The following is a 57,671-nucleotide window of genomic DNA, read 5'->3' as shown; positions in this document are numbered from 1 at the left end:
TAAAGTATTAAACCTGGATAAGTCTGAATAATATGAGTGTAAATTCGCTGGTTAATAAATTTGAGTATGCGTTGTTCAGGCACCGGATGTTAGTGCTTGTTATTTTTCTACTGGTTACTGTCGGTTTACTGATAAAAGCCACTGACATAAAACTTGATGCCGCTTTTACAAAAAACATTCCGTTAAAGCATGAATACATGCAGACTTATCTGGAGCACGCTGAGGACTTCGGTGGCGCCAATAATATTCTTATTGCTGTTTGTGATGCCAACGGAGACATATTTAATCCAACCTTTTTTGAAACCTTTCGTCAGGTTCATGATGATGTAGTTTACACCCCGGGTGTAAACCGGGTTTTAGTAAAATCGCTGTTCAGCCCTAGTACCCGTTTTATTGAGGTTGTTGAAGATGGTTTTGCCGGTGGCCCGGTTATTCCTGCTGACTTCGTTGCTGATAAGCGGGGCCTTGATAAGGTTAAATCCAATATAGAAAAAGCTGGCATCGTCGGCCGCATGGTCGCCGACGACTACAGTTGTGCGATGATAACCGCTCAGTTACTTGAGATTGATTCTGAGACAGGTGAAGCAGTCGACACGCTCGAATTTGCTTCTTCGCTGGAGCAAAATATCCGGGCCAAGCATCAAAGCGAACAAATCAGTGTTCACATCATTGGTTTTGCCAAAATGGTCGGTGATGTTGCCGAAGGTGCCAAAGGCGTCGTGTTGTTTTTCCTGGTGGCCATCGGCGTTACCGCATTAATGGTTTATTTCTTTTCAAAATCAGTGATGCTGACAGTGCTGCCAATAGCGTGTTCATTGATCGCTGTGGTGTGGCAAATGGGCTTACTGACAATACTGGGTTTCGGTATCGACCCGATGTCTATTTTAGTTCCGTTTTTAGTCTTTGCTATTGGTGTTAGTCATGGCGTACAGATGATTAACTCTACCGGTAAGCGGGTTGCCGCTGGTATGGATGCAAAGACAGCCGCGGAATCGAGCTTCCGAAAATTACTGGTGCCAGGTGGTGTTGCCTTACTGTCAGATACGGTTGGCTTTTTAACCTTATTGATAATTGAAATAGGTGTTATCCGTGAATTGGCTATAACAGCCAGTTTAGGTGTTGCAGTTATTATATTGACGAATTTAGTTTTGTTGCCTGTGCTGATGTCTTACGTTAAGTTCAGTGCCGCATACAAAGCACGCGTTGCTACGCCATCTGTCAGAGCGGAGAAATTCTGGTATGCAATGTCAGCTTTTGCCACTAAGCGTTTTGCCTATGTGATCCTGGTCATAACTGCCATCTTGTTTGCGGCGGGTTACTGGCAAAGTCAGCAACTTAAAATTGGCGACTTACATGAAGGTGCACCGTCATTACATGAAGACTCCCGCTATAATCTTGATACCAAGTTAATTACTGACAGCTTCGCTATTTCGGTTGACTACATCAATATCATGGTTGAAACCGTGCCTAGTGCTTGCACTGAGCATGACATTATGGACCGGATTGATCAGTTCCAGTGGTTAATGGAAAACGTACCAGGAGTTCAGTCTGCAGTATCGTTATCGTCGGTATCGAAAACGATTAACGCCGCTTATAACGAAGGCAATCAGAAATGGCGGGTATTACCCCGCAATACGCAATCTTTAGTTCAGGCTTCATCCCGGGTTGAGACCAGTACCGGCTTGCTGAATGCAGATTGCTCCGTTATGCCGGTAATGGTGTTTTTAGAAGATCACAAAGCCGAAACAATTGAAAGGGTAGTTGCCGCTGCCAAAAAGTACGGTAGCGAGCTCGGCGACGAGCAAACCCGCTTTATGCTGGCATCGGGCCCTGCTGGTGTGATGGCTGCTACTAACGAGGCAGTATCCGCGGCGCAGCAACCGATGATGTGGTACGTTTATGGTGCTGTCATTATTTTGTGTCTGCTCAGTTTCCGTTCGCTTAGGGCGACCATAGCGGTTGTGGTACCGTTGTACGTGGTATCAGTGTTGGCAATGGCGTTAATGACCAAGTTACAAATTGGATTGACCGTATCAACCTTACCGGTTATCGCCCTGGGTGTTGGTATCGGTGTCGACTACGGTATTTATATCCTGTCTAGTATGAGCCAGTTGTTGCGCGATGGCATGCCACTGCGTCAGGCCTATTTTGAAGCGCTGAAAGAACGGGGTAGTGCCGTATTATTTACTGGTATAACACTGGCAATTGGTGTCAGTACCTGGGTATTCTCAGCGTTAAAATTCCAGGTCGACATGGGAATTCTGCTGACCTTTATGTTTATTGTAAATATGTTGGGCGCAATTGTGGTGCTTCCGGCATTGGCAGCAATTTTCTGGAGGAATAACCGTTAACTGCAAAAATTTATTTTTGCATGTTTAAACACGAAAATGGCCGAAAGGCCATTTTCTATTTAAGCGAACTGAATAAGTTGTCAAAAGCCTTAGAAACCACTGGTTTAACCAGCATAAAAGCCAGAAATAGTGCTTCAAAAGCGCTACAATAGTCACTACACTGCGCAGCAGACAAGACCTTGTATGTTAGGTAGATCCAGCTGTTAAAGCTGTGCTCTGAAAAAGGATACAATAATGGCACTGATAGACGGTCATCCCTCTGTACTACTACAAAACGTAAGCAAACTGATAACTCAAAAAGTAAAAGATCAGCCTAAGCTGGTTGAAAAGTTTGCTTATACCCTATATGGCAATATGTCGAACGAAGATTTAGTTGGCCGCAATGACAGCGATTTGTATGGCGCAGCCTTAAGTTTATGGCAAACATTTAATCAACATGCAGAGCCACAAGCACGTATCCGGGTTTATAATCCTGATATCTCCCGTCATGGCTGGGAGTCGAAACACACTATCGTTGAAATAGTTGTGCAGGATATGCCATTTTTAGTCGATTCTGTGCGTATGGCATTAAGCCGGCATGGGATTGCTGCTCATTTATTATTACATTATCCATTACAAACCCAACGTGATAAAACTGGTCATATTACTGACTTTTTTAAACTGGGGAGTAAAAGCAGTTCAAGCACTCAGCAAACCGTTTTTCATATTGAAATCGATCGGATATCCGATGAAACCACTATTCAGGCGTTAAAGACTGAACTGCATTCGGTAATGGAAGATGTGTCACTGGCAGTGCAGGACTGGCAGCCAACCCGCCAAAAACTGCTTGATGTTATTAAGACCTTTGCGAAACAAAGTGGTAAAGCTGCAGCTGATGAAGTTAAAGAGACAACCGACTTTTTAAATTGGCTGGTAAAAGACAACTTTACGCTGCTGGGTTACCGTGAATATAAGATAACGCCGGTGAAAGGGGATTACAAAATAGCCGGCGTTGATGCCAGTTCCTTAGGGTTAATGCGCCGGTCTGAGGCTCGCGACCTACTGTTGTCAGAATTACCCGATTCGGGCCGTAAACAGGCATTAAGTCCGACGGTACTGGTGTTGACCAAAACCAATAATAAATCGCGGGTTCATCGTCCAGCTTACATTGACTATGTGGGTGTAAAACAATTTGATAAAGACGGTAAGGTTATTGGTGAACATCGGTTCATAGGCTTATATTCTTCATCACTCTACAATAACAGTGCTGCAGATATTCCTTTGCTTAAAAGCAAACTTGCCAAGGTAATGGCAATGTCAGAGTTTGCTACCGGTACTCATGCGTATAAGGCGTTGTTAAATATCCTTGAAACTTATCCGCGGGATGAGCTGATCCAGGCCAGTGCCGATGAATTGTTATATGTAGCAATGGGCGTGCTGCAAATGCAGGAACGGGATATGACCCGTTTATTTATGCGCAAAGACGCCTTTGGTCGTTTTGTTACGGCGATGGTGTATGTGCCCCGCGAACGCTACAACACTCAGCTGCGCAAAGAAACCCAGGCTATCTTACAACGAGCGCTGGGCACCGATGAGCCGGTAGAATTTACTACCTATTTTTCAGAATCTGTGTTGGCCCGTACTCATTATCTGGTACGGATCACTGATAGCCATGTCGAGTATAAAGTGAAAGATATTGAACGCAATCTGGTTGAGGCAGCCCGTACCTGGGAAGACAAATTAGAGACAGCATTAACCGGCGTATACGGTGAAGCCAGGGGCCGGGAATTAGGCCGCAAGTATGTAAATAGTTTCCCTCGTGCCTATAAAGAAGAAATGCTGCCAAGCGATGCGTTGGTAGATATCGGTAAACTGGAGGCATTAAACAACGACAATAAGTTGGAGATGCTGTTTTACCGACCGCAGGAAGAGAGTAAAGACAGCAAAGCGGTGCGTTTGAACCTGTTTCATAAAGACCACCCAATCCATCTGTCAGATGTATTACCAATGCTGGAAAACTTTGGTTTGCGGGTTATTGGTGAAACACCCTACGCGGTAAAATCTCCGGAAGGCTCAGTCAGCTGGATCTTAAACTTCTCTATGGAATTGAACGGGGAAGTACCACTTGATTTCGCTGAAGCGCAACAAAGCTTTCAGTTGTCTTTTGCTAAAGTGTGGGCAGGTCAGCTGGAAGATGACGGTTTTAACCGGTTAATTTTAGGTGCCGGCTTAAGTGGTCGTCAGGCGTCAATCATCCGGGCCTACGCTAAATATAAACGACAGATTGGTGGCACATTCAGCCAGACTTATGTTGAAAGTACCTTTACCCGTTATCCGGAGCTGGCCGGTTTATTGGTTCAGCTGTTTGATAAAAAATTTGCACCATCATCTAAAGCCACTGCCAAGGCAATTGAGAAATTGGAAGAGCAAATTAATTCTCAGCTTGAAAATGTCGCAAACCTGGACGATGACCGGATTATCCGCCGCTTTGTTTATATGATTAACGCAACGCTGCGGACCAACTACTACCAGCCAGCGGCAGATGGCACCGACAAGACATATATATCGTTTAAAATTAAGCCTGACTTAATTCCGGATATTCCGCTGCCATTGCCGATGTATGAAATTTTCGTTTACTCTCCACGGGTAGAAGGGGTACATCTGCGCTTTGGTAAAGTCGCACGCGGTGGATTGCGCTGGTCTGATCGACGTGAAGATTTCCGCACCGAAGTATTAGGTCTGGTAAAAGCCCAGCAGGTAAAAAATACCGTTATCGTTCCATCAGGCGCTAAAGGTGGTTTTGTTTGTAAAAAGCTACCGGAAACCGGTGGTCGTGATGCTTTTATTGCTGAAGGTAAAGCCTGCTACCGTACCTTTATTCGTGGTTTGCTCGACATTACCGACAACATTATTCAGGGCAATATAGTGCCGCCTAAAAATGTTACCCGGCTGGATGAAGACGACCCTTATCTGGTTGTGGCAGCAGATAAAGGTACCGCGACCTTTTCAGATATCTCCAACGGTATTTCTGAAGAGTATAGCTTTTGGCTGGGTGATGCCTTTGCTTCAGGCGGTTCTAATGGTTACGACCACAAGAAAATGGGTATTACCGCCCGTGGCGGCTGGGAAGCGGTTAAACGGCATTTCCGGGAGACGGGTATCGACTGTCAGACCACAGATTTTACCTGTGTAGGTATTGGCGATATGGCGGGTGATGTATTCGGCAATGGTATGTTGCTATCCAAACATATCCGCTTGCAGGTGGCATTTAACCATATGCATATTTTTATTGACCCAACACCAGATGCAGCCAGCAGTTATGTAGAACGGGAGCGGCTATTTAACCTGGCGACATCTACCTGGGAAGATTATGACAAATCTTTAATCTCTGAAGGCGGCGGCATTTTTGCCCGCAGTGCTAAATCGATAAAGTTATCGGCGCAAATGAAAGAGATGCTGGGCACCACCAAAGCCAGCATGACTCCGAATGAGCTGATCCGTGAATGTCTGATGATGCCGGTTGACCTGATATGGAACGGCGGTATCGGTACCTATGTCAAAGCTACGTCAGAAAGTCATGCAGAAGTAGGAGATCGCGGTTCAGAGCCATTGCGGATTAACGGTAAAGATTTAAAAGCCAAGATATTTGGTGAAGGTGGCAACCTTGGCGCAACCCAACGGGGCCGGATTGAGTTCGCCGCTAATGGTGGCCGGATCAATACAGACTTTGTTGATAACGTAGGTGGTGTGACTTGCTCAGATAATGAAGTCAATATCAAAATTTTACTGAATGCTTTGGTTCAAAGCGGTGATTTAACCCTGAAACAACGGAATAAATTACTGAATGATATGACAGATGATGTGGCAGCGCTGGTTTTAAAAGAATGTTACCGTCAGACCCAGAGTATAACGCTGTCATCTTTGCTGGGATCTGAGCAAATTAAAGAGTACACCCGGTTTATTCATGCACTGGAAAAGGACGGCAAACTTAATCGCGAGCTTGAGTTTTTACCAACAGATGATGAGCTGGCTGAACGCATGGTAAAAGGCATTGGCTTGACCCGGCCTGAGCTCGCAATTTTAACTGCTTACGGCAAAATGGTGTTAAAAGAGCGGTTGGTACTGCCTGAGATTTATGAGAATTCGTACTTTAAACGCCAGCTATTTACTGCCTTCCCGGAGCTGTTACAAAATCAGTATGCCAAAGAGATGGAAACGCATCCTCTTAAAGCAGAAATTATTGCCACTAAGTTAGCTAATATGCTGGTTAACGAAATGGGACCAAACTTTGCGCAGCGGATGTTAGAAGAGACCGGTGCCAATATTGGTGAAGTAGCCATGTGCTATGCCATTGCCCGCGATTTATTTGATTTGTCTTCAGTCTGGAAGCAATTGGAACAACTGGATAATAAAATTTCAGCCTCATTGCAAAATCGCCTGTTGTTCCAGTTAAGGCGGACAATGCGCCGGGCGACCCGCTGGTTTATCCGTCATCGCAATAAAACAATGGATATTCAGCAAACGGTTGATTTCTTTAAACCTGCTTACCAGGCTATTTCCCGTGACCTTGCCAGCTATCTGGCTGAAGCAGAATTAGCGCAATTACGGGAAAACGAGCAGGGTTTAATTGAGAAAGATATTCCGGCAGACATCGCCCGTTATTTAACTCAGTTAAGTACCGTGTTCTCAGTAATGGATATCGCTCAGGTTAGTGATAACCAGACTACTTCGCTGGCGCTGGTTGCAGAAATATACTTTAAACTGGGCGACCGGCTTGATTTACACTGGTTCCTGGAGCAGATTACCCAACAACCGGTGGCTAATCATTGGCAGGCGCTGGCCCGTGCTTCCTACCGGGAAGAGCTGGACTGGCAACAACGCTCGCTGACTGCAGTGGTCGTAAAAACCTGCGGCAAAGCCTGTGCTGCAGATGAAGTGATAGAAGGCTGGCTGGCCCAGCATCAGATCCTGGTTGAGCGCTGGCGCTTGATGCTGGCTGAGTTTAAAACAACCAAGAGCCATGAGTTTGCCAAGTTCTCGGTGGCAATGCGTGAGCTGATGTTGTTAAGCCAGTCAGTTTAATGCTGAAATAAGCCAGGACAATGGTTACAATACCCCGGTCAATACCGGGGTATTTTTTTATTATCGAAGGCGACTATGTTTTATTCTATAGCTAAAAATCTGATGTTTACCTGTGATGCAGAGCGTGCCCATAACCTGGCACTGGGCAGTCTGAAACGACTGGCTCACACTCCCGCCTCGATACTTTGGCGCCAGCAAGTCGCGGCTAAACCGGTCACGGTTGCCGGTATACGGTTTGAAAACCCATTAGGTCTTGCCGCTGGCCTGGATAAAAATGCTGATTGTATAGATGCTTTTGGTCAGATGGGTTTTGGTTTTATCGAAGTGGGTACAGTGACCCCCCGGCCGCAAGAGGGTAATGACAAGCCGCGGATTTTTCGGTTGCCGCAAGCTGAAGCGATTATTAACCGGATGGGTTTTAATAATAAGGGCGTGGATTATCTGGTACATAACGTTAAAAATTCCAGTTATAAAGGCGTGCTTGGTATAAACATCGGAAAAAATAAAGATACCAGCAATGAGCGTGGCAAGGATGATTATGTCAGCTGTATGCGTAAGGTTTATCCTCATGCCAGCTATATCACTGTTAATATTTCCTCTCCAAATACCCCCGGCTTACGGGATCTGCAGTTTGGTGATGCGTTGCTTGATCTGTTGCAAACGGTAAAAAATGAGCAGCTCGATCTTCAGGCGCAGTACGACAAATATGTGCCGGTGTTTGTGAAGATTGCCCCCGATATGGATAACCTGGCGGTTTGTCAGGTTGCAGAAACCTTATTAAAAAGCAAAATGGATGGTGCTATTGCTACAAATACCACCTTAGACAGGTCTTTGGTACAGGGCATGACCCATGCTGATGAAGCCGGCGGGCTAAGTGGTTTGCCGGTGCAACAAAAAAGCACGGACATTATTAGCCAGCTACGCCAGGCAGTCGGACCGGAGCTACCGATTATCGGAGTAGGGGGTATTAATGATAATGCCTCTGCCCAGGCTAAACTGACTGCGGGAGCTAATTTATTGCAAGTGTATACTGGCTTTATTTATCACGGCCCAGCGTTAGTAAAGACGATCATTGATGGCTTATAAGGATCAATTGGCGATCCGGTTTTTTTATAAAAAAATAGTCTTTAACACGCTGATCAGCATGCTATAGTGATAAAAAACTATAAGATAATTCAATAACTTGTTTGCAAAGGATTTGACCATGTTAACGCCGTCTGAGCGCTGGAGCTGGACATACTGTCAACAACGCGACCGTTTGCTGCTGGATATCAGCGAGCAGGCGCAGTTTTGTTCTAATTTGACATGCCGACAGTTGGCGGTATTGCCTGAGCAGCAACGGTTTGCAATAGTTGAAGCTGAATTGTTCTGGCATTACATGGACAGTTTACAACCGCTAGCGCTAAGCCATGCGCAAACACTGGAATTATGTTTACATGCATTAAGTTGTCAGTATTTGCAATTGCAGGCACATAAGAGCTGGTATTTTCCTGAGCAGGTTACTGCCCGGGTAAAGCATGGCGATTTAGTCAGCATTGTTGGTGCTGATGGTCGGGTTGCAGCCCTGGTTGTAGCAGAAGATGCCGACTGCGTTAGCTGTTTAATGCTTGATGATGTACAAACTCTGGCGGGTAAAACCATTAAACGGGCGACTGTAGTGCGGTTGTTGCGCAACCGGGTTAGTCCGTTAAATCAGCCAACAATGTTAGCGCGTAGTGCCTGAAAGCCGGCGACAGTGTTATCATTAGCCACTGTCGCTAATGTTAATTCAGGAGCAGGGCTTGACTGCATCTCTTCCAACACCCTTTGACAACTCAGTAATAAGCAACAATTCAGAGCTGCAACGGTTTTTTGCGTTGTTACAACAGGCTATGGCAGAAAATTGTTTGCAACGCCTGCTATTAAGTAAATATCAGGGAAGCCAGCGCGATTTGCAACGCTTAGAAATACGTCCGGTTGAGATTAAATCTGAACTGCTATGGCGCTTTGTCTGGCAATACCAAACCAATCATCAAACCCGGAATTATCCGTTTACCGAAGCACTTAGCTTACTGACTGAACTACTGCCCGGCCAATTTAAAGCGGCACAGTTATCAACAACGACCAGTGACGCGCAGCTGACGATAAGTAAAAAGGGTAAGGCTCTGATTAATATTAAGAAAAATACAGTTAAGCAACAAGCTGATACCAGCCATAATCGGCAGAAACAGCGTTTTGTAGAGCAAAGCAGGCCATTTCTGAGCGCACTTGGCGTGACAGATCAGCAGGGGCAGGTTATCCCTGCTATGTCCAATAAGTGGAAACAAATCAATAAGTTCATCGAAGTGTTGCAAGGGGCGGTGAAAGAAAGTGGCTTGTTGCAGGCACAACAGTTGCACGTAGCAGATTTTGGCTCCGGTAAGGCTTATCTGACTTTTGCCATGCACGATTACTTCTGCCATAGCTTGGGCTTAGATGCGCAAATAACCGGCGTCGAACTGCGCCAGAATCTGGTTGATTTATGTAATAAAGCCGCGGCTGGTCTTAACCTGGCTGGATTGCACTTTGAGCAAGGTGACGTCAAGCATTTTAAGGCTCGCGGTATTAATGTCATGGTAGCGTTGCATGCGTGTGATGTTGCTACCGACTACGCCATAAATATGGGGATCCGCACCGGCGCTGAGATCATTATGTGCTCGCCTTGTTGTCACAAGGAAATCAGGCCACAAATTCGCCTGCCTGAGGTAATGGCGCCCATGTTAATTCATGGCATTCATCTGGGTCAGGAAGCAGAAATGGTTACTGACAGTTTACGGGCCCTGCTGCTAGAGGCGCATGGTTATCAGACCAAGGTGTTTGAATTTATTTCACTTGAGCACACCAGCAAAAATAAAATGATTCTGGCTACCAAACGTAAAAAAAAGACGGATAACAGTGCAGTTTTACGACAAATTGCAGCAATTAAAGATTTTTATGGTATCAAGCAGCAGTGTCTGGAACAGCTGCTGCTTGCATAGCACCTAAGGTCAGTTATCTGCGGTTGTTAGCTGCTTAGCCATTAGCATTACGGCTTGTAATTGTGGTGCCTGACGACTGATATACTGCTCGCCAGTATAGCCCCACCAATCCCAGCAGCCATGCGGATTGAACGCGCTGGGCGCCGCTTGGGGATAAAGGATTACCAAATCATTGCTGTCAGCGTAGTGGTTTAAGCCAGTGTGTCTAAGATAAGCATCGTCTACTGCAGCCACGTGCTGCTTGCAGCCATGAAAGCTGATATGCAACCGGCAGGGGTGCCCCGCTGCGCAACGCTGAGGTACATATGCATATCCTGTTGTTGCAAGCTGACTAGCTGCCTGAGATTGCGTTAGCTGCCATAAGTTACCGGTGGTGGTATCCACTTTAGGTTCAAGCTCCCCTAACAGATGGCTTAACAGTTCCCCGGCGGCGTCATAGTTACAGTTAGCAATAAAAGGCGGTGCTGATACATCACAGGCGGTGCCCTGGCTGTTATCTGTTGGGAAATGGTGTGCAAACTCCTGGTCAGCAACAAACCTCAGGTTTTCGGGTGCCAGCCATTGCTGGTACTGGCTGACTAATGCTTTACCAACATTCGGATGGACGGTCGTATCCTGTGTACCGTGCAGGATCCAGACTTTATCATCCTTAAGGTTTTGTTTGCCTGGTAACAACCGGGCCTGTTCCAGTTGATTCAGATACTGGTTAATAGCAGTTAAATCCGGCTTGGCATCCGGTTTACCCATACAATGGGCAAAAGCAATCGCCAGACTGTTTTGGGCACAATAAAGCGGGCCCCCTGCAATAATTGCGGCGCCATTTACTTGTTCAGAAAATGCCAGATGAAATTGCACCGCCATATACCCACCCGACGACAGGCCGGACACGGTCATGTCTCCGGTCAACTGCAATGCAGGGTTGGCGGCAACTGCCGGTGCACCTGCCAGTAAGCTGACGACAATGGCTTTTTTAACTACGTTATTATTCATAATGTGTACCCACGTTAAAGCCTGTATATTTTCACCATGACACAGACAGCATCATGCAACAATAACGCTTTAGTATTGGTTAAGCCTTATTATTGTTACTGACTAATTTGTTGCTTTTTTAGTTGTAGTAATTGTCTGGTCCATTTGAGGTCACCATCATTTGCAGCCGGGGTGATATCTAAAATTTCGCACATTAAATTATATAACTCAATGTTGGCAAAGGACGGTATGGTCTTACCTTTCGCAAAGGCGGGGCCATGACCAATGAATATTGCCTGCATTTCAGCGGCGATGTTATCGTAACCATGGCTGCCGGCCACTGATTGCTGGTCAGCTCTTGCTTGCCAGCGTTGATACTGGCTCTGCTGCATCAAACGCCAGCCTGGATTTGGGATTATTAATAATGGGGCAACCCGTTTGCTTTGCTTATAATGCCAGCGGTCCGGCAAATCCTGTTTGCGATAAACTTTAGCACTGGCAGGTAAACCAGCACTCAGCTGCTGATAAATGTTTTCTAACTCGCCCGCCTTGGGAAATATCGAAACAATTTCCGGCGTCCATAAGGTTAATACCGCTTTGTTTGCGTCAAATAAACTATCGACAACAATGACCTGTTCGGGAGGAACTTCAGCCATGCCATGGTCTGAAACCAGCATTAAATTAACCTTATTATATAAATTTTGTTGTTTCAGTCCGTTAATCAGCTGGCCTATAGCCTGATCTACTTCGGCCACAGCTGATTTTACCTGTTCTGAGTTCGGCCCATAGCGATGACCTGCATCATCAATAGTGCTGAAATAAAGAGTAAGAAATGCCGGCCGCTCAGCTTTTGGTAGCGCCAGCCATTGCAGAACAGATCGTACCCGTTCGCTATTAGTAATGTTGCCATCATAGGTCTGCCAATAGCTGGGCCGGACGCCTTTTATATCGGCCTCTGAACCAGGATAAAAATAGGTACCGGTTTTTATGCCCTGAAGTTCAGCCGTTACCCAGATCGGTTCGCCAAGCCACCAGCGACTATCCGTAACCTCTTCTGGCTTACTCATCCTGAAAATTGCATCAAAATCAGCATCATAAATATTATTTTCAATAATTCCATGGTTGCCGGGGTATAAACCGGTAACGATACTGTAGTGATTCGGAAAGGTTTTTGTCGGAAATGCTGGCTGCATAGACGCTGCGACAACACCCTCTTTCATCAACTGTTCAATGTGTGGTGCAGGGTATTCCCCCAGATACTGTTGGCTGAACCCGTCAAGAGAAATAAGAATGATAGTGGGCTCAACTGCGCCAGAATGGCGATTTTCACCGGTCGTACTACAGGCGCTTACTGCCAGTAACGGCAGCGTAACCAGCAAGCATTTTAAAATAATATAAATGAGATTCTTCATTACAGGCTCTTTAGTTTAACATCGTGTTGTATCGCAAAGGGTAACCCAATCATATGATATACATATTAAAAGTAGATTGACGCGTTTAAAATTGCGGTTAACGGAGATTGCCGGCACAGCGCGTCAATTAAGGGAGTGAGCCACATCAGAACCCCAGAGGATAAGCCAGATATTCAATATATCTTTCGCGGTTCAGGGTCGTTGGCAAAACCTGCCATAAATTTTCAGCATTAGCCGGATGTTGCTGATAAAACTCTTCACTTAACATCAGGTAGCCTACTGAAAAATAAACCGGCGGTTGCAGTATTTTTAACGGCAGAGTATCAATTTCCTGCCGGTTACCGGCTAAGCCGTTTATTTGACAGGTTATGGTAGTAGCGTCAACCCGGCCTGAAACGACCAGCTCCAGCGCCTGTTCAGGCGAATGCGCACCCACCAGCACCGCGTGTTCCGGCAAGGGTATTGGCCTGTAACCATAGGGCCTGGCAATAGTTAATTTTGCACTGCTATCAGCCATCTTGATTTGCAGGTTATTATCAAAGCGATGTGTCAGACAAAGGGCATTGGTATTGATTGCTTTGCTTGGATCTGGTTTACCAAGTTCATCACGTGGATAAACCGTGTAATGTTCGCGCTCGGGGCTATAAGCTGCAACCAGAGCATCAACCTTGTTGTCTGCCAGTTGCTGCAAACAACGTAACCAGGGCATCCTGACCAGTGATAAAGAGATACCTACCGCGGCTGTTGCCCGTTGCAAATGCTCAATAGCTGCACCCGGTGCCACAGGCACCTCGGTACTGTTTCCAGCATAATAAGGCAACAGTTGTTTGTCTTCATAACAAAAGCGAAGTGTAACCTGTTCTTTGCTGTTACCCGGGACAGGCTCTGCCTTTACTGCTATCAATGTTGTACTCAGAACAGCGCCAATCAGGCCGGCAACAATGTTTCTTTGCCTGTTTTTACGTAAAATAACAACCTCTGCATTTTTGCGACACAACGGTATTTCCGATGCAGTATAACGGTTATAAACGTAAAGTGTAGCCAGCTGATATAGCTGCGCTGAAAAGTACGATGGACGGCGATAGACATCGTTTAGACATTACCGCTACACTTCATCCGCATTATCACTCGTATAATAAAAATTTTAAGAAAATAAAGTGCTGCTTATGAAAACCAGAACACCGCTGTTTACCTTTGGGCCTGCCACTTTGGTTACCGCTGCATTTATTGGCCCTGGCACCGTTATCAGTGCCTCGCTGGCGGGTGCAAACTATGGTTATGCGTTACTTTGGGCGCTACTGTTTTCGGTGTTTGCCACCATGATATTGCAGGAAATGGCAGCCCGGCTTGGCATCGTTACCGGTCAGGGCCTTGGTGAAAACATCCGGCACTTTTTCAAAAAACCATGGCTGAAGTATCCACTGATGCTGTTGATCATTTCTGCAATAGTAATGGGCAACAGCGCATATCAGGGAGGTAACATCAGTGGTGCCAGCATGGGCGCGGATGCGCTTTGGCAACATAGCTGGCCTGTTGCTGAACTGCGCAACCAGGGGCTGACAAATCCCTGGGCACTACTGATAGGCCTGGTTGCTATTACCATATTATGGCAGCGAAATTACACCTTAATAGAGCGTTGTCTTATCGGCCTGGTTTTGCTGATGAGTCTGGCTTTTCTGCTAACGTTATTTTTAAGTAAGCCTGATTATCCGGCGATGCTCAGCGGTTTATTAAGGCCCAGTCTACCTGATGGTGCCGTGCTGTCAGTCATTGCCCTGGTTGGCACTACCGTGGTGCCTTACTCGCTTTTTCTGCATGCAGCTGCCAGTGCCGGTAAATGGCACGGCTCGGATTTGGACAAAAAGCGGCAGCTGGCGTTATCTGATGCCGACATTCGTACTGCTATTCCACTGGGTGGCTTAATTTCTATCGCGATTTTATCTACTGCCGCTGCAACGTTCTTTGGACGTGAACAAAGCCTTACCAACGCGATCGATTTAGCTCAGTCGCTGCAACCATTGGCAGGGGATGCGGCTGTCTGGTTAATGGCGGGCGGATTATTGGCTGCGGGGGTAAGTTCTGCGATAACCGCGCCTTTAGCCGCGGCCTATGCACTTAATGGTTTAATTCCTTTGTCTAAAGCGCAGTTCAGAGCCTGTTGGTTAATAATTATTTTAATTGGGGTTTGTTTATCCTCAGCCGGTATTAAACCGATGGCCGTTATCTGGTTTGCTCAGGTTGCTAATGGTATTTTATTACCGATAATCAGCTTAACATTATTGTTGGCTGTCAATTCATCAATAATGGCAGAGTACCGCAATACTTTCCGCCAGAATATCGTTGCTACAGCCGTATGGTTACTGACACTGTTATTAAGTGGTCGTAGTTTATATCTGGCGGTAATTGCCTGACAGGCTTAAATAAACAGAGTCTGCTACTTTAAAATGGTGCATTGTTAGATGTCAGTGTATCGATTAACATACTTTGGTAATCACTTAGCAGGGGCTTAGGTGTTAAAACACTTTATAACCAATAACCACCAGTTTAAACCCGCTGATCCTGAATACCGGCAGGTTTATCTGATTAACGGCATGCTACTTGGCATGGTGGTCGTCTTTACTTTTTTCTTCTTTGTTAACCTGGCTTTTTTTGCTTTATACAGTGTGGCCTTACTCGATTTCATTGGCGCCGCCCTGGCAGCGACACTACTGCGCCGTTTTCAGTTATCCAATAATGTCCGGCAGGGGGCAAATCACACTGTGATGCTGCTTGGCGGGTTTTTACTTGGCTATCTCTACTTTGCGGCTCCTCACTTTTACTCATTATACTGGCAGTGTATTTTTCCACCTCTGGCTTTTTTCCTGTTGGGACGACGGCGTGGACTGATTGCTACCGGCTTATTTCTGGGTTTCCTCATATTACTGCTTGTCTGGCGATCCGCATCCTGGCCGGTAGATAGTTTCACCATTGAATCTCTGCTCAATGTCGCACTGGCGTCGATATGTCTGGTACTGTTAGTGCATTACTACGAGGTAAGCCGTAATGATGTCTTGCGGGCGCTGGCAACGCAACACCGCCAGTTGCAGCGCTTGTCTGTCACTGACACCCTTACCGGTTTATATAATCGCAGCAAACTGGATGATATTCTCAGTCAGGAGATTGCCCGCTCGATTCGACATCAAAGCCCTTTTAGCGTCATCCTGGCCGACTTAGATTTTTTCAAATCAGTTAACGATAATTTTGGCCATATGGCAGGTGATCAGGTTCTCATGTCCTTTGCAGGTATTATGTCACAACACTGCCGTGAGCTTGACGTCCCCGGTCGCTGGGGAGGTGAGGAGTTTTTAATTATATGTCCGCATACTGATATTACCGGTGCAAAATTATTAGCTGAGCGGATCAGAGTAGCGGTTGCTGAATATGACTTTGTGCATGGTAAACAACTGACTGTAAGTCTTGGCGTGGCGAGTTTTATTCGTGATGATGATGCTAATACTATTCTTAAGCGGGCGGACGATGCCCTGTATCGGGCTAAAGGAAAAGGCCGGAACAGGGTTGAGATGTAACACTATTTCGCCGGCAACATACGATACGCGTTACCATTTATTATTCAGGGCTGCTTATTTATGAATTTTCAATTTACGCCTGTTACTGCTGCATTGTTAGCTATGGCGTTTGTTTTACTATTGTTGTTAACGGTACTGGCGAATAAGCAGCGACGACAGCGTGAGCTGCAGTTAAATTTGGCGAAAAGTGATAACCAAAGCCAGTTATGGCAGCAACACTATCAGCAGTTGCAGCAACAGCATCATCAGCTGCAACAACAGCACCAGCAGTTGGCGGTAGAACATGCCAGATTAGGCAGCACCTTACAGGAAAAGCAACGCCATTTTGAAGAGCAGTTACAGCTTTTACAGCAGAATAAAGCGGTGTTAAAGCAAGAGTTTGAATTGCTTGCAAATGACATTCTGGAGCGCAAAGGCGAGGTGTTTAAAAGCCAAAACCAGGAAAGTATGCGCCAGCTGCTAACACCGTTGCAGCAGGATATGCAGGGTTTCAGACAAAAGGTCGAGATGCTGCATACTGAGGAAACTAAGCAACGCTCTGAACTTAAAACAGAATTAAAGCAGCTGCAGGCACTTAACCAGCAAATTACCACCGAAGCGAGCCAATTGAGCAAAGCCTTGCAGGGTGAACGTAAAGTGCAGGGTAACTGGGGCGAGTTGATGCTGGAAAATGTGCTGGATAACAGTGGCCTTCGTGCTGGTAAAGATTATCAGCGGGAAGCCAGTTTTAATACCGACAACGGCTGGCAGCGGCCAGATGTTGTAATTTACCTGCCACAGGATAAGCATTTAATTATTGATGCTAAAACATCACTGTCAGCCTATACCCGTTATGTTAATGCTGAAGATGACGCTAGCCGGTTGCTTGCCTTAAAAGCACATATTGCTGCGGTAAAAGACCGGATAACCGAATTAGCAGACAAAAACTATTACCAGATAGCGGGGCTGAATTCTCCGGAAGTGGTTTTTATGTTTATTCCGATAGAGTCGGCCTATGTAGCGGCATTACAACATGACAGCCAGCTGTTCCAGCAAGCACTGGAACGCAATATTCTAGTGACCACCCCAACGACGTTACTTACCAGCCTGAATATTGTTCGTCAGTTGTGGCGCTTCGAGGATCAGAACAAGCACACGGCTGAACTGGCTAATCGGGCAGAAAAGTTTTATCAGAAATTGAAAACTTTTCTGGACAGTATGCAGGGTGTCGGTAAGCAATTAGACAAAGCGCGTGAGAGTTACGACAAAGCTCTGGGGCAATTGGTAACAGGCAAAGGTAACCTGATAAAACAGGCCGCCGAATTCAAGGATTTGGGCGTCGCTGTGAAAACGGAATTAGATCAGGAGTTGGTGGAGCGGGCCAGACTTGAACTGGATACCAGCAGTCATACCAGTGATTAGCCAGAGCTAGTTTGGTTGCTGCCAGATTGCAGCCGCCAGTTCAGATACTGGTGTCGTACATCCTTGCTTTAACCAGCTGGCGATTGCCGACGCAGGGTCGGGTAATGGGTAAGGTTCTGCAGCCGGTTTATACAGCCAGTTTAATAGTGGTTCAGGCGTAAATTGATTAAATTGGTCCGCTTTACCCATTTTAACCAACGTGTAGGTATTGTAAGCCTGCTCAATCTGGCCTTGCAGCGGTTTAACCAGTAACTTCTTGCCGGCAATCATTGCTTCACTGCACAATCCAAAACCACTATTACAAATAACACCGCTACATTGCTGCAGATCGACAGGGAATGCAGTACGACTAAGCGGTAATATCGTAACATTTTCTTCTGTACGCAGCTCATTTACGTGGGCATAAAGTTTAAACTGCCAGCTGGGACATTGTTTTAACCAGTTAATTACCCGGCGGGTTTGCTCAAAGGGCAAGTACACCAGAATAAATGGTGGCTGGTTGTTACTCTTTGCTGTTTGCTGCGCTGCTACAACAGAAGTAAGTAGTGGTGGCAGTAAGTCAGGAAACGCAGGCTGCCAGTGCACGCCTAGCAGATGTGTTGCCGGGGCAAAGCAGGAAATTGCAGTTTTCAGCCAACTTGCCGACTGCTTACCGGCCAGTGGATACCTTAGCGAATATTGTCTGGCCAGGCCTACTGATAGTTTTCCCTGACGCTTTGCTGCCCAGGCAGAAACCGGCTCAAAGTCCGTCAGGACGAGATCATAGCTGCTTAAATTTAACTGGCTAACATCACGATAAAATTGCCAAGGCTGCAATTTGCTTAGTGTCTTTAACTTTTGAACTTTACCGTTGGCGGTTGAAAACGTAAAGCCATTTGCCCAGCGATAATCGCCAAACATGTCCATATCAAACAATTGTTGCTTTGGCCGGCCACTGAATAAAAAATCAACTGCAATACCCTGTTGTTGCAATGCGGGTAACAATGCCCGGGCCCGGGTGATATGACCGTTACCGGTAGCCTGTACGCCGTAAAGTATTTTCATTAACGATTAGCTGCAATCATAGGGTGGCAAAGCCACTGTTAAGAACGATTAACGCAATCACACTGCCAAGAGCGGCACCTGCCAGGATGTCAGTCGGGTAATGCACACCCAGTAAAACTCTGGACAAGCCAATGCCAGACGCCATTAAAAGATAATAACCGGTATATTCGGGATAATACGCAGCCAGAAGCCAGGCAAACATAAAAGCGGCGGCGGTATGGCCAGAGGGGAAACTAAAACGGTCTGATGGTCTTATCCCCGGCGCCCAGCCATGATGCAAAGGGCCTTTGGGCCTTTCACGTTGAATGGCATTTTTCAGTAACAGATAAAGTGGTAGTTCGATAGCAAACGCCAGCAGAGCATGTTGCATAAACTGGCCGCCGCGATTGTGATCAAATTGCCATAACAATATGGCGATAATGAGATACAAAGGCCCGTCACCACAGCGGGATAAACCCAGACTCAGCTTTTTTACCGATGGCAGCTGGCCAATAAGATTAACCTGAAAAAACAACCTGGTATCGAGTAAAGTCAGTTTTTGCAGTGTATTCATCAGTCTTATCTCTGGCGAAACCTGCTGCCATTACAGGCTTTAAAGATGACATCACCATGAAAATAAAATGAAACATTTATGACTATCAGCGCCGTAACAGGCATTCTGGCGCCATTTTAACCTGCAAATAACAGTATTAAGTACCACAAAACGTCTGGTTTACCCGTTCAGCAGCAGTTGCAGGCTGGCTGAAAGCCAGATGCTCTGGTTTACTGACAAAAGGATGCTGCCAGGCGTGTTTAAGGTCGTTAAATAAACTAAGGTCGCCATGCTCAGTTGCCTGATTAATGGCTTGCTGTATCAGATGATTACGCGGGATCAGTGCCGGATTTACTTGTTGCATTGCCTTTACCCTTTGCGTATTCGTTAAGCTCTGTTCACTTGTGCGCACTTGCCAGGTTTGCAGCCAGCTTTGCCAGCTGGACTTATTGTTGAACAGCTCTCCTGCACTTGCCGGATCCTGCTGACTAAGTTGACTGAAAAACTGACTATAATCGACTTTATCCTGCTGCAATAATTGCAGCAAACCCGTGACAAGTTGATCGTCATCTTGCGCCGGATTAGTGAGCCCCAGCTTAGCAGCCATTCTTTGCCGGTAATTCAGATGATATAACTGGCTGAAGTTTTCCAGCGCCGCAGTAGCCAACTGGATAGCTTCAGCTTGCTCAGTATTCAGTAACGGCAGCATTGCTTCAGCCAAACGGGTCAAGTTCCACTGTGCTACAGCGGGCTGGTTGCCAAATGCATAGCGGCCACGCCGGTCAATAGCGCTGAACACGGTTTTTTCATCATAAGCTTCCATAAACGCACAGGGGCCGTAATCGATAGTTTCGCCACTGATAGTCATGTTATCGGTATTCATCACGCCGTGAATAAAGCCAAGGCTCATCCAGTGGGCAACTGTGGCGGCCTGGGCAGCAATAATGGCGTCCAGTAACGCCAGATAAGGTTGTGATTGCGTAACACAGTGCGGGTAGTGGCGGGCAATAACATAATCGGTAAATTCTGTAAGTAACTCAGGGTCGTTTAAGGAGGCGACATACTGAAAAGTACCAATCCTGATATGGCTTTTAGCAACCCGGCATAAGATAGCGCCGGGTTGGGGTTCATCCCGATATACTGTTTCGCCGGTACTCACCGCCGCAAGCGCCCGGGTGGTCGGCACGCCCAGCGCATGCATAGCTTCACTTACCAGATATTCACGGATCACCGGCCCCAATGGTGAGCGGCCATCTCCACCACGCGAAAAGGGAGTAGGACCAGCACCTTTTAATTGCAAATCATACCGCTGACCGCCGCAGCTGATTATTTCAGCAAGTAACAAGGCGCGGCCATCACCTAACCGTGGTACATAATTGGCAAACTGATGGCCGGCATAAGCCATCGCCAGCGGCTGACACCAGTCAGGCAAGTTGTTACCAGAAAATAACTGTAACCCCGCTTCAGTTGCCCTATATTGCTCAGGTAAACCCAGGTCATCAGCGAGTGGTTGATTAAAAGCCAGCCATTCTGGCGCCGAAACAACCGTAGGCTGACAAGCTGTGAATAGCGAGGCAGGTAACTGCTGATAACTGTGTTCAACGATAAAAGGAGTAATAGTGGCAGACATTGCAGACTCAATTGTAGCGGTAGTATGTGTCTACTTTACCTGTCATCGATATACTTGCAAAGGACAGCGTGCTAATGGTTAGCTTTTTGCCGCTTCCTTGTCATACCTGAATTGGCTTTGACTGGTTTTCCTTCAGCTTTGTTTTTCTTGGTTTCTTTTCTGGCCTCTTGCTTGGCTTCTTTTTTGGATTTTTTTTAGCCTTTTTGCTCAGCTTATCAGCCACCGCTATTGCAGCCTTTTTAGTGGTTTTCTTGTCGCTGTTCCGATCTTTTTTCTTTGACTTAGCTGCACCGGCATTCTTATCTTTTTTCACTTTCGGCTTGGTCACCGGCAATTGTTTGGGAAGTGGGGTATGCAAAAGTGCTGCTGCGGCGGCAGTTAACTCTGCAGCAATTCGCGGTGAAACGCCACGAATGCTGATTAATGTAGCTTCCTTAGCCGCGGCCAGAGCTTCAACGGAGTTGATACCCAAGTCTTTAAGTTGCTTAGCTCTAACTTCACCTACGCCACGAACATCCATAATTACAGCTTTAACAGACATACATTATCCTTGATAGAAAAATTACCCATCCAGAGAAATAACTTAAGAGATAAAGTTTTATTCACCTGGTAACAGTATTAATAACTCTAGTACAGCAGACGTTATTAACAATAGCTGCGGTAACTAAAGCTAAGTTTGCGGGCGTTCTGTAGTTGCCCACGCTCAATGTCCTGCTTTATGTCACCCGTTAAACAGGCCGAGTTGCAAATTCCTTTAGAACGCTATTAACCAGGCATTGATTGAGGCTATTGAAAGTAGCCAAAATGCGCGGGTGGAAACGCCGGTGAAAACGCGGGTAGAAATGCCAGCAAAAACGCCGGTGCAAATATTACAATTACTACAGCGCCAACCAGAATTATCGATGAGTGAAATTGCAGCCTTGCTGGGTAAATCTACCAGCACGATTGAGTGTGCCATTGCCAAACTTAAACAACAGCATAAATTGGTGTTTGAAGGGCCTAAAAAAGCAGGGCGCTGGCGGGTACTATAAATTTCAGGCACAAAAAACCAGCACTTGGCTGGTTAAAATGTTGGTTGCGGCAGCCGGATTTGTCGACCTTCGCCCCGCGGTTATAGAGAGGAACCCAAGGGCGATTCACTAAACCATATGTAAAACTTAATTGGTTGCGGGAGCCCTGATCTTGGTGAAAAGTGAACCGACGACCTTCGGGTTACCCGAAATTCAGATACAAAAAAACCAGCACATGGCTGGTTAAAATGTTGGTTGCGGGAGCCCTGATCTTGGTGAAAAGTGAACCGACGACCTTCGGGTTACCCGAAATTCAGATACAAAAAAACCGACTATAAAGTCGGCTAATTTGGTTGCGGGAGCCGGATTTGTCGACCTTCGCCCCGCGGTTATAAAGGGGAGCCCGAGGGTGAATAACAGACACAAAAAAACCGACTATAAAGTCGGCTAATTTGGTTGCGGGAGCCGGATTTGAACCGACGACCTTCGGGTTATGAGCCCGACGAGCTACCAGGCTGCTCCATCCCGCGTCCGTGTATTATCCCTGAGCAGTAGAGATAATAAGCTGTTTTGCAATGTCGTGTTGTGTTGGTTGCGGCAGCAGGATTTAGACCTTCGCCCCGTGGTTATAAAGAGGAGCCCGAGGGCGCTTTTCTATAATCACTTTTACACAATCAATTTTGGTTGCGGGAGCCGGATTTGAACCGACGACCTTCGGGTTATGAGCCCGACGAGCTACCAGACTGCTCCATCCCGCGTCCGTCATTGCGGGGCGCATCTTAGTGTTTTTAACAGGGCTATGCAAGATGTTAATCGCTTTATTTTTGCTTAATTAGCCTGACTGCTGGTTAAAGCAGCGCTCTGCAGCATTAAGCAGCAATAATAGCTGCTATTACAATTCTTCAACCGTGTTTAAAGTACATTCTGTTATACTGTCGGCCATTTTATTTGAAGGTTGGGTGTTATGCTGGAATTCTGGGCTTTAACGTCAAAAGGCGTCGAAGAGCTGTTGGCTGATGAAATACGACATCATCAGGGCGAAGTTATCAAAGTATCTATGGGTGTGGTGCGGTTTAAAGCGGAGCTAAGCAGTGCTTATCAGCTTTGTTTATGGTCGCGCCTGGCTACCCGGATCATGCGCCTTATTCAGTCGGAGCCGGTAACAGCAGACTCAGATTTATATCAGATAGCCCGTAAAATTGACTGGCCGCAACTGATGACTATTCGCCAGACGCTGGCGGTCGATTGTGTGGGTAAACATGCCACTATTGATAACAGTCAGTTTGGTGGCATGCGCTTAAAAGATGCCATTGTTGACCAGTTCCGGGAAGAAACCGGTCAGCGGCCAGATGTTGACCGCTTAAACCCGGATATGCGCTTTCAGGTGCGGCTGGAAAAAAACTACTTTCACTTTTTGCAGGATTTCTCTGGCCCATCATTACATCAGCGGGGTTACAGGGCAGGCCAGGGCGAAGCACCGTTAAAAGAACACTTAGCCGCGGCGTTATTAAAGCGTTCAGGCTGGACGCCGGATAAACCATTATTTGACCCGTTCTGCGGCAGCGGCACCATAGTAATTGAGGCGGCACTGATTGCCTTAAATAAAGCCCCGGGTTTAAACCGGGAACGCTTTGCTTTTGAAGGCTGGCCTGGCCATAGGGCCAGTGTCTGGCAGCAGCTAAAAGAGGCCGCTAAAGCCGAAGAACGTAGCTTAGCGCCACAAATTATCTGTTATGGCAGCGATACCGATGAACGCGCCCTGGCAAAAGCGCGCCAGAATATCGCCCGGGCCGGGGTCGCAGACTATGTAAAAGTTGATTACGCCGATGCAACTGAATTAACAGGCAGCGTTGCGTTAACACCAGGCGTGATTGTTACCAACCCACCTTATGGCGAGCGGCTCGGTGATTTACCCAGTTTAATTCCGTTGTACAGCAAATTCTCGCTGGCGTTAAAGCAGCATTACCAGGGGTGGCGCCTGGCAATAATTACCTCTAATGCTGATTTATTGCGCTCGCTACGCCTATCAAAAAGCAAAACCTATAAATTCACCAATGGCCCGTTGGACTGTGAATTTACCCTGTTTGAGCTCACCGAAAAACAGGTTGCCGTTAGTTCAGATGCGCCATCATTATTCTTTAATGAAAGCAGCTCCTTTGGTAATCGCCTGGCAAAAAATCTGAAGCAATTGCAAAAGTGGGCCAAGCGGGAGGGAATAAGCTGCTACCGCATATATGATGCTGATATTCCGGAATATAACGTGGCGGTTGATTGGTACGATGGTGAAGTGGTAGTGCATGAATATGCTGCGCCAGCCACGGTTGACGAGCAGATTGCCCAGAAGCGCTTATTTGATGTGGTTAATCAGGTGCCATCGGTACTTGGCATCAGCTCAGATAAGATGATCTTAAAAGTGCGGGAAAAACAAAAAGGCACTAAGCAGTATCAGGCGATGGCCAAAGCAGGGCAATATAAAGAAGTTGTGGAATACGGTGCTAAGTTTCTGGTGAATTTGCGCGATTATCTGGATACCGGCTTGTTCTTAGACCACCGCTTAACCCGGCGGATGATTCAGCAGCAGGCCAAAGATAAAACCGTGCTTAACTTATTTGCATACACCGGCACTGCCTCGGTGCACGCAGCTATTGGTGGTGCTAAAGCAGTTACCACAGTTGATATGTCTAATACTTATTTAGATTGGGCCAAACGCAACTTTACCTTAAATGGTTTGCTGGTTAGCGGCCCGCAGGCTAAGCAGTATCAGTTTGAACAAGCTGACTGTTTGCAGTGGCTGGCTCGGTGTCGTGAGCAATTCGATTTGATTTTTGTTGACCCGCCAACTTTTTCTAATTCAAAACGGATGGAAGATAACTGGGATGTGCAACGGGATCATGTCAAATTGCTTAACATGTTGATTGGCCGCTTAAACCCGGGTGGCAAAGTGGTTTTTTCCAATAACAAACGTCGTTTTAAAATTGATAAAACAGCACTGGAAGAGGCGGGCTGGCAGGTGAATGATATTTCTGCTGCTACCTTACCAGAAGACTTTAAACGTAACCCGAATATTCATGTTTGTTTTGAGTTAAGCCGCTAATGACGCAGTACACTTTATATAGTACCTGGGGCTGCCATTTATGTGAGCAAGCTGAAGCGTTACTGACAGAAGCAGGCTTAGCGGTTCAGGTGGTTGATATTATAGATGACGAGCAGTTATTGCAGCAGTTCCGGCTGCATATACCGGTGCTGGCTGCCGGAGACAAACTGCTGTATTGGCCGTTTGACAAAACCACTGTGGCAAGTTGGCTACAGGACAATGTTGGTTAAAAGTATTAAGTGTTAAGGGATACAAATTAGTGGAATTATTACGTTTTCAGCAGGCTTGTTTAGCCTTTGGTACCAATCCGATTTTGGATCATGTTGATTTTAGCCTGTTTAGTGGCGAGCGGGTTTGTCTGGTTGGCCGTAATGGTGCCGGTAAATCGTCATTTTTAAAATTGCTGACCGGTCAGCAAAATCTGGATGATGGCCAGGTAGTTGTAAACTCAGGGGTGGTGCTAAGCCGCCTGGAACAAGACCCTCCGGCTAAAATGCAAACCAAAATTGCTGATTTTATCCGGGAAGGCGCAGGTGATCTGGCTGACAAACTACAACAGTTCTATACCTTATCAGAAAATCTGGATGGGGCAGGTGATGCTGAATATCGCCTGTTCGAACAGTTACAAAATGAAATGGATACCCGTGATGGTTGGTCCTTAGAAGCCAGGGTTAGTGATATTTGTCAGCAGTTTGAAATGGACCCGGATGCCAGTTTGGCAACATTATCGGGTGGCTGGCTGCGCAAAGCTGCTTTGGCCAGAGCACTGATAGCCAAGCCAGATATTTTACTGCTGGATGAGCCTACTAACCACCTGGATTTAGCAGCAATTCAGTGGCTTGAACAGTTTTTACTGAATTTTAACGGTGCTATTATTTTTATCTCGCACGACCGGGCATTTATCCGGGCGCTGGCGACCCGGATTGTTGACTTAGATCGCGGCGAACTTACCTCTCATCCCGGCAATTATCAGGAATACCTCGACCGTAAGCAAAAAATGCTGGAGGACGAGCAAAAGCACAATGCGTTGTTTGATAAACGGTTAGCCGAAGAAGAAGTGTGGATCCGCCAGGGGATCAAAGCCCGGCGTACCCGTAATGAAGGGCGGGTCAGGGCACTAAAAGCATTGCGACAAGAGCGGGCTGCCCGGCTGGAACAACAAGGCAAAGTCGATTTTAACATCGAGCAGGCTAATCGCTCTGGCAAACTGGTGTTTGAAGGTAAAGGAATTAGCCTGGCTTTTAATGGCAAGCCGGTAATGGATAAGCTGGATTTACTGGTAATGCGTGGCGACCGTATCGCTCTGGTGGGGCCGAACGGTGTGGGCAAGTCTAGTTTAATTAAAGTATTATTGAATGATTATCAGGTTGACAGTGGTGAAGTGAAACGCGGTACCAATCTGGAAGTGGCTTATTTTGATCAGCACCGGATAGCACTCGATTTAGAAGCGACCGTGCAGGATAACGTGGCTGACGGCAAGCAGGAAGTGCAGCATAATGGCCAGAGCCGGCATGTATTAAGTTACCTGCAGGATTTTCTGTTTGCGCCGGCCAGGGCTCGTACCCCGGTAAAAGCGCTGTCAGGTGGTGAGAAAAACCGGTTATTGCTGGCTAAATTATTTGCCAGACCCAGTAATTTATTGATCCTCGATGAGCCGACTAACGATTTAGATGTGGAAACCCTCGAGTTGCTGGAAGACATTTTACAGCAATATCAAGGCACGGTATTACTGGTCAGTCACGACAGGGAATTTGTAAATAACACGGTCACCAGCTCACTGTTGTTTGCCGGCAATGGCCGGATCATTGAAATTGCCGGCGGTTATGATGATGTAACTGCCTATCAGGCCAGACAAGCGACTAAAGCTAAAGTCACGTCGGAGAAAACAGTTGCAGCTAGTCAGTCAGTAGCTGCTGAAATGCCAACTGAACCTGCAGATAAGCCGTTAGTTAACGCTTTAGTTAATAATCCGAAGAAGTTATCATATAAAGAGAAACGTGAACTCGAACTGTTACCTCAGCAGATTGAACAGCTTGACGCTGAGCTAAGCGCTTTGCAGTTACAGGTTAACGATCCTGAATTCTTCAAACAAAATGCCGCCGACAGTCAACAGACGTTGAACCTATTGCAGCAAACTGAGTCGAAGTTGGCGCTGGCATATGCGCGCTGGGAACAATTAGAAGCATTAAATTCATAGTATTTTATAAGTACAGTAGACGTACATCAGAAGTACATTAGGGGCTTGAATGAAATTATCTCGAATCAGTTTGGCGGTATTGCCACTGCTAACTGCATTTTCCACTGCGGCTGCCGTATATCAGGTAGCAGAGCTTGAACCGAATACTATTTCCACGGCGACTTTTGCTGCGGCGTTAAATGACCAGGGTAATGCTGTGACTACCGGTCAGGGTTTTATTCAGTGGCAGTTGCGGGATCAACAAGGTTCAAGGCGCACTGCTGTTAATTTTATTAATTTTCCACTTGATGTCAGTACCATTAATTTTGAAAGTGAAACGATTACCGGTATTCTGACTCCTGAACAGATAGAAGATGCCAAGTTAGGCATTTATGATGCTAATGTCTTAAATACTCTGGCAGTGTTGCTTGGCGCCAATCCAAACCTCAGAAATCAACCTGTAGGCCGGGCAGTCGCTATTTCTCAGCCTAATTCCAGTCCACCTGCCGTAATACCTATGCGTGATTTAGATCAACTTCGCTCTAATAGTGAATATGTTTACGATTTAAATGAGCAAGGTATTGTTGTAGGTATTGCCACTGCTCCCTATAGTAAGCAGCAATTTACTCCGGCGCCGGATCCAGAGGATGAGGATGCTGAAACACCGGAGACCTTTACGGTTTGGCAACCAGAAGCCGGGTTTCAGTATGGCGTGGCAGTGTCTGACACTGGCCCGGTAAATCTGTTACCGCCTTATACTGAATTGGGAGGTGGTTTTAGTCGGGCGTTTTCGATTAATAACCAGGGACTGATTGCCGGTTCTGGCTCGATAGGTCTGGATGAAGAGTCTTATGAACAGATTGAAGACGGTTGTGATGGCGTTGATGAGCCAGTAGTAGCGTGTCTGAATGCCAGACAGCAGTCAGGTGTTTACACACTGGCTGGGCTACTTGCTGATGTCAGAAATTTTGAAACCTTCTTTTCTTACAGAGATGGTTATCAGGAAAGGGCAATGCTGTGGCAACTTCAGCCTGATGGCAGTGCTTCAATCAGTCAGACTTACGGCTTTTTGGGTGAGAAGGGAACCGGTGGGGCTTATGTTCCGGAAAATGAGCATCCTGAAGTATCCTATTACAGTGCCGCTACAGCGGTAAATGATAACGGCATTGCAGTCGGTCATTCTTTATATACTGATGGTGACAGAGTTCTCCGGTTACGTGACCAGTTTAGAGAATATACCCGGATCTATGCAGCTCCCCATGCAACATTGTTCCGAGGCGAACAAGTAAGTGGTATTGTTGACCCGGCAGAATGGCTGGCTAGTACTGCTGTCGCTATTAACAACAGCGATATTGCAACGGGTTATGCGATGAAAACGATTAACGGAGTGAAACGGAATAAATTCTTTTATTACGATGTCGCCGCTGATGACGTCGTTTTTCCAAACGATTTTTTTGCCAGTTCAACGTCAATACCCACTGCGATTAATGACAATGGCCAGATTGTTGGTCGGGCTGAAATTATCATCGGTGGTACCACCGACCGTCGTCAACACGGTTTTGTTTATGACATTGCCAGTGATACATTTCAGGATTTAAATGCCTTGGTTGGCTGCAATGCAGATTTTACCGTGGTAGATGCCAATGCCATTAATAATAATGGTGAAATCCTCGCAACAGTGATACAAGTTTTACCACAGCTTGATGCCAAGGGTGAGCCAGTTCTGGACGATAGTGGTAACCCGCTGATGACTGAGCAGGCAAAAGCGGTGAAGTTGCTGCCAGTTGCCAATGGTGAACCGGACAACTGCAATACCGATCAGGATACTTATGAGCGAAATGCAGGTGGTTTAGGAAGTGTCGGCCTGATATTACTAGCAGGCTTTGGTTTGTTATTTCGCCGCCGGCGTTAACGACCCGGGATTTTAAATCCGCTGTTAATAAGCTGCTTCGGCAGCTTTTTTTATGGCCATTTCTGATACGTACAAAAGTTATCAAAAAAAATTTTTAAGCGTAATAAAATATAAATAAAAATGTCTTTAAAAGGCAAACAACTTCAGTTCCTTAGCTTTTGTCAAGCAGTATATCTGTTAATTTCGTTTGAACCTTACCGCGCTGTCAGCTATCAATTAATAAGTACGTTGTTGCCGTTTACCGACTTGCTGAGTCAGGCTCGCTTAAGACAACAAGTGTACTTTTAACCAATAAAAAATGTTGAGGAAGACTGCCGTATGAAAAGACAAAAACGTGATCGTCTGGAACGTGCTCATGCTCAAGGTTATCGTGCCGGTGTAACCGGACGCTCCAAAGAAATTTGTCCCTATCAAAATTTAGATGCCCGCTCACAATGGCTCGGAGGTTGGCGGGAAGCAATGGAAGACCGGAATGTCGGTTTATTTAACAAAGGCCTTTAATTGGATTCAGTAGACAATCTTAACGATTAGAAAAACAAACCCCGCTCGTTCTGCGGGGTTTGTTTTAAGTATGGTTCAACATATCAGAAACTTGATGTATCCTGAAATAAGCCGACTTTTAAATCGGTTGCCGCATAGATATCACGGCCATCAACACTGACCACACCGTCGCCAATACCCATAAACAGTTTACGTTTTATCACTCTTTTCATATTAATGGTGTACGTAACTTTTTTCGCAGTTGGCAATATCTGGCCAGTGAATTTCACTTCACCGACGCCAAGCGCTCTGCCTTTGCCGGGGCCACCACACCAGCCCAGAAAAAAACCAACCAGTTGCCACATCGCATCCAAACCCAGGCATCCAGGCATTACCGGATCGCCTTTAAAGTGGCAGGCAAAGAACCAAAGTTCAGGAGTAATGTCCAGTTCTGCAATAATCTGGCCTTTACCGTACAGGCCACCTTCTTCAGAAATATGAACGATACGGTCCATCATTAACATGTTGTCAGATGGTAACTGACTGTTACCTTCGCCGAATAAATCACCGTTTGCGCAGGCGATTAAATCTTCTTTTGTAAAGCTATTCTTAGTCATGTATGTTTAACCCATTATAATTGCTGCGCCACTTTAGCGAACACTTGTACGCCAGACAAGTCCGATTTGTCGGTTCGCCGTTATTTTAATCAAGTCTGTTAATAGTAGGCGGGCAGTGTTCACCTGACAAATAATTAAGTAATGAGTATAGCTATGAACAGTGACAATAAGCGGGCACTGAGTAATGCCGAAAAACAGCAACGATACCGGCAGCGTCAGCAAGCGTCAGGTAAGAAAGAGCTACGGGGATATTTGACACCGGAAGCGTTAAGTTGTTATCAGGAAATTCAGGAAAAAACCCAGTGGAACGATAGCACGCTGCTAAGTAATGCCATCCGTCTGATGTATGCAGCCCATAAATGTGGCCAGATTGGCATTCTGAATAGCTGGTTAACTGAACATAAGCGCTAAAAGCTGCGGCTTTACCCTTACTGCCAAAGCGCTGAACGGGTATACTGAGCACTAGCTGCAACTGCCTTAGACTGGACCATCTGATGATCTTATTTGTAAATTCTTTAACCGTCATTGATTTTTCTTATCTGGACCTGCAACGGGGCATGGTGGGAGAGAGTTATATTGTTGACGTTGAACTGCATGGCAGTTTAGACGATACCGCCATGGTATTTGATTTTTCCAAAGTTAAAAAAGTGATTAAGCAGGCAATAGATCAGTCGGTGGACCACAAGCTTGCCTTGCCATCGGACTGTGATGCGCTGACCCTGAAAGATGACTCAACTTGCAGCATGGTAAATTACAAAAGTTTGCGCGGCACGATAAGTCTGGCCTCACCCGCAGAGGCTTTTGCCTGTATACCGACCAAGCAGATTAATGAGCAAAGTGTTGCTCATTATCTTGAACAACTGATAAAACCTTTGTTACCTGATAATGTCGACGCTCTGAAGATAGCATTGCGGCCTGAAGCCAGTACCGGGTTTTATTATCATTACAGTCATGGCTTAAAAAAGCACGATGGAAACTGCCAGCGCATTGCCCATGGTCATCGCTCGACTATTCAAATCTATACGGATGGCATGCTATCACCGCGCTTAAATAAAATGTGGAGTGAGCGTTGGCAAGATAGTTACCTTGGCAGTGAAGCTGATTTATGTGACGCCGCAGCACTCCAGCTCCTGAACGCTGAGGAAGATGCATATTGTTTCCGGTATAAAGCAACTCAAGGTTGGTTTGAATTGGTCATTCCTCGCAGTCACTGTGACATTGTACCTTGTGATACCACAGTTGAGTGTCTGGCAGACTTTATTGCCAGTGAATTAAAAACGCTTGATAACTCTAAAACTTATAAGGTTGTGGCTTATGAAGGGGTGGCAAAAGGGGCTATTGCTCAGCGCTAGTCTGTTTGCAGCATTAAATGCATCAGGGGCTATGAACGTGACTCTTGATGGCAAGCTGACTCAGGGTAGTCTGATCCGGGGGCAGGCCCCGGCAGAAGCGAAAATACTGTTTAACGGAGAGCCGTTAAGTGTTGCTGAAGACGGCCGGTTCGTATTTGGTATTGGCCGCGATGCCAGTTTAGCGCATCAACTGACAATCATCACTGCTGATGGCAAGCAGCAAGTTTTGCCTCTGACTTTCAGCAGCCGTGAATATGATATTCAGCGAATTACCGGCGTTGCACAAAAATACGTGACACCACCTGCCGATGTAACTGAACGCATACAGAACGACAACCGGAAAGTAAGTTCCGTTCGTAAAACATTAACAGCAAAGACTGCAATTTTTGCAGCGCCAATACGTCCGGCTGAAGGGCGTATATCCGGTGTGTACGGTAGTCAGCGGGTGTTCAATGGTGAGCCTCGTAACCCCCATTACGGTCTTGATATCGCCGCACCCGTTGGCGCGCCCGTGCTGGCACCTTGGGATGGGGAAGTGCTGCTGGCAGAAGACCTGTATTATTCGGGTCTGACTTTAATTATTGACCATGGTATGGGTGTTACTTCAACGCTTTTGCACTTACATGCGATTGATGTGAAAGTAGGCCAACACATTCGCCAGGGTGACAAAGTTGCGGAAGTAGGGGCTACCGGTCGGGTAACCGGGCCCCATCTGGATTGGCGGATTAACTGGTTCCAGGAGCGGTTGGATCCGCAATTACTGTTGGCAGAGTAGCGATATTACGTTGCAACCAGCGGCTGGCCTTATCGTTGTCAGTAAACTGCAAACAGGCTATTTTCGCTGGTGCAACCTGAAGAGGTAGCTGCAATGTCAGCAAGCGATCTTTGCGGTAAATCGTAAGCATCTGCTCAGTCCCTGCTGCTGCCCGACGTAACAGCTGTGGCAGGCTTTGTTCTGTTATTTTTAACCCTGCCAGCGCCAGCAACTGATCGCCCACCATTAAGCCAGCCTGATGTGCAGCACCGCCATCTATTATCTGGGTAATAGTTAATAAACCTTGTTGCACCTTTACACCCGCGGCCAGGCTTGCGGGAAAAGCTATACTATCGCTGTTGTCGCCAGAGCCGCTCAAATCGTTATGGTCAATTGCCGGCCGGAAGTTAAGCGTCAGTCCAAGTTGCGATGCCGCATGCTGTATCGGTAGCGGCTTGCTCTGGGTTACCCAGTCACGGGCCGAATCAGCCAGTTCGGCAAACCCCAGGGCGCTCAGGCTGTCAAACACGCTGTGCTCATCAGTACCACTAGCCAGATAGTGCTGGTACATATAGTGACAAAGACTTTGCAACGAGCTTCCTTGCTGGCGCATAGCACCTTCCAGACATAAGGCCAGCAAAGCGCCTTTTGCGTAATAACTGACTACAGCATTTATTGCATTCTCATCTTGTTTATAAAACTTGGTCCAGGCATTAAAACTACTGTCTTCGAGGCTTTGCAGGCTATCGGACGGACTTCGGGTTACCCGGCTGATGAGTTTCTCCAGCACCAGCAAATAACGATCAGGACTGATTAAACCACCTTGTACCAGGGCTAAGTCATCAAAGTATGAGGTGAAACCTTCATATACCCACAACTGTTTGCTGTATTGTTCCGCTGCCAGCTGATACGGCTTAAACTCTGCGGGCATTAAACGTTTTACCCACCAGGTATGAAAGTACTCATGACTACACAGCCCGAGTAGTTGCTGATAGTTGTCATCGGGTTGCTGACTGTTCGCGGCGGGTAAATCATAACGATTACATAGCAGCAAGGTCGAAAACTTATGTTCCAGGCCGCCATAGCCTTGCTCGGTTACCCAGAGTAAAAACCAGTATTGGTCCAAATCCGCCGGCAGGCCACCGAAGACATTGCGTTGTTGTTGGCAAATTTGCTGTAAGTCTGTAGCAAGTCGTGAAAAATCGGCAAGATTATTGCCGGTAACCACTAAATAATGTGGCATGCCATCAACCATAAATTGTTGCAGGTTAAAAACGCCGGCCAGCAGTGGACTATCAACTAAACTGGCATAGTCAGCAGCCTGGTATGCACCGAACCCCAGCTCCAACGTGCCATCAACCGGGGTTAACGCTGTCGCAACCCGCCAGCTTTCTGCGGCAGCAGACTGTGGTTTGGCTAGAGTAATCTGTTGCGGCAGTGAATTTAAGTTGCTGACGCCTAAGCATAATGCTGCAGGATTTAATACTGCTAATTCATCATCAACATAAGCGGCCCGAACCGACAAATCATAAGCATAAACCTGATAGATAACGGTTACTGGTTGCTGCCGGCATGTCAGTTGCCAGCTCTGTTTATCAAGTTGCTGTAAAGTAAGCGAACCGGTTGCATCAAACGCTGAAATTGTCAGCAGATGTTTGGCAAAGTCGCGGATCATGTAACTGCCTGGGATCCAGGCTGGCATGCTTAACAGGTGAATATTCTGGCACGGCACAAAGTTTAAGGTGACTTCAATCCGATGAGCGGTAACATCTTGTATTTCTAATTGATAACTAACTCGGTTCATTAAGGTCTCATTGCAATAATCTAATTAAATGGCTGGTGATTAACTGTTTATTCTGGCAGAGAAAATACCGATGATTTGTTAAGGCCTGTTATAATAACGGGCATTCTGCTGCATTCTGCGTCAGAGATATTATTTATATTTTCATTTAAAAGGTGAATAGCTTATGTCAAACACTGCACCCAGTGAAGCCCTTATCGCCAAAAGAACCGCGCATGCCGTTACCCGGGTAACTAAAACGGTTTTTCCGGGCCGGACAAATCATCACAATACCTTATTTGGCGGAGAGGCCTTAGCCTGGATGGATGAAGCGGCGTTTATTGCCGCAACCCGTTTTTGTCGCAAGCCACTGGTCACTGTTTGTTCTGACCGGGTTGACTTTAAAGAGTCAATTCCTGCAGGTACTATTATCGAACTGGTTGCCAGAATTGAACAGGTAGGGCGGACCAGTATCAAAGTTCACGTCGATATCTTTGTTGAAAATATGTATAACGACGATCAGCATAAGGCAATTTCCGGTAATTTCACTTTTGTTGCTTTAGATGCAGATCGCAAACCCACTCCGGTACTGGCTGATTTCTGAACGTTGACAGTTTAAGACTATCTGAAGTGTAATTGCGATTAATGTCTGCTGAAATCAGTTCAAGCGGCAAGGATTTAGGCTCGATGTTAGTTATACTTTGCGCAGAGTAATAACGCGGAATTTTATCTTGTACAAAGTGTTTGAAGATCGCAACCGGCAGTTTTGGATTCTGCACAGTCTGGGATGGCTTGGTTTTGCCATTGTCAATTATCTTGGGTCTTTAGTACAGGAAACCCGTGATGCCTATTTAATTGTCGTCGCGCTGGACGCTTACGTGGGCTGGCTTATCACGATCCCGTTACGTTATATTTATCAGCGGATCTGGTTCTGGCAACCCTGGCGAATGATTTTATTGGTATTTGTTTCAGCGCTATTGATCGCAGCGGTCTGGACCAGCGTAAGAAATTTCAATTATTGGGAGATCTACCGGCATGGCTATCGGCCAGATGACTGGCTGCAGTATATAAAGGATACCCCGGTTGCGTTTTACGTGATGCTTAGTTGGAGCGGATTATATTTTGGCATTAAATACTATCAAACCCTGCAACTTGAAAAACAAAAATCGTTAACGGCAACAAACAAGGCACACGAAGCACAGTTGAAAATGTTGCGGTACCAGCTGAACCCACATTTTTTATTCAACACCTTAAATGCAATTTCAACTTTGGTATTGATTAACGAAGCTGATACTGCAAATAAAATGGTAACCAGATTAAGTGACTTTTTAAGATACTCACTTTACAAGGACCCGATAAATCGGGTGCCGCTTGAACAGGAACTGTATGCGGCTAAATTATACCTGGAAATTGAAAAGGTCCGTTTTTCTGAACGCTTAACCATAGAATTCAATATAGAGCAGGGCACAGAACGGGCACTGGTGCCAAGTTTAATTCTGCAGCCACTGATTGAGAACGCCATTAAATACGCGGTAGCCAGCCAGGTAAACGGTGGCGCTATTTCCATAACGGCGAAAAAATTCGGGCACGATTTATTGCTTGAAGTGTCTGACAATGGTCCTGGTATGTCAATTAGTGATGGTATACCAAAAAGCACTGCCTGCGGTGTAGGCTTAGTAAATACGAAAGAGCGTCTGGCCGCGCTTTATGACAACGACTTTGCTCTGGTGCTGACTCACAACGAGCCCACTGGGCTGAAAGTCAATATCCGGATCCCATTACAGTTAGAGCAATTGGAAACAAACCATGTTGAAGGTAATAGTAGTAGACGATGAGCCCCTGGCGCGTAAAGGCATGCTGGTCAGACTGGCGGCATTTAATGAGCTGGAAGTGGTTGCCCAGTGCAGTAATGGCGATGAAGCGGTCAGCCGTATTCTGGAGTTAAAACCTGACGTGGTATTTCTGGACGTTGAAATGCCAGGTATGGATGGATTTGCTGTACTGAAAAGCTTGCAAAAACAACAAGTTAAACTGCCATATATCGTATTTGTTACAGCCTATGACCATTATGCCTTTAATGCGTTTGAAGTAAATGCGCTCGACTATGTCCTGAAGCCCGTGGAACCTGAACGCTTAAAAGCTGCAATTGACAAGGTACTCAAATTTCATGCCGCAGCTGACAGCCACAAGCATACAGGCCAACTCGCCGCTGCCGTAGCTAAGCTTACCGGCGACGAGACGGGTAATATTTTACAGCGTCTGAATAAATCTGAGCCGGTTGTTAATGACCGCTTTCCGGAAGCCATCAGTATTAAAGACAGTGGTGAAATTACCCGGGTTCCGGTTGCTGAAATTGACTGGGTAGATGCGGCTGGCGATTATATGTGTATCCATACCAAAGATGGTCAAACTCATATACTGCGTCGTACCATGAAAGAACTCGAGCAAGAGCTCGATCCAAGATTGTTTGTCCGGGTACATCGCTCTGCTATTGTCAATGTCCATACCATTGCAAAACTACAAATGCTTTCCAATGGTGAGCATCAACTGATGTTGACAAATGGCCAGGCGGTTAAAGTAAGCCGTAGTTATAAAGACCGGGTAAAGCAGGTCTTCAGCCACTAAAATTTCCACATCCATAGCAACAAATCGGCGGCTTAGTAGCTGCCGATTTGTTGCTGCCATCGCACTAAAAAAGGATCGATTTGCTTGGTTCCGTCTCCGGTTTTCTCAAGCGGATATAAACAGGTTTCACCATTCACTTCGCCAGCCATCATCAGGGTAGCGCCCTGCAATAATTGCTCTACTGCATACGCTCCCAGCTTTGTCGCAAGGATCCGGTCGGCGCCCACCGGGCTGCCACCACGCTGGATATGCCCCAGGATGCAGGCCCGGCATTCTATGCCTATTGCCTTAGTTAACGCTTCAGCCAGTGCGGTAGCGCCCCCCGGATAGCTATGTTCAGCAACCACTATTAAGTAACTGGATTTGCCTTTCAGCAATTGGGCATGCTGGATGGGTTTAATGATCGCTCTTAAATTATCAGGGCTGAGTGGACCAAACTCGGGGCAGATAATTTGTTCAGCACCGCCGGCAATACCGGCCGCCAGGCTTATATAACCACTATGGCGCCCCATTAACTCGACTAAGAATATTCGTTCAAACGCATCCGCTGTGTCACGAATTTTATCGATAGCGTCTAATGCTGTATCAATCGCCGTAGCAAAACCAATAGTATGGTCAGTGCCATCAACGTCATTGTCGATAGTACCGGGAACGCCAATCAGCTGACCATCATAGTGTTTACTGATAGCCATGGTGCCGCGAAAACTGCCATCCCCGCCAATAACAATCAGCGCATCTATATTTAGTTCTTTCAAGCTTGCAGCGGCTCTGGCCGGACCGTCTGCCTGTTCCAATGCCGGGCAACGGGCACTTTTTAAAATAGTGCCACCACGCTGAATAATATTGTCGACATGCTGGGGGTGGAGTGTCTGATATTCCTGTTCCAGTAAACCATTAAAGCCATGTTTAAAACCAATGACCTCAATATTGCATGCCGCAGCGGTAAGCAAAATTGCCCTGATGCAGGCGTTCATCCCTGGTGCATCACCACCAGAGGTCAGTACCGCTATTCGTTTAAGATTACTCATTGATTGTCCTTAACTGACACTAAACGCAGCATGATTAGCTTAGTATAGTTTCTGAGCCGTTAAAGCACTTGATTTGTCGCAAACTTACCTAAATTAAAAGACAGATGAACTTAAAATAAGCGACAATAGCAGCCGCTGAATTGTCAGCTTCTGCCTGTTCAAGGAAACGTTGCTTTATGCACCAAATTACCGGGAAAAGCCTGGTCGGCTTGCTGTTGGCGCTGACAACCGCTATTTTATGGGGCATTTTACCCATAGCGCTTAAAATTGTGCTGGATGTTCTGTCAGCCAATACGATTACGGCAATCCGGTTTCTGGCCGCTGCTGTTATTGTCGGACTATGGCTGGCTGCCCGAGGCAAGTTACCAGCCCTGCGCATATTGTATAACCGTAAAGTCGCCTGGCTGATGCTGATAGCTGTGGTTGGCTTGTTATCAAACTACATTATGTATTTAAGCGGATTAAATTATTTAACCGCTGAAACTGGCCAGGTGGTAATTCAGCTGGCGCCATTTTTAATGATGCTAGGTGGTATTTTAATCTTCAAGGAGAAACTACTGCTGTGGCAAAAAATAGGCGCTTTTACCTTGTTAGGCGGCTTATTGCTGTTTTTTAATGAGCGCCTGGTTCAGCTGGTTCTGCAGGCCAGTTCAGAAACCCTTGGCGTGCTGCTGGTAATTGCCGCTGGTATCACCTGGGCGGCCTATGCTTTGGCACAGAAGCAATTGCTGGTGAATTACAGCTCAAAACAAATTATGTACCTGCTGTATGTAGCCGGTACTATCTGTTTTATCCCCGTGTCAGACTTTTCACCATTGCAAACAATGAGTTATTTACATTGGGCGTTACTGGTTTTTTGCTGTTTAAATACTGTGGTAGCTTACGGCGCTTTTGCTGAGGCATTGCACCACTGGGAAGCGTCCAAGGTTAGTGCAGTGCTGGCTGTCACGCCGTTATTCACAATTTTGTTTGCTAATATTACCGGTTGGTTATTTCCAGATTTTTTGCAAGCTCAGCAACTTAATCTCTGGTCCTGGCTGGGCGCATTGATGGTGGTAACCGGCTCTGCCTTAACGGCTCTGGCGCCACAGTTTGTCGAATACCGGGCAGCGAAACGGGTCAGAAAATTACAAAGGGATGTATTTTAACAATTACAGAACTTTTACCAATAAAAAAGGGCCTGTCCGGCCCTTTATTATTATCAAAACAGTAATCTGAAACTATTTTACCTGGACAATTTTACAGGTATTAGATGCACCAATCGTTTCCATAGCATCACCATGGGTCATAATGACCAGATCACCGCTTTTCAGGCCGGCCTGTTTACGGATGGCATCAATAGCGGCATCTGCCAGTGACTGGGCTGATTGCGCTGTGCTATCAAAAAACGCCGGATATACGCCACGGTACAGCGCCATTTTATTCAACGTTTTATCATGGCGGGACAAAGCGTAAATAGGTTGAGGTGAGGTTATCCGCGACATTAACTTCGCAGTGTAGCCTGACTCTGTTAAAGCAATAATCGCCTTAATATCGGCTAAATGATTGGCTGCATACATCGCTGACAGGGCAATGGTTTCACTGATCTCGGTAAAAGCAACATCCATCCGGTGTTTGGAGATTTGCACACTTGGATGCTTCTCTGCGCCGTCACAGACCCGGGCCATCGCTTTAACCGTTTCTGTCGGATACTTACCCGCGGCGGTTTCAGCAGACAGCATCACCGCGTCAGTGCCATCAAGCACCGCATTAGCCACGTCCATTACTTCAGCCCGGGTTGGCATCGGGCTTTCTATCATACTTTCCATCATTTGCGTGGCGGTGATGACTACCCGGTTAAGCTGACGAGAGCGGGCAATAATCCGTTTTTGCTGCCCAACCAGCTCAGCGTCACCAATTTCAACCCCTAAATCACCACGGGCAACCATTACTGCATCCGACGCCCGGATGATGTCGTCCAGAGTTTCGTTGTCAGCGACGGCTTCTGCCCGTTCAATTTTTGCCATTAAGCGTGCTTCAGAACCCGCTGCCCGGGCTAACTCCCGAGCCAGACGCATATCATCGCCGCTGCGCGGGAATGACACCGCCAGAAAATCTACATCAATCTCCGCAGCGGTAATAATATCGGCTTTATCTTTTTCAGTCAGGGCAGGGGCCGTCAACCCGCCGCCCTGGCGGTTAATGCCTTTATTATTGCTAAGCTTACCACCGACAGTAACTTTGGTATAAACCCTGTCACCATCAACCCGCTCAACCTGCAGTTGGATCCTGCCATCGTCCAGTAACAGCAAATCGCCGTCGCTAACATCCTGTGGCAGGGCTTTATAATCAATACCCACCTGGTGATGATCACCTTCACCTTTGGCCAGGCTGGCATCCAGCACAAACTGCTGGCCTTCGGCTAGCAGTACCGCACCTTCTTTAAAAGTAGATACCCGGATTTTCGGACCCTGCAAGTCGCCAAGAATGGCTACGTGCGCTCCCAGTTTAGTGGCAGCAGCACGCACCATACCAGCTCGCTCACGGTGATCATCAGCAGTACCATGGGAGAAATTCAGCCTGAACACGGTGGCACCCGCACTGATAAGCTTTTCGATTGATTGCTGGGTATTAGTAGCGGGGCCGAGAGTAGCGACTATTTTGGTTCTTCTTGGCATCAGATGCTCCTGCTGTTGAACGCGGATCTAACAATGCAATTAGTGTAATGTAATTTTATTACAGAATACAGCGACAATAATATTAAAAGCGACAGGTTGGTGCAGTTAACCAACCTGAGAGGAAACTGTACTACAATTTAGTTGGCGAAATCTTTCTTTTCAAATCGCGAGCCGCGCAGACTATCTTTTACTTTTTTCAGATTTTCCCGGAATTTACTGCCGCGTCGCAACGTAAAGCCTGTGGCCAGAATATCAATAAGCACCAACTGAGCTACCCGTGATGCCATCGGCATATACATATCGGTGTCTTCAGGGACGTCCAGTGACAACACCAGGGTGCATTCACGGGCTAACGGGCTGTCATAAGCGGTAATGCCAATCACTGTGGCATCGTTTTCCCGGGCGATGGCCGCAATATCACAGAGGTTTTTCGTACGGCCGGTGTGGCTGATACATACCACTACATCACCATCAGAACTGTTGATCGCGGACATTCGCTGCATCACAATGTCGTCAAAACAGACCACGGGCACATTAAAACGGAAAAACTTATTCTGCGCATCGTGCGCTACAGAAGCAGACGCGCCCAAACCGAAAAACGAAATTTTCTTGGCCTGAGTCAGTACGTCAACCGCACGATTAATGGTATTAATATCGACTCTTTGCCTTGCAGTATCTAACGCCGCCATAGTCGATTCGAAAATCTTAGCGGTGTAGGCTTCAGGGCCATCTTCTTCTTCAACATGACGGTTTACATAAGGTGTGCCATTAGCCAGACTTTGCGCCAAATGCAGTTTAAAATCAGGAAAACCTTTAGTATCAAGACGGCGACAGAACCGGTTAACCGTAGGTTCGCTAACATCAGCCATTTTGGCCAGTGCTGCTATACTACTGTGAATAGTAATTTGTGGATTAGCCAGAATAACATCAGCAACCTTGCGCTCAGATTTGCTGAAGCTGGTAACACTACCTACGATTTTTTCCAGTACGTTCATCCGCTAATTCCTGATCTCAATAAATTGTAGTGGCGGCAAAAATTGTTGCCAGCTTGGTTATACACCAAGTAAGACGACAAAACAGTATTAAATTTACCACAAAACTGTAATTACATTGCTAAGGCTGCCTTAATATGTAAGATTAGTCAAAATATAAGTTCTTATGTAATTAAATTACAACAAATCGGGTTTACAGCGGCTTTTCAGCGCGCTAGTATGGCTTAAGTGTTGTAAAATTACGTATTATTGCAAGGGTCAGATATGACAACAACAGCACAAAATGCCCAGAATAACGCCTGCGATTTAATCTTATTCGGCACTAAAGGCGACTTAGCCCGGCGTAAGTTGCTACCTGCGTTATATCAGTTAGAAAAAGCAGGGTTGCTGGCAGCAGACTCACGCATTATCGGCGTCGCCCGCGATGCGATGGATAACAGCGGCTACCTGGACATGGTAAAAACAAACCTCACAACGTTTTTGAAAAAAGAACCGTTAGACGAGGCAATCTGGCAGCAACTGGCTGCAAAGCTGTTATATGTGCAACTTGATTTGACCCAAACCAGTGATTATAAAAAGCTGGGTAAACTGGTGGATGCGTCTAAACGAACACCAGTTAGCTATTTCGCCACGCCGCCTGCGTTATTTGGTGATCTGTGTAAAGGTCTGGCCGCTGCAGGTTTAGCGGCAGAACCGTCCAGAGTCGTGCTGGAAAAACCCATCGGCCATGATTTAGCCTCTTCTATTGTTATTAATGATCAGGTCGCTGAACACTTTAAAGAATGTCAGATTTACCGGATAGATCATTACCTGGGTAAAGAAACAGTATTAAACTTACTGGCACTGCGCTTCGCAAACGCTATTTTTGCGTCTAACTGGGATCACAATGCCATAGATCATGTGCAAATTACCGTGGCTGAAGAAGTCGGGGTGGAAGGACGGTGGAGTTACTATGACGATGCCGGTCAGATGCGCGATATGGTGCAAAATCACTTATTGCAGGTATTGTCACTGATTGCGATGGAGCCCCCTGCCAGACTCGATGCAGACAGTATTCGTGATGAAAAACTAAAAGTATTAAAAGCATTGCGTCGGATAGACAGTAGCAACGTCCAGGAAAAAACAGTCCGGGGCCAATATGCCAGCGGTTTTGTCAGTGGCAAACAAGTGCCGGGATACCTGGAAGAAGAGGGCGCTCGTTCCGGTAGCCGGACAGAGACTTTTGTGGCAATAAAAGTCGATATTGATAACTGGCGCTGGGCAGGTGTGCCGTTTTACCTGCGTACCGGAAAGCGTATGCCGAAAAAACACAGTGAAGTGGTTATCTGCTTCAAGCCACAGCCGCATAATATCTTTCACGAAACCTATAATGAATTGCCCGCCAACAAGTTAATTATCCGCTTACAACCTGACGAAGGGGTGGAAGTGCAGGTAATGAATAAAATACCGGGCCTTGGCGAACATATGCGCCTGCAGCAGAGCAAACTTGATTTAAGTTTCGATGAAACCTTTAAGTCACAGCGAATTGCTGATGCTTATGAGCGTTTATTGCTTGAAGCCATGCTGGGTAATCAGTATTTGTTCGTACGCCGTGATGAAGTTGAACAAGCATGGCAATGGGTTGATGGCATCCTTAATGCCTGGAAAAACAACAATGAGCCAGCCAAAACCTATCAGGCCGGCACCTGGGGTCCTGTTGCCTCGATTTCAATGCTGGCGCGCGATGAGCGCAACTGGGACGAATAAACAGATTAGGCGATTAATTATGCAACTTCATCAATACTCCGATACCAAGGCGTTAAACACGGATTTTGCCAACCGATTGGTTACTCTGCTGAATGAAGCAATTTCCCAGCGTGGCCGGGCTTATTTAGTCGTATCTGGGGGCAGAACACCCACAGCGCTGTTTAATGCGCTATCTGAAACTGATTTAGCCTGGCAAAACGTGACCATTTTATTAGCTGACGAACGTTTTGTACCGGTCGACTCTGCGGATAGTAACGAGCGACTGGTGAAAGCCAACTTGTTAAAAGGGAAGGCGGCAAAAGCTGAATTTATCAGCTTGTATGCACCTGCAGCGAAAGCTGAAGCTGCGGTTGCCACCATTTTGCCACGAATAGCCGCAATACCGGCGTTTGATGCCGTTATTCTGGGTATGGGTGAAGATGGCCATACTGCGTCGCTGTTTCCGTGCAGTGCTGAACTTAATAGCGGTTTAGCCGCTGATGCGCCGGCAGTGCTGGCGGTTAATCCGACAACAGCACCCCATCAGCGTATATCACTCAGTTTACCAAGGCTGCTCAATGCCGGGCAGATATTTATTCACCTGGTTGGCCAGAGCAAACTTGATGTGCTTAACAAAGCTCAGGCAGGTACTGATGTAACCAGCATGCCAATCCGCGCTATTTTGCAACAGCCAGATGTTGATGTGGCCGTTATGTACGCCGCTAATTAGAGGAACTGTTATGAATCCTGTTATTCAACGGGTCACCGACCGCATTATTGCCCGCAGCAACAAAAGCCGGGCTATTTATCTTGCCCGGATAGACGAAGCTGGCCAAAGCGGCCCCCATCGTGGCGTATTAAGTTGCGGCAATCTGGCGCATGGCTTTGCTGCCTGTAATAAACAGGATAAAGCAGATTTACGCAGCCTGACCAAAGCCAATATTGGCATTGTCTCGTCTTATAACGACATGTTGTCGGCACATCAGCCCTATGAAACTTATCCTCAAACCATTAAGCAGGCCATCAATGAAGTTGGTAGCGTGGCGCAGTTTGCCGGTGGTGTACCCGCCATGTGCGACGGCGTAACTCAGGGCCAGCCAGGCATGGAATTAAGTTTACTTAGCCGGGATATTATTGCGATGTCGGCGGCGGTGGGGTTATCTCACAATATGTTTGATGGCGGCCTGATGCTGGGTATTTGTGACAAAATAGTCCCGGGTTTATTAATGGCCGCATTGAGCTTTGGTCATCTGCCATTTGTCTTTGTACCTGCAGGCCCTATGCCTTCAGGCATTCCTAATAAGGAAAAAGCCAGAGTACGCCAGCTGTTTGCTGAAGGTAAGGTAGGCAAAGAAGAATTACTGGAAGCAGAGTCTGCATCTTATCACTCGGCCGGCACCTGTACTTTTTATGGCACCGCTAACTCTAACCAGCTGGTCGTTGAAATGATGGGCCTGCATTTACCCGGTTCTTCATTTGTTAACCCGGGTAGCGCGTTACGGGACGAACTGACTAAAGCGGCAGCGCGTCAGGTAACCCGCTTAACTCAGCTGGGTGATAATTATTTACCAATAGGTAAGCTGGTTGACGCCAAAGCCATTGTTAATGGCATTGTTGGCTTACTGGCAACAGGTGGCTCTACTAACCACACTATGCACCTGGTTGCTGTCGCCCGGTCTGCCGGTTTTATTGTTAACTGGGACGACTTTGCCGAATTATCAGCTGCCACACCGCTGCTAACCCGGATTTACCCGAATGGCCAGGCTGATATTAACCATTTTCAACATGCAGGCGGCATGGCATTGTTGATCCGTGAGTTACTGGATGCTGGCTTACTGCACGAGGATGTACAAACGATTGCCGGTCCGGGCTTGCGTCGTTATACCCAGCAACCGCTGTTAAAAGACGGCAAGCTGCATTGGGTTGATGCGCCGGCACAATCACTGGACCCTGATGTCTTAGCGACAGTGACCAAACCGTTCAAAAGCCATGGCGGCTTAGAAGTGCTGTCTGGCAATATCGGCCGGGCTATCTTGAAAACATCAGCACTGCGTGATGGCACTGAAGTAATAAAAGCGCCAGCTGTGGTATTCCAGAGCCAGCATGAGCTGGATGCCGCTTTTAAAGCCGGTGAGCTGAATAAAGATTGTATAGTGGTTGTCAGGTTTCAAGGCCCGAAGGCTTGTGGTATGCCAGAACTGCATAAACTGACACCACCGCTTGGCGTGTTGCAGGATAAGGGCTTTAAAGTTGCGCTGGTAACCGATGGCCGGATGTCTGGCGCGTCAGGTAAAGTGCCTGCAGCTATTCATGTCACTCCGGAAGCCGTTGATGGCGGCGCTATTGGCCGGATTAAAACCGGCGACATGATGCTGGTTGATGGCAACAGTGGCAAACTGGAAGTGTTGGTTGACGCTGCCGAATTTAATGCCCGCGAACTGGCGCAAAGTGATTTAAGCCATAACTTTTATGGTATGGGCCGGGAAATGTTCGGCGCCATGCGTGCTCAGTTAAGCGGTGCCGAGCAGGGGGCTTGTAGTTTGTTCGTAACTGAGGAGCATTTGCATGGCTAATGCGGTTGATTACGCCATCGTTGCGGATATTGGTGGCACTAACGCCCGGTTCAGCCGGGTAAATTTAGCCAGCCTGGCGCTGGATAAAGTAGCAGTGTATCCCTGTGCTACCTTCGCCAGCCTGGCAGATGCCTTACAGCATTATCAGCTGGAGCAGCAACTGACCGCACTGAAGCACGTGGCTATTGCCATTGCCTGTCCGGTAACCGGTGATAACGTCAGCATGACTAATTTCCACTGGCATTTTTCGATCAGTGCTATGCAGCGCCAGTTAGGCTTAAAGCGCTTACTGGTGATGAACGATTTTACCGCGGTAGCGATGTGTTTACCTGCACTAAGCAGCAATGACAAAGTTCAGATTGGCCAGGGAGCTGCGCAGCACAATCAACCGATGGCGGTACTTGGTGCAGGTACCGGCCTGGGCGTTGCTCATTTAGTTAATGTTGATAACAAGTTTATCCCGCTACCCGGCGAAGGTGGCCATGTAGACTGGGCGGCGCAGACCGAACAGGAATGGTTTATTCAGCAGGTGCTGAGTAAAGAGTATGGACATGTCTCGCCGGAACGTTTGTTATCAGGCCCCGGGCTTGAAGCTATCTACCGGGCGTTGGCGTTGCACCGTCGTTTAGATGTTGCACCACTGTCGGCAGGTGAAATTGGTAACCTGGCACTGGCAGGTAGTTCTGAGCTTGCTACTGCAACGGTAGCCCAGTTCTTCGCAAGCCTGGGTAGTATAGCGGGTAATTTGGCGCTGACGCTCAGTACATTTGGTGGCGTTTACGTCGCTGGTGGCATAGCCCCGAAATTACTGCCGCTTATGGCAGCCAGTGAATTCAGAACCCGTTTTGAAGCAAAAGGTCGGTTTAGTGCGTTCAATCGCCAGATCGCCACTTATATCGTGACTGCCCCACAGCCTGGCTTGCTGGGCGCGGCAGTTTACCTAAAACAATCTTTGGCGAGTTAATTTATGGCATTTGAAAATTGGCAACTCCAACCGGCTGAATTATTTGCACAAGGTGCAGTAGTTCCGGTTATTGTAATTAAAGATCTGGCTGACGCCGTGCCGATGGCAAAAGCCCTGCTGGCTGGGGGTATCCGGGTTTTGGAAGTCACCTTGCGCACGCCTGTTGCAATGGATGCGATTAAACTACTGGCTGAACAAGTACCCGAGGCCATTGTAGGGGCGGGTACTGTTACTACCGCTGCACAACTGGAGCAGGTTATTGCTGCCGGCGCTAAGTTTGCCATTAGTCCTGGCCTGACCCGGGAATTACTGCAGGCTGGCAAAGACTCGGCCATTCCGCTTATTCCGGGTATTGCCAGCATTTCAGAACTGATGGAAGGAACCGGCCTCGGCTATACTCATTTTAAATTCTTCCCTGCTGAAGCCGCTGGCGGTGTTAAAACCCTGAAGTCGATCCATGGCCCGTTTTCGGATATTCGTTTTTGTCCCACCGGTGGCATTAATGAAAATAATTATCTGGACTATCTGGCGTTACCTAATGTCAGTTGTGTTGGTGGTTCCTGGATCGTGCCAGATCAGGCAGTCAGTGACAAAGACTGGCCGAAAATAACCGAGTTAACCCGCACCGCTGTTGCCGTTGCGGCACAAGCTCGCTGACAGTAGTCGTCATACCGCAACAACCAACAACATTAAACCGGCTTACAAGCCGGTTTTTTTGAATTTATAGCGCAAAGCGCGTATAGTGGCGCACCTTTTTCATCCAGTACAATCTGTAGCGGACCTTTTAGTGATCTCAACTGCCAATATTACAATGCAATTCGGCGCCAAGCCGTTGTTTGAAAACATTTCTATCAAATTCGGTGAGGGTAACCGCTATGGTCTGATCGGGGCCAATGGTTGTGGTAAATCGACCTTTATGAAAATCCTCAGTCGCGAACTTGAGCCGACTGCCGGCAATGTGTCGGTTGAACCAAACCACCGGGTTGCGAAATTGCATCAGGATCAGTTTGCCTTTGAGCAGTATTCAGTCATTGATACGGTGATTATGGGCCACGCTGAATTGTGGGCAGTAAAAGAAGAACGCGATCGGATTTATGCCAGTAGCGAGATGAGCGAAGAAGATGGCATGAAAGTGGCCGATCTGGAAGTCGCTTTTGGTGAAATGGATGGATACACTGCGGAATCCCGTGCCGGTGAATTACTGATTGGAGTAGGGATCCCGGTTGAACAGCATTTCGGTCCGATGTCTGCTATCGCGCCGGGTTTTAAACTTCGGGTGTTACTGGCTCAGGTATTGTTTGCCGATCCGGAAATAATGCTGCTGGACGAACCGACCAACAACCTGGATATTAATACCATTCGCTGGTTAGAGAACGTGCTGGCCGAGCGCAACAGCACTATGGTGATTATTTCGCATGACCGCCATTTTTTAAACAGTGTCTGCACCCATATGGCTGATCTGGATTATGGTGAACTGCGCCTGTATCCGGGCAATTATGATGAATATATGTTTGCCGCCACTCAGGCCCGCGAACGACTGCTGTCTGATAACGCCAAGAAAAAGGCCCAGATTGCTGAATTGCAGACTTTTGTCAGTCGTTTTTCTGCCAATGCGTCGAAAGCGAAGCAGGCAACGTCACGTGCCAAGCAAATAGATAAAATTCAGCTGGAAGAAGTGAAAGCGTCCAGCCGGGTTAATCCATTTATCCGCTTTGAACAGCAAAAGCAACTTTATCGCCTGGCACTTGAAGTTGAAGGTCTGAATAAAAGCTTTGCTGAGCTGCAACTTTTAAAAAACCTGAATATGACCATTGAAGTTGGTGAGAAAGTGGCCATTTTAGGCGCCAACGGTATCGGTAAAACGACTTTGTTAAAATGCCTGATGGGCGATTTAACCCCGGAATCCGGCACAGTTAAGTGGTCTGAGAACGTTAAAATTGGTTACTATGCGCAGGATCATGCCCATGAATTTGCAGCGCCTATGACGTTGTTTGACTGGATGAGCCAATGGAAGCAGCCATCTGATGACGAACAGGCCATTCGCGGCATCCTGGGTCGGTTATTATTTTCACAGGATGAAATTAAAAAGTCGGTTAAGGTGTTGTCGGGTGGTGAAAAGGGCAGGATGCTATTTGGCAAACTGATGCTGCAGCGGCCCAATATTCTGGTGATGGATGAGCCGACTAACCACTTAGATATGGAGTCGATCGAATCATTAAATATGGCACTGGAACATTACAAAGGTACGCTGATATTCGTTAGCCACGACCGTGAATTTGTATCTTCACTGGCCAGCCGGATCATAGAAATTACCGGTCAGGACGTGCGTAACTTTGCCGGTACTTACGAAGAGTACCTGATTGCTCAGGCCAGCTAACGACCGCCATATCCATACACTGTATCGCAATTTTGATAAATAGCCGGTAGCTCGTTGAGTAACCGGCTTGTTTTTTTCTGTAGCGCCCCCATTTGATTGTTATAACATTATGTTTCTGACGCAAAAGCAAAACAGGCAGAGCATTAAATTGTGCCATGTTATAGTTTTGTTAGTAGCTCAATTAAATTAGGAGACGGTAATATGAAAGTTAATATAGGTATAGAGGAAAACGAACGTAAAGCCATTTGTGAAGGTTTGGCAGTTCTTCTTGCCGACACCTACACCCTTTATCTGAAAACGCATAATTATCATTGGAATGTTACCGGCCCGATGTTTCAAACTTTGCATACTTTATTTGAAACCCAGTACAATGAATTGGCTTTGGCGGTCGACGAGATTGCCGAGCGGATCCGGGCGCTTGGCGAGTTTGCACCAGGTTCCTATAAAGAGTTCGCTAAATTAACCAGTATTAAAGAGGCTGACGGTATACCAACTGCTGAAGAGATGATTAAAGATCTGGTTAAAGGCCAGGAAGCTATTGCTAAGACAGCGCGTTCAATTGTGCCGGTAGCAGATAAAGCGTCAGACGAGGTCAGCCTTGATCTGCTCACGCAGCGGATGACAGTGCACGAAAAAACAGCCTGGATGTTGCGTAGTCTGGTAGCCTGATAACACGCAATTGTCTCAGTTCATTAAAGCAGCGCAAAAGCGCTGCTTTTTTATGCGTATGGAACTGAAAATCAGCTTTCATAACATTGACACAAAAAAGTACTAAGTTTTTCCGGCAAAAACTTGTAAAATCGGCGTCAGCAGTAACACTTAAAAGCCTCAGTTGCTTTTGGTGCTGAGAGACCCAACCGGAGATGTCCCCGATGAACGCCTTGCAATATGCGCAAAATGCTGTCGAATTATTTGCCTTTCCTGATAGCTATATCCGCGTAAAAGAACTAATGGAATCGGATACTGCCAGTCTGGACGACATCGCTGAAGTTATTCTGCTTGACCCTGTTCTTACCTCTAAATTACTGAAATTGGCTAATAGTGCTGTTTATCGGTTACCTTATCAGGTTGAATCGGTAAGCAAAGCATTGTTGGTACTTGGAAAAGCTCAGCTTTATAATCTCGTCGTCAGTATCGCCGTCAGCTCGGCCTGTAGCAAATTCAGCTCATCCTCTATTGATTTGGAACGGTTTTGGGAGCAGAGTATTAATGCGGCCCTGATTGGTAAATACCTGGCAAATTTTTGTGGGTTGCGCCAGCCTGATCGGCTATACGTTACTGGTTTACTACATAACATCGGTGAACTGGTAGTAATGCAACAAGCCCCCGAGCAAGCTGCGCAATGTCAAAACTATACTGATGAAACTAAACCCTGGCAGTTGCAACAAGCCACGCTGGGTTTTACCTATGCAGCCTGCGGTGCAGAGCTGTTAAACCTTTGGCAGTTGCCCGACAGTATTGTTGAACCTCTTGCCAGGCAACATAGCACCCAGTTCAATGCCTCAGAACCAGACGTATTAATCAGTTATCTTACGGTTCGGCTGGCCTTAGCAAACCAGCATCCGGACCTTTACAGTATTAAAACGCTGGTTGATCCTTTTGTGCTGGAATTATTACATCTGGAACAAGCTGATTTAATTAAAGCAATCGACTTTTGCAACACTGAAGGTTTGTTTATCCTGTCTGTTCTGAACCCACGTATCAGCACTATTTATTAATCCAGTCTGTTACCGGCACTGTCAGCAGTGCCGGCGCTATTATTTGGAATATTGTTATGCCTGAAGCAAAAGAAAAAGCCTCGTTGTACACTGCCTATTCCGGCTCAGCGTTATTAGAAACGCCATTGCTGAACAAAGGCAGTGCGTTTAGTAAGGAGGAGCGGGCAGCATTTAATCTGACCGGATTACTGCCCCCGCGGTTTGAAACCATTGAAGAGCAGGTCAGCCGGGCTTATCTGCAATACAGAAGCTTTGATACCGCCATCAACAAGCATATTTATTTGCGGGCCATTCAGGACAACAATGAAACGTTGTTTTACCGTCTGGTGCAGCAACATTTAGAGGAAATGATCCCGATTATCTACACTCCGACGGTAGGTGATGCCTGTGAACAATTTTCTGATATTTATCGCAGTGCCCGCGGGTTATTTATCAGTTTTGAAGACCGCTACAATCTGGATGACGTGCTGCGTAACGCGACCAAAGCAAAAGTAAAAGTCATAGTAGTGACCGACGGTGAGCGGGTGCTGGGGCTTGGCGATCAGGGCATTGGTGGTATGGGTATTTCAATTGGCAAACTCTCGCTGTATACCGCCTGCGGTGGCATTAGCCCGGCTTATACTTTGCCAGTAATGCTTGATGTCGGCACAAATAATGAAAAACTATTAAATGACCCGATGTACATGGGCTTGCGCCAGAAGCGGATAGGGCAGGACGACTACAACGAGTTTATAGAGTTGTTTATAAAAGCGGTGAAACGACGCTGGCCGGAAGCGATAATTCAGTTTGAGGACTTTGCCCAGCCCAATGCGATGCCGTTATTGCAGCGTTATCGGGAGCAAATTTGCTGTTTTAACGATGATATTCAGGGAACTGCTGCCGTAACAGTCGGTACCTTGCTGGCAGCGTGTTTAAGCAAAGGCGTTAAACTCAGCACGCAGAAGGTGGTGTTTGTAGGGGCGGGCTCTGCCGGTTGTGGCATTGCTGAGCAAGTGATTAGTCAGATGGTGGCCGAGGGGATTACTGAACAGCAGGCCCGCCAGCAAATATTTATGATGGACCGCTTTGGCCTGCTTACAGATGCGATGCCGGACTTACGTGATTTTCAACAGGTGTTGACCCAGAGTACCGCAGCTATCGCAGAATGGAACTATAGCGGCGATTACCCAAGTTTGCTGGACGTGATGAATTGCGCTGCGCCAGATATATTGATTGGTGTCTCAGGCCAGGCCGGACTTTTTACCGAGCAGGTCGTGCGGGCCATGAAGAAGGGGTGTGATAAACCTATTATTTTCCCGCTGAGCAACCCATCGCGTCAGGTGGAAGCGACACCTCAGCAGGTAATTGAGTGGACTGGTGGTGATGTTATTGTTGCTACCGGCAGCCCTTTTGCCCCGGTTGAATACCAGGGTAAACAACATCTGGTTGCCCAGTGCAATAACAGTTACATATTTCCGGGTATTGGCCTGGGGGTAATTGCCGTGAAAGCGCGGTTAATCAGCGACGAAATGCTCCGTGCTGCCAGTAAAACTCTGGCGGCAACCTCGCCACTGGCAAATACCGGTAAAGGCGGCTTATTACCACCGTTTACGGCACTGGCCGAACTGAGTAAAAAAATTGCCTTTGCGGTGGCTAAAGTTGCCCAACAACAGGGTTTAGCGCTGGAAATTGATGATAATGTACTGCAGCAACGGATAGAGGATAACTTCTGGAAACCACAATATCGGCATTATAAAAGGGTGAGCGGTTAAGTCAGTGTGGTCAGTTAGTTACACTGATAAACCTTGTTACATTTAGTTTTAGACTACGCTTCTTATTAACGGTACGCTGAGGTCAATGTCCGTCCGTTAATAAGGATCCGTAATGCGTAAATCTCTGTTATGTCTTGCTGTCGCCGGTGTGTTGACCGGTTGTAACCCCGCCCCGGAAAATACTACTAATAATACCAGCCAAAACCCGGCTGCTGAGCAAATGGCCAGTCAGCAGTCTGCTGCCGATGCAACATCTGCTACCGAGCGTTTGAACCAATGGTTTGAAGATAAATTCGAACAGCAATTGCAGCAAAGTCCCATTCAGATGACTTTTATGGGCCGCAAAGACAAATACGACCAGATTGATGAGGTTACGCTTGAGGCCGAGCAACAACAACTTGAATGGCTGGAAGGCACAGTTGCTGAACTTAAAGCTAATTTCGACTACGAACAGCTTGATTTGGAAGCGCAGACATCTTATGACGTTTGGGTTTACCAGTATGAAATGGCTAAAGCGGGTGCCAGGTTCAGGAATAATCAATATGTATTTACCCAAATGCAGGGGATCCACGCTTTACTGCCACAAATTCTTATCAATTTTCATAAAGTAGACAATGCAGACGATATGCAGGCTTATGTCAGCCGCATTGAAGGGATCAGCAAAGCGATTAGCGATTTGCTGGTGCGGGCCCAACACAATGCTGAGCAGGGTGTAAGACCGCCACGCTTCGCCTATGAAGGCGTACTGAGCCAATTAGACAGTTTACTGACCGGCGCACCTTTATCAGACAGTGAGCAGGATATTCCGCTGTGGGCTGACACTAAATCGAAAATCAACAGTCTGATTGAAGCAGATAAGCTAAGCGATGAACAAGCGAAAGAGCTCACTAATGCCGCTAAAATTGCATTGCAACAGCATTTTCAGCCTGCTTACGCTGGCCTGAAGCAGTGGCTGCAAGATGACATTACTAATACTGAAGACAATGCGACGGGCGTGGGTAAGCATCCGGACGGTGTAGCCTACTACAACCATCAGTTAAAAGTGTCTACCACCACAGATTTAACTGCCGATCAAATCCACCAGATTGGTCTGAAAGAAGTTGAACGGCTGACCGCTGAAATGAAGGCTATAAAAGACCAGGTGGGTTTTCCCGGCGATTTGCAGGCATTTTTCGAGTTTATTAAGAAAGACGATCAGTTTTATTACCCTGATACCGATGCCGGACGACAGGCTTATATTGATGACTCACAGCAATACCTGGATTTTATCAATAGTCGTCTGCCGGAGTTTTTCGGCACGTTGCCCAAGGCTGGCCTGGTGGTTAAAAGAGTAGAGCCATTTAGGGAGCAACCCGGCGCAGCGCAACATTACTTCCCCGGAACACCTGACGGTAGCAGGCCAGGTGTTTACTACGCCCATTTGTCCGATATGCGCTCGATGCCAAAGAATGAGATGGAAGCCATCGCGTATCACGAAGGCAGTCCTGGCCATCATATGCAAATTTCGATAGCTCAGGAGTTAACGTCAGTGCCAACCTTCCGCACTCAGGCCCGCTTTACCGTCTATTCAGAAGGCTGGGCGTTATACGCGGAACTGCTGGCAAAAGAAATGGGCGCTTATCAGAACCCCTATTCGGATTTTGGCCGGTTGATCACTGAAATGTGGCGGGCCGTCCGGTTGGTGGTTGATACCGGTTTACACAGTAAAGGCTGGACTGAACAACAAGCGATCGATTACTTCCTGGAAAAAACCCCGATAGCCGAAGGCGCAGTGCTGTCTGAAGTGCGGCGTTATCTTGTGATCCCGGGCCAGGCAACAGCCTATAAAATAGGGATGATTAAAATTCTGGAATTGCGCCGGTTTGCTGAGCAACAGCTGGGCGACCGCTTTGACATCCGTGAGTTTCACGACACCATTCTAACGGGCGGTGCCTTGCCACTTAGCGTGTTAGAGCGGCGGGTACAGAACTGGGTAAACCAGGTTAAAACCAGGCCGCTGGCCTGATTTTCGTTAGCACTACCGATATTGGTTGATTAATTTCAACCAATAACAATGTAATCATTTTCGAAGTAACAATCCTGATGAGGAGCCGGCCGCAGCTGAATATAGCGCCCGGCGACCTCTTCAATTGCCACGCATTGCTCTATTTCAAATATATTGTCGGTGTGGGGCTTGTCCCACTTCAGGCTCAGCTGCTGCTTTGCCGCCTGTTTAGCCTGAGCCTTACTTTCAGCAGCCAGCACCAGATAACGGTGATCTTCCCCAAACACACTGCCGACATAACCGCCCAGATTAATAAAATATAAGTGCGGGCCTGATTCAGCCGGACTATCGGTGAGAGTGACTGCGTAAGGACCAACCCCTGATATCGCCATCCAGGCATCAATATGCAGCCCTTTCGGATCGGCAAACCACAAGGCTTGCAATTGCGGATATGTTTGCTCAAGCGTGTCACCCGCTACAAACACCACATCATGTACTTCAACACTGGCTTTCGGGTGGTTACCACCGAGCATCACCATATACAGCATGGCTAAAATCCCTTCATTAAAAAACCGATATTAGCCGTTAACCGGTTGCCTTGTCACGCTCGGATTAATGCGCCATATCAGTCGGAACCCTTTGTTCAGTAGATATAAAAACAGCAATGGCAATAGCAGGGTTTTCAGGAAAAACAAGGCCATAACATTTAGAATATTATTGACTGCGTCGTCCAGCCGCTGTTTTAGCTGGTATACCTGCCGTGGATTGACCGTATCTTTAATGGCGGCGATCCCATCTCCCAACGAGCTGAAGCTATTGCTGATTGCGGCGAAGAATCCTGGCGTTTTACCTTCTAATGCCAGTTCAGCAAGCTGAATTTGATTGTTAATACCGGCTTGTTGCCGTAGCAAAGCCTGTTGCTGACTTTGCCAGCTTTGTAAGGCGGTTTGACGCTGTTTTATTTTGTCATTCAGTTGTTGTACTCTGGGATCCGGATTCAAAAAATTTAAGCGTTGGCTGGTACCCAGTTCCCGCACCAGATTTTCCAATTGTTGCTGAAGGCGCTGGAGTTCCTGCTGACCTTGTCGTTGGCGTTGTTGTAAGCCATCCAAATCTTGGCTTATTTTGGTCAGCTGGAGCTGCAACTCGCTAATATTGTCGGTAAGTTCGCGGTTAAATGCCGGATTTACCAGCTGCTCGCTCTGCTCTTTTACACCCTCGATAGTTTCCAGAATTTGCATTTGGTTTTCAGTGCGGTCATGCAAAAACGCGTTGTCTACCAAACCATTTGCTGCAACAACTAGTACCAGGGCAAACCTTAAAAATAATAAGGCCAGAAAAAGGCGAAGTAATACCAGTTTGGCAAAATTATTAGTAAATAAATTGGAAAACAATGAGCTAAGCACCACCGACAAGGCTGAAATTGTCAGTACAGCTTTAAAAAAGGTATCGCTGACAATCTCCAGTAACACTTTCTGAATAACCAGCGAACCAATCGCCAGTTTCATCGCTGATGAATACTGTTCGACCAGATCGTTTAGTGGGTCCAGTACCTGACCCGCACCGACCGAACCACCAATGCCAACGCTAAACTCAAAAGTAACCGATTGTAAAAATGAGATGAGTGCATTCATCCCTCTGGCGATTAAAAATGCAGAACTGGCCTGAACCAACGCTTCGTCAAGGTACGCTGTCGTATAATGATCAATCACACCGCTCCAGGACAACACGACGGTAAATACGATAGTGCTTAACATAAACCAGCGCATTTTGACGGACCAACACACTTTATCGTAATAGTTGCCGGGATTATTATGCGTTGCAACATCTGGCATGCTCAGCCTCATTTGACAGTAAACGGTGAAATGATGCTAGCAGCCGTCCGCATTGCTGTCGATGCATATACGCCGCTCAACTCAAATTACCGCAGCTGGTCGCCAATTGAGCGAGTTTAGTGATCATTGTTGCGCAAAAACCGTATATTGACGGTCTGTATCTTGAGATACAACGATTTGCAGCTTGAGAAACACTCAACGGCTGACGTTAAATTAAGTGTTTCCAGAAAATAGTGGCATCAGTGCCACAAAAGGACAATAAATGACAACAGCATGGCAAAAAGCGGTATGCCTGGCCGTATCAGTTTTAGTTAGTGGGATCAGTTACAGCGCTCAGGCTCAGGGCCGTGGTGAGGGGCGTGCGGCGCAAGTCATTAGTATGCCGGTAGAGTTTGAACGGGTGAGCAATCGGATTGAAGCGGTCGGCTCCGCAGAGGCTGTACAATCAGTCGTGATTTATCCCGCTGTTGCCGACAAAGTTACCGCAATTAACTTTATTCCCGGCCAGAAAGTTCAACGTGGCGACATTTTGCTGGAGTTGGACGCACGCCGGCAGCGGGTGGCTGTCGATCGCGCCCGCATTCAACTGGCAGATGCTGAACGCACCGTTGAGCGCCTGACAACCAGTCGCCGGCAGGGTGCGATAGCGCAGAGTGAATTAGATGATGCGATTACTGCGCGTGATTTAATTAATGTGGCACTGACAGAAGCAGAAACTGAACTGGAAGACCGCACAGTCAGAGCCCCCTTCGCCGGTGTGGTCGGTTTGACCGACGTTGAGGTCGGCGACAGAATTACCCTGCAGACTGCCATTACCACCCTGGACAACCGCGAGCAGCTGCTTATTAATTTCCGGGCACCGGAAACTGCACTGGCAATGCTGCAACAACAACCTGAACTTACTCTGCAACCCTGGCAGGGCGCTGCTATTAACCTGCAGGCTGAGATCAGCCAGGTTGACTCACGAATTGATGATGTTAACCGGACTATCAGGGTTCGGGCATTACTCGATAACAGTGCAGATCGCTACCGGCCTGGCATGAGCTTCAGGGTTAAACTTGAAGTAAGGGGCGAAGCTTACGCTGTGATACCCGAAGCTGCTTTACTGTGGGGAGCGACCGGTGCCTATGTCTGGTTAGAGCTTGACAATAAAGCTAAAAAAGTGGACGTTCAGATTAAACAACGACTGAGTGGCCGGTTGCTGGTCTCGGCGGAACTGAACGAAGGTGATATGTTAATTACCGAAGGCGTACAAAGCCTGCGGGCAGGTCAGCCAGTGCAGGCTGCAAACGTGCAACGGGCTGG

The 57,671-nt window shown here is 47.0% G+C and carries 47 protein-coding genes and 2 tRNA genes (2 of these 49 running past the window's edge); 33 read left to right on the top strand and 16 right to left on the bottom strand.

Annotated features, from left to right (window positions below; translation table 11 throughout):
* The 6 genes from CRO03_RS00745 to CRO03_RS00720 form a co-directional block, all read left to right on the top strand.
* Positions 1-31 carry the 3' portion of a WD40/YVTN/BNR-like repeat-containing protein gene (locus tag CRO03_RS00745; RefSeq protein WP_245861372.1) on the top strand. Its footprint begins 905 nt before the window's first position, so 31 of the gene's 936 nt are visible here — the last part of the coding sequence; its start codon lies beyond the left edge, outside the window; the stop codon is at positions 29-31.
* Between the two features lies 1 nt (position 32).
* On the top strand, positions 33-2,351 hold the full coding sequence (locus CRO03_RS00740; protein ID WP_097109674.1) for an efflux RND transporter permease subunit: 2,319 nt from the start codon (positions 33-35) through the stop codon (positions 2,349-2,351).
* A 234-nt stretch (positions 2,352-2,585) separates the two neighbouring features.
* Positions 2,586-7,412, top strand: a complete 4,827-nt coding sequence (locus CRO03_RS00735; RefSeq protein WP_097109673.1) for an NAD-glutamate dehydrogenase — start codon at positions 2,586-2,588, stop codon at positions 7,410-7,412.
* Positions 7,413-7,487: 75 nt separating this feature from the next.
* Positions 7,488-8,498, top strand: coding sequence for a quinone-dependent dihydroorotate dehydrogenase (pyrD, locus tag CRO03_RS00730; protein ID WP_097109672.1), 1,011 nt, complete (start codon positions 7,488-7,490; stop codon positions 8,496-8,498).
* A gap of 118 nt (positions 8,499-8,616) precedes the next feature.
* A complete protein-coding gene (locus tag CRO03_RS00725) occupies positions 8,617-9,135 on the top strand; it encodes a cell division protein ZapC domain-containing protein (protein ID WP_097109671.1) in 519 nt (172 codons plus the stop codon).
* 58 nt (positions 9,136-9,193) lie between these two features.
* Positions 9,194-10,408, top strand: a complete 1,215-nt coding sequence (locus CRO03_RS00720) for a class I SAM-dependent methyltransferase (protein WP_245861369.1) — start codon at positions 9,194-9,196, stop codon at positions 10,406-10,408.
* Positions 10,409-10,417: 9 nt separating this feature from the next.
* Here the strand turns inward: CRO03_RS00720 and CRO03_RS00715 are convergent, their stop codons facing one another.
* The 3 genes from CRO03_RS00715 to CRO03_RS00705 form a co-directional block, all read right to left on the bottom strand.
* Positions 10,418-11,398, bottom strand: a complete 981-nt coding sequence (locus CRO03_RS00715) for an extracellular catalytic domain type 2 short-chain-length polyhydroxyalkanoate depolymerase (RefSeq protein WP_097109669.1) — start codon at positions 11,396-11,398, stop codon at positions 10,418-10,420.
* Between the two features lie 95 nt (positions 11,399-11,493).
* Positions 11,494-12,789 carry an alkaline phosphatase family protein gene (locus tag CRO03_RS00710; RefSeq protein ID WP_097109668.1) on the bottom strand — a complete coding sequence of 432 codons (1,296 nt, stop codon included), beginning with the start codon at positions 12,787-12,789 and terminating at the stop codon, positions 11,494-11,496.
* A gap of 145 nt (positions 12,790-12,934) precedes the next feature.
* Positions 12,935-13,786, bottom strand: coding sequence for a type 2 periplasmic-binding domain-containing protein (locus CRO03_RS00705; protein ID WP_097109667.1), 852 nt, complete (start codon positions 13,784-13,786; stop codon positions 12,935-12,937).
* Positions 13,787-13,955: 169 nt separating this feature from the next.
* Between CRO03_RS00705 and CRO03_RS00700 the strand changes: the two genes are divergently transcribed.
* The 3 genes from CRO03_RS00700 (at position 13,956) to CRO03_RS00690 (ending at position 17,756) form a co-directional block, all read left to right on the top strand.
* Entirely contained in the window at positions 13,956-15,200 is a 1,245-nt protein-coding gene (locus CRO03_RS00700; RefSeq protein WP_097109666.1) for an Nramp family divalent metal transporter, read from the top strand.
* A gap of 99 nt (positions 15,201-15,299) precedes the next feature.
* Positions 15,300-16,355: a GGDEF domain-containing protein gene (locus tag CRO03_RS00695; protein ID WP_097109665.1), complete on the top strand. Its 1,056-nt coding sequence runs from the start codon at positions 15,300-15,302 to the stop codon at positions 16,353-16,355.
* A gap of 60 nt (positions 16,356-16,415) precedes the next feature.
* Complete coding sequence (locus CRO03_RS00690; protein WP_097109664.1) at positions 16,416-17,756, top strand: DNA recombination protein RmuC; 1,341 nt, start codon at positions 16,416-16,418, stop codon at positions 17,754-17,756.
* Between the two features lie 6 nt (positions 17,757-17,762).
* Here CRO03_RS00690 and CRO03_RS00685 read toward each other — a convergent pair whose 3' ends face one another.
* From CRO03_RS00685 to CRO03_RS00670, 4 genes are all read right to left on the bottom strand, one after another.
* The gene (locus CRO03_RS00685; RefSeq protein WP_097109663.1) at positions 17,763-18,800 is read right to left on the bottom strand and encodes a glycosyltransferase family protein; all 1,038 of its coding nucleotides are present in this window, start codon (positions 18,798-18,800) and stop codon (positions 17,763-17,765) included.
* Between the two features lie 16 nt (positions 18,801-18,816).
* Positions 18,817-19,353 carry a phosphatase PAP2 family protein gene (locus CRO03_RS00680; RefSeq protein ID WP_097109662.1) on the bottom strand — a complete coding sequence of 179 codons (537 nt, stop codon included), beginning with the start codon at positions 19,351-19,353 and terminating at the stop codon, positions 18,817-18,819.
* A gap of 136 nt (positions 19,354-19,489) precedes the next feature.
* Positions 19,490-20,962, bottom strand: coding sequence for a protein adenylyltransferase SelO (locus CRO03_RS00675; protein ID WP_212682306.1), 1,473 nt, complete (start codon positions 20,960-20,962; stop codon positions 19,490-19,492).
* A gap of 100 nt (positions 20,963-21,062) precedes the next feature.
* Positions 21,063-21,503, bottom strand: a complete 441-nt coding sequence (locus CRO03_RS00670) for a helix-hairpin-helix domain-containing protein (RefSeq protein ID WP_097109661.1) — start codon at positions 21,501-21,503, stop codon at positions 21,063-21,065.
* Positions 21,504-21,786: 283 nt separating this feature from the next.
* On the opposite strand from CRO03_RS00670, the gene CRO03_RS00665 reads away from it, so the two are divergent.
* Complete coding sequence (locus CRO03_RS00665; RefSeq protein WP_212682305.1) at positions 21,787-21,993, top strand: AsnC family protein; 207 nt, start codon at positions 21,787-21,789, stop codon at positions 21,991-21,993.
* Positions 21,994-22,425: 432 nt separating this feature from the next.
* On the opposite strand, the gene CRO03_RS00660 is transcribed toward CRO03_RS00665, so the two are convergent.
* Both CRO03_RS00660 and CRO03_RS00655 read right to left on the bottom strand, forming a co-directional pair.
* Positions 22,426-22,502: transfer RNA gene (locus tag CRO03_RS00660), tRNA-Met, on the bottom strand.
* A gap of 151 nt (positions 22,503-22,653) precedes the next feature.
* Positions 22,654-22,730 (bottom strand) — tRNA-Met (locus CRO03_RS00655).
* Positions 22,731-22,936: 206 nt separating this feature from the next.
* Between CRO03_RS00655 and rlmKL the strand changes: the two genes are divergently transcribed.
* The 5 genes from rlmKL (at position 22,937) to rmf (ending at position 29,655) form a co-directional block, all read left to right on the top strand.
* Positions 22,937-25,066 (top strand): bifunctional 23S rRNA (guanine(2069)-N(7))-methyltransferase RlmK/23S rRNA (guanine(2445)-N(2))-methyltransferase RlmL, encoded by a 2,130-nt coding sequence (rlmKL, locus tag CRO03_RS00650; protein ID WP_097109660.1) that lies wholly within the window; start codon positions 22,937-22,939, stop codon positions 25,064-25,066.
* Positions 25,066-25,296 (top strand): glutaredoxin family protein, encoded by a 231-nt coding sequence (locus CRO03_RS00645; RefSeq protein WP_097109659.1) that lies wholly within the window; start codon positions 25,066-25,068, stop codon positions 25,294-25,296. The genes rlmKL and CRO03_RS00645 overlap by 1 nt, the downstream gene beginning before the upstream one ends.
* Positions 25,297-25,325: 29 nt before the next feature.
* Positions 25,326-27,263: an ATP-binding cassette ATPase Uup gene (gene uup, locus CRO03_RS00640; RefSeq protein WP_097109658.1), complete on the top strand. Its 1,938-nt coding sequence runs from the start codon at positions 25,326-25,328 to the stop codon at positions 27,261-27,263.
* Between the two features lie 49 nt (positions 27,264-27,312).
* Entirely contained in the window at positions 27,313-29,154 is a 1,842-nt protein-coding gene (locus CRO03_RS00635; protein WP_097109657.1) for a DUF3466 family protein, read from the top strand.
* Between the two features lie 318 nt (positions 29,155-29,472).
* A complete protein-coding gene (rmf, locus tag CRO03_RS00630) occupies positions 29,473-29,655 on the top strand; it encodes a ribosome modulation factor (RefSeq protein WP_019674311.1) in 183 nt (60 codons plus the stop codon).
* A gap of 83 nt (positions 29,656-29,738) precedes the next feature.
* Here the strand turns inward: rmf and fabA are convergent, their stop codons facing one another.
* A complete protein-coding gene (fabA, locus tag CRO03_RS00625) occupies positions 29,739-30,251 on the bottom strand; it encodes a bifunctional 3-hydroxydecanoyl-ACP dehydratase/trans-2-decenoyl-ACP isomerase (protein WP_097109656.1) in 513 nt (170 codons plus the stop codon).
* A gap of 153 nt (positions 30,252-30,404) precedes the next feature.
* Between fabA and CRO03_RS00620 the strand changes: the two genes are divergently transcribed.
* From CRO03_RS00620 to CRO03_RS00610, 3 genes are all read left to right on the top strand, one after another.
* A complete protein-coding gene (locus CRO03_RS00620; protein WP_097110336.1) occupies positions 30,405-30,662 on the top strand; it encodes a hypothetical protein in 258 nt (85 codons plus the stop codon).
* Positions 30,663-30,745: 83 nt separating this feature from the next.
* Entirely contained in the window at positions 30,746-31,603 is an 858-nt protein-coding gene (locus CRO03_RS00615; RefSeq protein WP_097109655.1) for a 6-carboxytetrahydropterin synthase, read from the top strand.
* Positions 31,604-31,634: 31 nt separating this feature from the next.
* Complete coding sequence (locus tag CRO03_RS00610; RefSeq protein ID WP_245861366.1) at positions 31,635-32,378, top strand: M23 family metallopeptidase; 744 nt, start codon at positions 31,635-31,637, stop codon at positions 32,376-32,378.
* Here the strand turns inward: CRO03_RS00610 and CRO03_RS00605 are convergent.
* Positions 32,329-34,161, bottom strand: coding sequence for a M61 family metallopeptidase (locus tag CRO03_RS00605; protein WP_097109653.1), 1,833 nt, complete (start codon positions 34,159-34,161; stop codon positions 32,329-32,331). The genes CRO03_RS00610 and CRO03_RS00605 overlap by 50 nt on opposite strands.
* Before the next feature lie 163 nt (positions 34,162-34,324).
* Between CRO03_RS00605 and CRO03_RS00600 the strand changes: the two genes are divergently transcribed.
* From CRO03_RS00600 to CRO03_RS00590, 3 genes are all read left to right on the top strand, one after another.
* Positions 34,325-34,741 (top strand): acyl-CoA thioesterase, encoded by a 417-nt coding sequence (locus CRO03_RS00600; protein WP_097109652.1) that lies wholly within the window; start codon positions 34,325-34,327, stop codon positions 34,739-34,741.
* Between the two features lie 136 nt (positions 34,742-34,877).
* Positions 34,878-35,972, top strand: a complete 1,095-nt coding sequence (locus tag CRO03_RS00595; protein WP_245861445.1) for a sensor histidine kinase — start codon at positions 34,878-34,880, stop codon at positions 35,970-35,972.
* A complete protein-coding gene (locus tag CRO03_RS00590) occupies positions 35,944-36,762 on the top strand; it encodes a LytR/AlgR family response regulator transcription factor (protein WP_097109650.1) in 819 nt (272 codons plus the stop codon). The genes CRO03_RS00595 and CRO03_RS00590 overlap by 29 nt, the downstream gene beginning before the upstream one ends.
* Positions 36,763-36,794: 32 nt before the next feature.
* Here CRO03_RS00590 and CRO03_RS00585 read toward each other — a convergent pair whose 3' ends face one another.
* Positions 36,795-37,790, bottom strand: coding sequence for a 6-phosphofructokinase (locus CRO03_RS00585; RefSeq protein ID WP_097109649.1), 996 nt, complete (start codon positions 37,788-37,790; stop codon positions 36,795-36,797).
* A 176-nt stretch (positions 37,791-37,966) separates the two neighbouring features.
* Between CRO03_RS00585 and CRO03_RS00580 the strand changes: the two genes are divergently transcribed.
* Positions 37,967-38,938, top strand: a complete 972-nt coding sequence (locus CRO03_RS00580) for a DMT family transporter (RefSeq protein WP_097109648.1) — start codon at positions 37,967-37,969, stop codon at positions 38,936-38,938.
* A 72-nt stretch (positions 38,939-39,010) separates the two neighbouring features.
* Here CRO03_RS00580 and pyk read toward each other — a convergent pair whose 3' ends face one another.
* A complete protein-coding gene (gene pyk, locus CRO03_RS00575) occupies positions 39,011-40,447 on the bottom strand; it encodes a pyruvate kinase (RefSeq protein WP_097109647.1) in 1,437 nt (478 codons plus the stop codon).
* A gap of 137 nt (positions 40,448-40,584) precedes the next feature.
* The gene (locus tag CRO03_RS00570; RefSeq protein WP_097109646.1) at positions 40,585-41,442 is read right to left on the bottom strand and encodes a MurR/RpiR family transcriptional regulator; all 858 of its coding nucleotides are present in this window, start codon (positions 41,440-41,442) and stop codon (positions 40,585-40,587) included.
* 261 nt (positions 41,443-41,703) lie between these two features.
* Between CRO03_RS00570 and zwf the strand changes: the two genes are divergently transcribed.
* The 10 genes from zwf (at position 41,704) to CRO03_RS00520 (ending at position 54,552) form a co-directional block, all read left to right on the top strand.
* Entirely contained in the window at positions 41,704-43,185 is a 1,482-nt protein-coding gene (gene zwf, locus CRO03_RS00565) for a glucose-6-phosphate dehydrogenase (protein ID WP_097109645.1), read from the top strand.
* A gap of 19 nt (positions 43,186-43,204) precedes the next feature.
* Positions 43,205-43,894 (top strand): 6-phosphogluconolactonase, encoded by a 690-nt coding sequence (pgl, locus tag CRO03_RS00560; RefSeq protein ID WP_097109644.1) that lies wholly within the window; start codon positions 43,205-43,207, stop codon positions 43,892-43,894.
* 10 nt (positions 43,895-43,904) lie between these two features.
* Positions 43,905-45,737, top strand: a complete 1,833-nt coding sequence (edd, locus tag CRO03_RS00555) for a phosphogluconate dehydratase (protein ID WP_097109643.1) — start codon at positions 43,905-43,907, stop codon at positions 45,735-45,737.
* Complete coding sequence (locus CRO03_RS00550; protein ID WP_097109642.1) at positions 45,730-46,701, top strand: glucokinase; 972 nt, start codon at positions 45,730-45,732, stop codon at positions 46,699-46,701. The genes edd and CRO03_RS00550 overlap by 8 nt, the downstream gene beginning before the upstream one ends.
* Before the next feature lie 3 nt (positions 46,702-46,704).
* Positions 46,705-47,358: a bifunctional 4-hydroxy-2-oxoglutarate aldolase/2-dehydro-3-deoxy-phosphogluconate aldolase gene (locus CRO03_RS00545; RefSeq protein WP_097109641.1), complete on the top strand. Its 654-nt coding sequence runs from the start codon at positions 46,705-46,707 to the stop codon at positions 47,356-47,358.
* 130 nt (positions 47,359-47,488) lie between these two features.
* Positions 47,489-49,078, top strand: coding sequence for an ABC-F family ATPase (locus tag CRO03_RS00540; RefSeq protein ID WP_097109640.1), 1,590 nt, complete (start codon positions 47,489-47,491; stop codon positions 49,076-49,078).
* Between the two features lie 201 nt (positions 49,079-49,279).
* Positions 49,280-49,747: a Dps family protein gene (locus tag CRO03_RS00535; protein WP_019674291.1), complete on the top strand. Its 468-nt coding sequence runs from the start codon at positions 49,280-49,282 to the stop codon at positions 49,745-49,747.
* A gap of 203 nt (positions 49,748-49,950) precedes the next feature.
* Positions 49,951-50,796: an HDOD domain-containing protein gene (locus CRO03_RS00530; protein ID WP_097109639.1), complete on the top strand. Its 846-nt coding sequence runs from the start codon at positions 49,951-49,953 to the stop codon at positions 50,794-50,796.
* A gap of 56 nt (positions 50,797-50,852) precedes the next feature.
* On the top strand, positions 50,853-52,547 hold the full coding sequence (locus CRO03_RS00525; protein WP_097109638.1) for an NAD-dependent malic enzyme: 1,695 nt from the start codon (positions 50,853-50,855) through the stop codon (positions 52,545-52,547).
* Positions 52,548-52,659: 112 nt separating this feature from the next.
* Entirely contained in the window at positions 52,660-54,552 is a 1,893-nt protein-coding gene (locus tag CRO03_RS00520; RefSeq protein ID WP_097109637.1) for a DUF885 domain-containing protein, read from the top strand.
* Between the two features lie 35 nt (positions 54,553-54,587).
* Here the strand turns inward: CRO03_RS00520 and CRO03_RS00515 are convergent, their stop codons facing one another.
* Together CRO03_RS00515 and CRO03_RS00510 are read right to left on the bottom strand one after the other, a co-directional pair.
* Entirely contained in the window at positions 54,588-55,079 is a 492-nt protein-coding gene (locus tag CRO03_RS00515; RefSeq protein WP_097109636.1) for a DUF1543 domain-containing protein, read from the bottom strand.
* A 30-nt stretch (positions 55,080-55,109) separates the two neighbouring features.
* Positions 55,110-56,366, bottom strand: coding sequence for a hypothetical protein (locus tag CRO03_RS00510; RefSeq protein WP_097109635.1), 1,257 nt, complete (start codon positions 56,364-56,366; stop codon positions 55,110-55,112).
* Positions 56,367-56,628: 262 nt separating this feature from the next.
* On the opposite strand from CRO03_RS00510, the gene CRO03_RS00505 reads away from it, so the two are divergent.
* Positions 56,629-57,671 carry the 5' portion of an efflux RND transporter periplasmic adaptor subunit gene (locus CRO03_RS00505; RefSeq protein WP_097109634.1) on the top strand. 7 nt of this gene lie beyond the right edge of the window, so the window shows 1,043 of its 1,050 coding nt (coding positions 1-1,043); the start codon lies at positions 56,629-56,631; its stop codon lies beyond the right edge, outside the window.

This window comes from Arsukibacterium tuosuense (assembly GCF_900215315.1).
Taxonomy (GTDB): Bacteria; Pseudomonadota; Gammaproteobacteria; order Enterobacterales; family Alteromonadaceae; genus Alishewanella; species Alishewanella tuosuense.
Note: the sequence above shows the minus strand (reverse complement) of the source record. Positions and strands in the feature narration are given on the sequence as shown.

What these genes read in the sequence shown, in the direction of transcription:
- fabA (WP_097109656.1), bottom strand. Translation starts at nt 30,251, where the DNA reads ATGACTAAGAATAGCTTTACAAAAGAAGATTTAATCGCCTGCGCAAAC.
- CRO03_RS00520 (WP_097109637.1), top strand. Translation starts at nt 52,660, where the DNA reads ATGCGTAAATCTCTGTTATGTCTTGCTGTCGCCGGTGTGTTGACCGGT.
- CRO03_RS00590 (WP_097109650.1), top strand. Translation starts at nt 35,944, where the DNA reads ATGTTGAAGGTAATAGTAGTAGACGATGAGCCCCTGGCGCGTAAAGGC.
- rmf (WP_019674311.1), top strand. Translation starts at nt 29,473, where the DNA reads ATGAAAAGACAAAAACGTGATCGTCTGGAACGTGCTCATGCTCAAGGT.
- CRO03_RS00535 (WP_019674291.1), top strand. Translation starts at nt 49,280, where the DNA reads ATGAAAGTTAATATAGGTATAGAGGAAAACGAACGTAAAGCCATTTGT.
- CRO03_RS00545 (WP_097109641.1), top strand. Translation starts at nt 46,705, where the DNA reads ATGGCATTTGAAAATTGGCAACTCCAACCGGCTGAATTATTTGCACAA.
- CRO03_RS00510 (WP_097109635.1), bottom strand. Translation starts at nt 56,366, where the DNA reads ATGCCAGATGTTGCAACGCATAATAATCCCGGCAACTATTACGATAAA.
- CRO03_RS00580 (WP_097109648.1), top strand. Translation starts at nt 37,967, where the DNA reads ATGCACCAAATTACCGGGAAAAGCCTGGTCGGCTTGCTGTTGGCGCTG.
- rlmKL (WP_097109660.1), top strand. Translation starts at nt 22,937, where the DNA reads ATGCTGGAATTCTGGGCTTTAACGTCAAAAGGCGTCGAAGAGCTGTTG.
- pyrD (WP_097109672.1), top strand. Translation starts at nt 7,488, where the DNA reads ATGTTTTATTCTATAGCTAAAAATCTGATGTTTACCTGTGATGCAGAG.
- CRO03_RS00605 (WP_097109653.1), bottom strand. Translation starts at nt 34,161, where the DNA reads ATGAACCGAGTTAGTTATCAATTAGAAATACAAGATGTTACCGCTCAT.
- CRO03_RS00685 (WP_097109663.1), bottom strand. Translation starts at nt 18,800, where the DNA reads ATGAAAATACTTTACGGCGTACAGGCTACCGGTAACGGTCATATCACC.
- pgl (WP_097109644.1), top strand. Translation starts at nt 43,205, where the DNA reads ATGCAACTTCATCAATACTCCGATACCAAGGCGTTAAACACGGATTTT.
- CRO03_RS00690 (WP_097109664.1), top strand. Translation starts at nt 16,416, where the DNA reads ATGAATTTTCAATTTACGCCTGTTACTGCTGCATTGTTAGCTATGGCG.
- CRO03_RS00735 (WP_097109673.1), top strand. Translation starts at nt 2,586, where the DNA reads ATGGCACTGATAGACGGTCATCCCTCTGTACTACTACAAAACGTAAGC.
- CRO03_RS00715 (WP_097109669.1), bottom strand. Translation starts at nt 11,398, where the DNA reads ATGAATAATAACGTAGTTAAAAAAGCCATTGTCGTCAGCTTACTGGCA.
- CRO03_RS00645 (WP_097109659.1), top strand. Translation starts at nt 25,066, where the DNA reads ATGACGCAGTACACTTTATATAGTACCTGGGGCTGCCATTTATGTGAG.
- CRO03_RS00620 (WP_097110336.1), top strand. Translation starts at nt 30,405, where the DNA reads ATGAACAGTGACAATAAGCGGGCACTGAGTAATGCCGAAAAACAGCAA.
- CRO03_RS00725 (WP_097109671.1), top strand. Translation starts at nt 8,617, where the DNA reads ATGTTAACGCCGTCTGAGCGCTGGAGCTGGACATACTGTCAACAACGC.
- CRO03_RS00525 (WP_097109638.1), top strand. Translation starts at nt 50,853, where the DNA reads ATGCCTGAAGCAAAAGAAAAAGCCTCGTTGTACACTGCCTATTCCGGC.
- CRO03_RS00740 (WP_097109674.1), top strand. Translation starts at nt 33, where the DNA reads ATGAGTGTAAATTCGCTGGTTAATAAATTTGAGTATGCGTTGTTCAGG.
- CRO03_RS00570 (WP_097109646.1), bottom strand. Translation starts at nt 41,442, where the DNA reads ATGAACGTACTGGAAAAAATCGTAGGTAGTGTTACCAGCTTCAGCAAA.
- edd (WP_097109643.1), top strand. Translation starts at nt 43,905, where the DNA reads ATGAATCCTGTTATTCAACGGGTCACCGACCGCATTATTGCCCGCAGC.
- CRO03_RS00530 (WP_097109639.1), top strand. Translation starts at nt 49,951, where the DNA reads ATGAACGCCTTGCAATATGCGCAAAATGCTGTCGAATTATTTGCCTTT.
- zwf (WP_097109645.1), top strand. Translation starts at nt 41,704, where the DNA reads ATGACAACAACAGCACAAAATGCCCAGAATAACGCCTGCGATTTAATC.
- CRO03_RS00635 (WP_097109657.1), top strand. Translation starts at nt 27,313, where the DNA reads ATGAAATTATCTCGAATCAGTTTGGCGGTATTGCCACTGCTAACTGCA.
- CRO03_RS00675 (WP_212682306.1), bottom strand. Translation starts at nt 20,962, where the DNA reads ATGTCTGCCACTATTACTCCTTTTATCGTTGAACACAGTTATCAGCAG.
- CRO03_RS00670 (WP_097109661.1), bottom strand. Translation starts at nt 21,503, where the DNA reads ATGTCTGTTAAAGCTGTAATTATGGATGTTCGTGGCGTAGGTGAAGTT.
- CRO03_RS00615 (WP_097109655.1), top strand. Translation starts at nt 30,746, where the DNA reads ATGATCTTATTTGTAAATTCTTTAACCGTCATTGATTTTTCTTATCTG.
- CRO03_RS00610 (WP_245861366.1), top strand. Translation starts at nt 31,635, where the DNA reads ATGAACGTGACTCTTGATGGCAAGCTGACTCAGGGTAGTCTGATCCGG.
- CRO03_RS00680 (WP_097109662.1), bottom strand. Translation starts at nt 19,353, where the DNA reads ATGAATACACTGCAAAAACTGACTTTACTCGATACCAGGTTGTTTTTT.
- CRO03_RS00585 (WP_097109649.1), bottom strand. Translation starts at nt 37,790, where the DNA reads ATGAGTAATCTTAAACGAATAGCGGTACTGACCTCTGGTGGTGATGCA.
- CRO03_RS00550 (WP_097109642.1), top strand. Translation starts at nt 45,730, where the DNA reads ATGGCTAATGCGGTTGATTACGCCATCGTTGCGGATATTGGTGGCACT.
- CRO03_RS00515 (WP_097109636.1), bottom strand. Translation starts at nt 55,079, where the DNA reads ATGCTGTATATGGTGATGCTCGGTGGTAACCACCCGAAAGCCAGTGTT.
- CRO03_RS00700 (WP_097109666.1), top strand. Translation starts at nt 13,956, where the DNA reads ATGAAAACCAGAACACCGCTGTTTACCTTTGGGCCTGCCACTTTGGTT.
- CRO03_RS00600 (WP_097109652.1), top strand. Translation starts at nt 34,325, where the DNA reads ATGTCAAACACTGCACCCAGTGAAGCCCTTATCGCCAAAAGAACCGCG.
- pyk (WP_097109647.1), bottom strand. Translation starts at nt 40,447, where the DNA reads ATGCCAAGAAGAACCAAAATAGTCGCTACTCTCGGCCCCGCTACTAAT.
- CRO03_RS00710 (WP_097109668.1), bottom strand. Translation starts at nt 12,789, where the DNA reads ATGAAGAATCTCATTTATATTATTTTAAAATGCTTGCTGGTTACGCTG.